The 57,671-nt window shown below is 42.2% G+C and carries 40 protein-coding genes and 1 tRNA gene (1 of these 41 running past the window's edge); 25 read left to right on the plus strand and 16 right to left on the minus strand.

All coding sequences use genetic code 11. The features are described 5' to 3' along the window. Window positions 1–106: 106 nt before the first annotated feature. Entirely contained in the window at window positions 107–1,408 is a 1,302-nt protein-coding gene (locus tag AAEY93_RS02250) for a dicarboxylate/amino acid:cation symporter (protein WP_101030450.1), read from the plus strand. Between the two features lie 347 nt (window positions 1,409–1,755). After that, window positions 1,756–2,439 (plus strand): LysE family translocator, encoded by a 684-nt coding sequence (locus tag AAEY93_RS02255; RefSeq protein ID WP_351074735.1) that lies wholly within the window; start codon window positions 1,756–1,758, stop codon window positions 2,437–2,439. A gap of 147 nt (window positions 2,440–2,586) precedes the next feature. On the opposite strand, the gene AAEY93_RS02260 is transcribed toward AAEY93_RS02255, so the two are convergent. The 4 genes from AAEY93_RS02260 to AAEY93_RS02280 all read right to left on the minus strand — a co-directional run bounded on the left by AAEY93_RS02260 (window position 2,587) and on the right by AAEY93_RS02280 (window position 6,832). Then, window positions 2,587–4,104 carry a PhnE/PtxC family ABC transporter permease gene (locus AAEY93_RS02260; RefSeq protein WP_351074736.1) on the minus strand — a complete coding sequence of 506 codons (1,518 nt, stop codon included), beginning with the start codon at window positions 4,102–4,104 and terminating at the stop codon, window positions 2,587–2,589. Window positions 4,105–4,179: 75 nt separating this feature from the next. Next, the gene (locus tag AAEY93_RS02265; protein ID WP_351074737.1) at window positions 4,180–4,857 is read right to left on the minus strand and encodes an ATP-binding cassette domain-containing protein; all 678 of its coding nucleotides are present in this window, start codon (window positions 4,855–4,857) and stop codon (window positions 4,180–4,182) included. Then, window positions 4,857–5,711, minus strand: a complete 855-nt coding sequence (locus AAEY93_RS02270; protein WP_351074739.1) for a putative selenate ABC transporter substrate-binding protein — start codon at window positions 5,709–5,711, stop codon at window positions 4,857–4,859. Before AAEY93_RS02270 ends, AAEY93_RS02265 begins: the two co-directional genes overlap by 1 nt. Before the next feature lie 425 nt (window positions 5,712–6,136). Then, window positions 6,137–6,832, minus strand: a complete 696-nt coding sequence (locus AAEY93_RS02280; protein WP_335686308.1) for a 2OG-Fe(II) oxygenase — start codon at window positions 6,830–6,832, stop codon at window positions 6,137–6,139. Between the two features lie 115 nt (window positions 6,833–6,947). Here AAEY93_RS02280 and AAEY93_RS02285 point away from each other — a divergent pair, with 115 nt between their 5' ends. Continuing rightward, complete coding sequence (locus tag AAEY93_RS02285; RefSeq protein WP_351074741.1) at window positions 6,948–8,198, plus strand: cyclic di-GMP phosphodiesterase; 1,251 nt, start codon at window positions 6,948–6,950, stop codon at window positions 8,196–8,198. 357 nt (window positions 8,199–8,555) lie between these two features. Here AAEY93_RS02285 and corA read toward each other — a convergent pair whose 3' ends face one another. Then, window positions 8,556–9,503, minus strand: a complete 948-nt coding sequence (corA, locus tag AAEY93_RS02290) for a magnesium/cobalt transporter CorA (protein WP_101030429.1) — start codon at window positions 9,501–9,503, stop codon at window positions 8,556–8,558. Between the two features lie 542 nt (window positions 9,504–10,045). After that, window positions 10,046–11,074, minus strand: a complete 1,029-nt coding sequence (yejK, locus tag AAEY93_RS02295) for a nucleoid-associated protein YejK (protein WP_101030426.1) — start codon at window positions 11,072–11,074, stop codon at window positions 10,046–10,048. A 182-nt stretch (window positions 11,075–11,256) separates the two neighbouring features. On the opposite strand from yejK, the gene AAEY93_RS02300 reads away from it, so the two are divergent. The 3 genes from AAEY93_RS02300 (at window position 11,257) to AAEY93_RS02310 (ending at window position 13,739) form a co-directional block, all read left to right on the plus strand. Then, entirely contained in the window at window positions 11,257–11,469 is a 213-nt protein-coding gene (locus AAEY93_RS02300; RefSeq protein ID WP_101030423.1) for a YejL family protein, read from the plus strand. 86 nt (window positions 11,470–11,555) lie between these two features. Continuing rightward, window positions 11,556–13,346 (plus strand): DUF3413 domain-containing protein, encoded by a 1,791-nt coding sequence (locus tag AAEY93_RS02305; protein WP_351074744.1) that lies wholly within the window; start codon window positions 11,556–11,558, stop codon window positions 13,344–13,346. Between the two features lie 316 nt (window positions 13,347–13,662). Next, window positions 13,663–13,739 (plus strand) — tRNA-Pro (locus tag AAEY93_RS02310). A 168-nt stretch (window positions 13,740–13,907) separates the two neighbouring features. Here the strand turns inward: AAEY93_RS02310 and AAEY93_RS02315 are convergent. Continuing rightward, window positions 13,908–14,051 (minus strand): DUF4406 domain-containing protein, encoded by a 144-nt coding sequence (locus AAEY93_RS02315; protein WP_351074746.1) that lies wholly within the window; start codon window positions 14,049–14,051, stop codon window positions 13,908–13,910. A 542-nt stretch (window positions 14,052–14,593) separates the two neighbouring features. Here AAEY93_RS02315 and AAEY93_RS02320 point away from each other — a divergent pair. From AAEY93_RS02320 to AAEY93_RS02330, 3 genes are all read left to right on the plus strand, one after another. Then, window positions 14,594–16,108, plus strand: coding sequence for a flavocytochrome c (locus tag AAEY93_RS02320; RefSeq protein WP_351074748.1), 1,515 nt, complete (start codon window positions 14,594–14,596; stop codon window positions 16,106–16,108). Between the two features lie 11 nt (window positions 16,109–16,119). Then, a complete protein-coding gene (locus tag AAEY93_RS02325) occupies window positions 16,120–16,485 on the plus strand; it encodes a cytochrome c3 family protein (protein ID WP_351074750.1) in 366 nt (121 codons plus the stop codon). Window positions 16,486–16,580: 95 nt separating this feature from the next. Next, window positions 16,581–17,657, plus strand: coding sequence for a DcaP family trimeric outer membrane transporter (locus AAEY93_RS02330; protein ID WP_101030381.1), 1,077 nt, complete (start codon window positions 16,581–16,583; stop codon window positions 17,655–17,657). A gap of 749 nt (window positions 17,658–18,406) precedes the next feature. Here AAEY93_RS02330 and AAEY93_RS02335 read toward each other — a convergent pair. Further along, a complete protein-coding gene (locus AAEY93_RS02335; protein ID WP_351074752.1) occupies window positions 18,407–19,153 on the minus strand; it encodes a TetR/AcrR family transcriptional regulator in 747 nt (248 codons plus the stop codon). Between the two features lie 786 nt (window positions 19,154–19,939). Between AAEY93_RS02335 and AAEY93_RS02340 the strand changes: the two genes are divergently transcribed. Beyond that, on the plus strand, window positions 19,940–21,820 hold the full coding sequence (locus tag AAEY93_RS02340; RefSeq protein WP_351074754.1) for a methyl-accepting chemotaxis protein: 1,881 nt from the start codon (window positions 19,940–19,942) through the stop codon (window positions 21,818–21,820). Between the two features lie 736 nt (window positions 21,821–22,556). On the opposite strand, the gene AAEY93_RS02345 is transcribed toward AAEY93_RS02340, so the two are convergent. Continuing rightward, a complete protein-coding gene (locus tag AAEY93_RS02345; protein WP_351074756.1) occupies window positions 22,557–24,263 on the minus strand; it encodes an AMP-binding protein in 1,707 nt (568 codons plus the stop codon). Window positions 24,264–24,801: 538 nt separating this feature from the next. Here AAEY93_RS02345 and AAEY93_RS02350 point away from each other — a divergent pair. Further along, window positions 24,802–26,007 carry an MFS transporter gene (locus AAEY93_RS02350; RefSeq protein ID WP_351074758.1) on the plus strand — a complete coding sequence of 402 codons (1,206 nt, stop codon included), beginning with the start codon at window positions 24,802–24,804 and terminating at the stop codon, window positions 26,005–26,007. 442 nt (window positions 26,008–26,449) lie between these two features. After that, window positions 26,450–26,626, plus strand: coding sequence for a DUF6435 family protein (locus AAEY93_RS02355; protein ID WP_124014189.1), 177 nt, complete (start codon window positions 26,450–26,452; stop codon window positions 26,624–26,626). A 53-nt stretch (window positions 26,627–26,679) separates the two neighbouring features. Here the strand turns inward: AAEY93_RS02355 and AAEY93_RS02360 are convergent, their stop codons facing one another. Then, window positions 26,680–27,144: a lysozyme inhibitor LprI family protein gene (locus AAEY93_RS02360; protein ID WP_351074761.1), complete on the minus strand. Its 465-nt coding sequence runs from the start codon at window positions 27,142–27,144 to the stop codon at window positions 26,680–26,682. A 320-nt stretch (window positions 27,145–27,464) separates the two neighbouring features. Between AAEY93_RS02360 and AAEY93_RS02365 the strand changes: the two genes are divergently transcribed. Continuing rightward, window positions 27,465–27,794 (plus strand): hypothetical protein, encoded by a 330-nt coding sequence (locus tag AAEY93_RS02365; protein WP_101030374.1) that lies wholly within the window; start codon window positions 27,465–27,467, stop codon window positions 27,792–27,794. Between the two features lie 12 nt (window positions 27,795–27,806). Here AAEY93_RS02365 and msrQ read toward each other — a convergent pair whose 3' ends face one another. Further along, window positions 27,807–28,412, minus strand: coding sequence for a protein-methionine-sulfoxide reductase heme-binding subunit MsrQ (gene msrQ / locus AAEY93_RS02370; protein WP_351074763.1), 606 nt, complete (start codon window positions 28,410–28,412; stop codon window positions 27,807–27,809). Continuing rightward, window positions 28,412–29,449 (minus strand): protein-methionine-sulfoxide reductase catalytic subunit MsrP, encoded by a 1,038-nt coding sequence (msrP, locus tag AAEY93_RS02375; RefSeq protein ID WP_124014192.1) that lies wholly within the window; start codon window positions 29,447–29,449, stop codon window positions 28,412–28,414. Before msrP ends, msrQ begins: the two co-directional genes overlap by 1 nt. Before the next feature lie 355 nt (window positions 29,450–29,804). Between msrP and rmuC the strand changes: the two genes are divergently transcribed. The 8 genes from rmuC (at window position 29,805) to recD (ending at window position 47,529) form a co-directional block, all read left to right on the plus strand. Next, the gene (rmuC, locus tag AAEY93_RS02380) at window positions 29,805–31,301 is read left to right on the plus strand and encodes a DNA recombination protein RmuC (protein ID WP_124014193.1); all 1,497 of its coding nucleotides are present in this window, start codon (window positions 29,805–29,807) and stop codon (window positions 31,299–31,301) included. Window positions 31,302–31,442: 141 nt separating this feature from the next. Continuing rightward, complete coding sequence (locus AAEY93_RS02385; protein ID WP_124014194.1) at window positions 31,443–33,371, plus strand: transglycosylase SLT domain-containing protein; 1,929 nt, start codon at window positions 31,443–31,445, stop codon at window positions 33,369–33,371. 286 nt (window positions 33,372–33,657) lie between these two features. Continuing rightward, on the plus strand, window positions 33,658–34,569 hold the full coding sequence (locus tag AAEY93_RS02390; protein ID WP_101030369.1) for an AAA family ATPase: 912 nt from the start codon (window positions 33,658–33,660) through the stop codon (window positions 34,567–34,569). 14 nt (window positions 34,570–34,583) lie between these two features. Next, window positions 34,584–35,702, plus strand: coding sequence for a DUF58 domain-containing protein (locus AAEY93_RS02395; RefSeq protein WP_351074766.1), 1,119 nt, complete (start codon window positions 34,584–34,586; stop codon window positions 35,700–35,702). Then, on the plus strand, window positions 35,699–37,750 hold the full coding sequence (locus AAEY93_RS02400) for a transglutaminase TgpA family protein (RefSeq protein ID WP_351074768.1): 2,052 nt from the start codon (window positions 35,699–35,701) through the stop codon (window positions 37,748–37,750). Before AAEY93_RS02395 ends, AAEY93_RS02400 begins: the two co-directional genes overlap by 4 nt. A 103-nt stretch (window positions 37,751–37,853) precedes the next feature. Next, window positions 37,854–41,609: an exodeoxyribonuclease V subunit gamma gene (gene recC, locus AAEY93_RS02405; protein ID WP_351074770.1), complete on the plus strand. Its 3,756-nt coding sequence runs from the start codon at window positions 37,854–37,856 to the stop codon at window positions 41,607–41,609. Then, complete coding sequence (locus tag AAEY93_RS02410; RefSeq protein WP_351074772.1) at window positions 41,609–45,454, plus strand: UvrD-helicase domain-containing protein; 3,846 nt, start codon at window positions 41,609–41,611, stop codon at window positions 45,452–45,454. Before recC ends, AAEY93_RS02410 begins: the two co-directional genes overlap by 1 nt. After that, on the plus strand, window positions 45,448–47,529 hold the full coding sequence (recD, locus tag AAEY93_RS02415) for an exodeoxyribonuclease V subunit alpha (protein WP_351074774.1): 2,082 nt from the start codon (window positions 45,448–45,450) through the stop codon (window positions 47,527–47,529). Before AAEY93_RS02410 ends, recD begins: the two co-directional genes overlap by 7 nt. A 384-nt stretch (window positions 47,530–47,913) precedes the next feature. Here the strand turns inward: recD and AAEY93_RS02420 are convergent, their stop codons facing one another. After that, window positions 47,914–49,551, minus strand: a complete 1,638-nt coding sequence (locus AAEY93_RS02420) for a hypothetical protein (protein WP_351074776.1) — start codon at window positions 49,549–49,551, stop codon at window positions 47,914–47,916. A 533-nt stretch (window positions 49,552–50,084) separates the two neighbouring features. Here AAEY93_RS02420 and AAEY93_RS02425 point away from each other — a divergent pair. Beyond that, window positions 50,085–51,020, plus strand: coding sequence for a DUF4382 domain-containing protein (locus AAEY93_RS02425; protein WP_157822162.1), 936 nt, complete (start codon window positions 50,085–50,087; stop codon window positions 51,018–51,020). A 246-nt stretch (window positions 51,021–51,266) separates the two neighbouring features. On the opposite strand, the gene AAEY93_RS02430 is transcribed toward AAEY93_RS02425, so the two are convergent. From AAEY93_RS02430 to AAEY93_RS02440, 3 genes are all read right to left on the minus strand, one after another. Continuing rightward, window positions 51,267–51,488: a penicillin-binding protein gene (locus tag AAEY93_RS02430; RefSeq protein WP_351074885.1), complete on the minus strand. Its 222-nt coding sequence runs from the start codon at window positions 51,486–51,488 to the stop codon at window positions 51,267–51,269. A 251-nt stretch (window positions 51,489–51,739) separates the two neighbouring features. After that, on the minus strand, window positions 51,740–52,777 hold the full coding sequence (locus AAEY93_RS02435; RefSeq protein WP_198554718.1) for a sodium:calcium antiporter: 1,038 nt from the start codon (window positions 52,775–52,777) through the stop codon (window positions 51,740–51,742). Window positions 52,778–53,488: 711 nt separating this feature from the next. Beyond that, window positions 53,489–55,321 carry a DUF885 domain-containing protein gene (locus tag AAEY93_RS02440; protein WP_351074779.1) on the minus strand — a complete coding sequence of 611 codons (1,833 nt, stop codon included), beginning with the start codon at window positions 55,319–55,321 and terminating at the stop codon, window positions 53,489–53,491. Window positions 55,322–55,791: 470 nt separating this feature from the next. On the opposite strand from AAEY93_RS02440, the gene AAEY93_RS02445 reads away from it, so the two are divergent. From AAEY93_RS02445 to AAEY93_RS02455, 3 genes are all read left to right on the plus strand, one after another. Further along, window positions 55,792–56,226: an excinuclease gene (locus AAEY93_RS02445; protein ID WP_101034634.1), complete on the plus strand. Its 435-nt coding sequence runs from the start codon at window positions 55,792–55,794 to the stop codon at window positions 56,224–56,226. Window positions 56,227–56,387: 161 nt separating this feature from the next. Then, complete coding sequence (locus AAEY93_RS02450) at window positions 56,388–56,738, plus strand: YkgJ family cysteine cluster protein (RefSeq protein WP_206191863.1); 351 nt, start codon at window positions 56,388–56,390, stop codon at window positions 56,736–56,738. A gap of 229 nt (window positions 56,739–56,967) precedes the next feature. After that, window positions 56,968–57,671, plus strand: partial view of a D-alanine--D-alanine ligase gene (locus AAEY93_RS02455; RefSeq protein WP_124013358.1) — the 5' portion only. The gene runs 307 nt beyond the window's last position; the window shows 704 of its 1,011 coding nt (coding positions 1–704); it begins with the start codon at window positions 56,968–56,970; its stop codon lies beyond the right edge, outside the window.

A 57,671-nucleotide genomic window follows, 5' to 3' on the forward strand; every position in this document is an offset into this window, starting at 1 on the left:
AAATACCTAACAGATTGTTAAATTTGGCAATAATTCACACGCCAATACATTCTTACTGAGCCAACTGCATAGGCATGTAAAATAATATGATTAGAAGGAACACTCTGTGAGTAAACAACTTAAGCTCGGGCTCACGAGCAAAATTTTAATAGGTATGGCTGCAGGCATTATTTTAGGCCTGTTGTTAAGGAATGTGTTTCCAGATAGTCAATTCATTGAAGAATACATTACTAATGGTTTTTTACATGTGATCGGCACGATCTTTATTTCGAGTTTAAAAATGCTCGTTGTTCCATTAGTGTTCGTTTCACTAGTGTGTGGAACAAGTTCGTTAAGTGATCCCTCTAAATTAGGTCGCTTAGGGGGCAAAACCATTGCCTTTTATTTATTCACCACAGCAATCGCGCTCTCCATCGCGATTTTAGCCGCGGTAATTATTCACCCTGGTAATGCAAGTCTGGCAAATAATGCGCTAGAATTTACGGTTAAAGATGCACCTAGTTTGTCTGAGGTACTGATTAATATCGTCCCCACAAACCCAATGCGAGCCATGAGCGAAGGCAATATGCTGCAGATCATCATCTTTGCGGTAATTTTTGGATTTGCTATCGCGCATATCGGTGATAAAGGCTCTCGTGTTGCATCATTTTTTAACGATTTAAATGATGTGATCATGCGAGTCGTGACATTAATTATGCAATTGGCGCCTTATGGTGTTTTCGCATTAATGGCCAAACTGAGTTTAACCCTAGGATTAGAAACCTTCGGCAGCGTAGTCAAATACTTCTTCTTAGTGGTAGCAGTGCTATTTATACAAGGGCTTGTTGTTTACCCTACTCTACTAAAACTATTTTCAGGCCTCAGTCCGTTAATGTTTTTGCGTAAAATTCGCAATGTGCAACTGTTTGCATTTAGTACTGCAAGTTCTAATGCAACATTACCCGTTACCATTGAAACCGCCGAACACCGAATGGGTGTCGACAATAAAATTGCCTCTTTTACGCTGCCACTAGGTGCCACACTCAACATGGATGGCACCGCCATAATGCAAGGTGTTGCAACGGTATTTATTGCCCAAGTATATGGTATTGACCTTAGCATCATGGATTATGCCACGGTCGTGCTCACGGCTACACTGGCCTCTATCGGTACGGCGGGTGTACCTGGTGTAGGCCTTATTATGCTGGCATTGGTATTAAACCAAGTAGGTTTGCCGGTTGAAGGTATTGCCTTGATTATTGGTGTCGACAGAATGCTAGACATGATCCGCACTGCGGTGAATGTAACGGGTGATGCTGTGGCTACCGTCATCATTGCTAAATCTGAGGGTGAATTTAACGAAGAAATATTCAATAATTCACAAGCAGGTAAAAAGTTTGAAGAGCAAGTGCTTAATGACAAAAATTAACGCATAGCTTTCGTTATATAAAAAAGCGCTAATTTAGCGCTTTTTTATTATCTTTTTTCAGTATAAATATGCCATTATCATCAACTTACATTGATATAACGACTAGTGTCGCCTGTTTTAGTTAACCTCAGTTCGAGATAATAGATGGGACATGAGGTAAATCAGTAAAAGCTAATTTACACCTAATCCACTCTATCAAACTTGTCATTTGTTTTACTAATAAGGCCTACTGCAAGTCAATCGCGGGGCGATTTCAAGTCAATGTCACACAAATAGCAGGACAACAAGTTGTTTGATTACCAATTATTGTCCCGAGCTAAGGCTAATTAACAACAAACGGAATAAATATGGACATGACTTTATTGGCAAGTTTAGCGGTTATTCACATTGTGGCATTAATGAGCCCTGGACCTGATTTTGCCATTATCGTCAAAATGGCCACACAGCAAACACGCTTAACCGCGCTTTATTGCGCCCTAGGCATTGCCGTCGCCATCTTAGTTCACACCTTTCTATCTTTGATGGGCATAAGTGTGATGATCCAGCAATCCCATGTTGCCTTTATGGCAGTACAACTGATCGGTAGTAGCTATTTAGCATGGATGGGGTACGGAGCACTCAAATCAGCCCTAACCAGTATCATCAGCAAACGACGCACTGCAGACATATCCATATCATCGACTCAACATAATATGGCAAAGGATGCTCTAATGTCGTCGTTAACAGGATTTAAAGTCGGCCTATATACCAACCTACTAAATCCTAAAGCGCTGATCTTTTTTATTACCTTATTTTCAGTATTGATTACGCCGCAAGTCAATGACTCGACAAAAGTAGCCGCGACAATATTATTATTTATCTTGTCATTAGCATGGTTTAGTTTATTAGCGCTCATTTTATCTAAACCTCGGGTACAGCAGAAATTACTTGCAGCCAACAGCATTATTGATTTACTTGTAGGGGTTATTTTTATTGCCGTTGCAGTCACCATTGCTAATAATATTCTCCATCAAATTATTAGCCAATTTTGAACATAATATTGTCGATATAACTTGCACAAGCAGATGACATCTCACGTCTAATGAGTAAACGAGTTAAGCATTCGCTACGTTACTCGCACATTCATCAGTTGTTAGCGATGACAACATCAAGCCAATCGACTTCATCATGGAATGATTTTAGCAAGCCTGTATACGATTTTGAGGATAACGCAATAATCTACGCGCCAGATAATCCACTACGACATTTAGCCCCGCAGTGAAAACCAATAATAACAAGGCTCCACTAAAGCGAATTTCAGAGAAGTTACTGTCCACATAAAAACCTAACGTCATCACGCCGAGCATACCTAAAATAGCGGTTTCACGGATAATCACTTCAAAACGGTAAAACAACAATCCCATAAAATGGGGGTATATAGTAGGAATAACCAGATAACTATATTGGTCAACCCTTGGCTGATAAGTAAGCGGCACACTCACCTTGTCTGCTTGGCGCGCCATTAAAAAGACCATTAGGCCACTATTATGCAATGCCAACGCGATAATCGCTGGCAACATCGAAGGTCCTAATAACATCATAAACACAAAGGCCAACAAATATTCTGGCAGCGAACGTAATATTAAATTCACAGCACGCATGAGCAGGATAACCGCTTTGGGCATCATTAATCGAGTGTTTAAAGGCAGTAATATCATGGTCAATATATGAGTTAGCCCTAAGGCACAAAAAGCCAGTACTAAGGTAGCAATCATCCCAGGAATGACTTGCTGGCTTATTAAGTTATAACTCCAGTCAAATACCTTCGACAGGTTATCAGGTGTAAACCAGCTTAAGAAGGCTTGCCCTTGCAGCATAGGCGGTAAAACATCAACACTGATAAAACGCCAAATAAGTTGCGAGTCGATAACCGGTATGGGGGGTAAGAAATATACCGCAAGAGGTAAATACAGCCAAAGCATAAACGGCTTAGCCCAGAAACGTATACTTCCAATCAATAGCACAAATAAGATTAATAACGCACCGCCTTGCTGATAATGCCCTTGGCGAAAAGCCGATTCTAAATAAAAGCCTAGTGTCGGCATGCCAATAAAACCTAATACCGCACTACTGCGAAGCGCACATTCGAAACGGTACCGGATATAATCGACAATCTGCGGATACATGTGCATCCAGCGACCATATATAAATGCCGACAGTTTATCGGTGCCCTTAGGCAGAGAAAATAAGGTATGCATTGGCGCTTGCTGTAAAATATCAGCAAATACACGGGCAAACGTGGCAGCATAAGGAAGCGCAATGGCTAAAATGCCGGTAATGGCTGAAAGACCAAATATTTGTAAAAATATCAACGCCCAAAATATCTCATGAATAGCACGGATAAATGCACACATTGCCGCAATCAAAGGATGTTGATACCACAATGCCAGTGGAAACCCCAATAGCAACCCAATCGTGATCCCAAGCAGCGCAAAACTGATGGTTTGCCACAGAGCATCAAGTAAATACTCTGTCGCAAAAAAGTCAGGATGAATAAAGCCTTGCATCATACGCCCAAGCTCAGTCCAAGGTTCGAGCGCAATGATTTCTGTATCGGCAAAAAACCAACACACAGAGACCATCAATGAAAGTAACACAGTGATTTTCTGCCAGTGACCCAAAAAAGTGCGGCCACTAAAAGTCATGGTTTTAGGCATAATAGAAGAGGCTGTTACAGAATGATAAAAAGTCGGTTATGAAACATGTGTTTAGCAACATCGACATGCTCATATTTATGCCACATCATGTTTTGGTACATCAGATAATGCGTAATGCTGAGACAAATAAGCCAGAGATAATTGATCGGTTTTATCATCTAGGGCCACTTTGCCATCGCTGATCACGATAATACGGTCAAAATGTGCTAACGCTAATTCGGCATCATGCAACACACAAATCACACTCTGATGTGTTTGCTTAATCAAGCTTAATAATCGTAAACCCATTAATGGGTCTAACGCAGAAAAGGGCTCATCACCCATAAATATAGCTTGTTGTTGAAATAACGATCTGGCTAATGCCACACGTTGACGTTGGCCGCCCGACAATTCGCTGACTTTTTGTTGCAGCGGCACCGCTAACTCTAATTGCTGACAAAGAACGGCTATTTGTTGTTGTGGTTTGCTAAACGGCAACAGCAAATTAGCCAAATTATACCAACGAGAATAACGCGTTAACCCACCAATAAACACATTATGATATATCGACAAATTATCAACCAGCCCTTGTGCTTGAGAACACAAACACGTTTGCTCAGACAGTTGTTGATATAAGTAATGCAACAGCGTGGTTTTACCCACGCCAGAAGGGCCTAAAATAGCCACATGCTCATTTGCCTTAAATGACAAGTTAACCTTAGATAAAATAATTTTCTGGCTATAACCTAAATCAACATCAGTCAACGACAACATTAATCAAGCATTCCGATTTTTTTCGCGACACGCTCAATTGGTTCATAGTCTTTGTTTTGGGCAGGTACAAATGATTGACGCGGAAAGCTGGCTAATAAATCCTTGTCCGTCATCCCAATTAAGACTTGGGTTAACTTTTCTTTAAAACCTTCACCAAAGGCATTATCTACACCAGCACGGACAGTCCATTGATAATCTGGATAACTAGGGCTTTCCCAAATCACCTTAACTTTGCTGGTATCAACCTCACCTTTTTCAACGGCTGTATCCCACACTTTATAATTAACCGCACCCACTTGGTATACACCGGCTTCAACTTGGCTAATGGTACGACTATGATCACCCGAGAAGCCAATACGTTTGAAAATCTTTTCAATCGGCTTACCTAAGTTACGCTCAATAAAATACTGCGGCATTAAACGCCCTGAAGTTGAATCTTTAGAGCCAAATGTAAAGGTATAATCATTGAGTAAAGGGAAATTCTCTGAAGGGGTAATGTCAGTAGAATGATGAGCAATCAAATAACTCTTGAAAGACTGATCTTCAAATCCTTGTGCTATCGCCTCTGAACCGGGCACTAAGCGACGCGCCTGCACGCCAGATAAACCGCCAAACCATGCAAGTTGTACCTGATTATTACGAAATGCCGTAACAGCAGCTGAGTATGACTTTACCGGAATATATTTTACATCTACGCCCAATTTCTCTGTTAAATAATCAGCCACTTTATCAAACCGAGTACGAAGCTGACTTTCATCTTCATCTGGGATAGCAGTAAAGGTAAAGGTTGCACTTAATGCAAACGTCGAAAATAAGCTTAAAAAACTTGCTGATAATAAGTGTGTTAGTTTCATTTCAATCTTGGAAGGTAGTTTATCAATGCGGATATTCTACCGTACCTGATCCTTGATTACATCGAAAAGCGAATTCAATGTGACAAACATGAGCAAAAATAGCAGTTAAAATAAAGCTGGTTATTGTCACTCTCGCAACAAAACGCTATATAAAGGCCACTATAAGCCTGTTCAATACTCAACCAGACCAACTTGTCAGCTAATATCAGAACAACAAATTTCAAAATAGTGACGGTTCAACAAGGATCAATTATGCGCATATTAGTCATTAAAGAGGATCCTATTTTGTCACATCACTTACAAGTGCCGTTATCAGCTCTGGGTAATCAAATGCAAGTGGCGCTAACCGTATAAGCAACTAAGCAACTAACCGTATAAGCACCTAAGCATATAATGCTATCACTCGCTTTACCCGACAGTAATCGCTAACTTAATGGCGCATAAAGCTGCTCGGCACGATTAAACATCACCCACGAAGTGGCAATATACTTATCATTGCTAATGGGAACATTACCACGATGACTATGAGTAAAACCGGCAGGTGCTATTACCATGGTGCCTTTTTTAGGGCTTATTTTTCGTTGCTGATAGTAAAACTCCGTTTCACCCCCCTCTTCCACATCATTGAGATAAAACATATATAACACCACCCGATGAAGTGCTTCATTATGGCCCTTCTGTGGAAACTGCTCTGAATGCCAATGTGGATAGCCACCAACACCTTGCTGATAATGCTGCACATTGATGGTACCACTGCGATACAGGTACTTAGTTAACGCCGCCGCCCTTGGTTGACCCAATGTCGCAAAATTATCAGGTGTTAAGGTTTGTGGTTGACCGTTTTCATCAGTCACTTGCACTGACACCGACCCCATTAAAGTTAATGAATACTGAGTGAAATAGTTGCTGATATGAGTAAACGTCGCCGCTAATAGTTCGTTTTTTAATTCGGCTAAATCATCACAAGCATCTAACATTAAATCACGGCTGCGTTTTTTTTCGGTATCGACACCAGCACCCGTATGGCCTGGCCCTACACTCGGATGCGTTTCAAATGCCGCAATTAAGCGATCGCATAAATCATTACTTATCGCATTGGGATATACTTCAATAAAATCCATAGGGAGTAACTATTGTTAATAAATTTATAGTAGTATGCTGCCACGCAATTTAAGTGCCTGTAAAGGGCAATGCATAACATAGCTCATTGTTCTTCAAAGTAACTATCGATTGAATATGAAAAAAAACCAAAAAATCTCTGTTGAACAATTACAAGTTGGTACCTTTATCCGCTTGCCTATTTCCTGGAAAGACCACCCTTTCCTGTTTAGCAGTTTTAAAATTAAAGACGCGGCACAAATCGAACTTATCAAAGGCTTAGGTCTAAAAGATGTTTTTTTTGATCCCGAAAAAAGTGATGTTGAACCTGTAACGTCCCAGAATGCCAACATCCCAAAACCCGACGAGCAGGCCCTAAACGCACTAAAAGAACAAATGATCAGCCAGAAGTCGGCCAAAATAGATGAGCAACAAAAGCTCAAACGAGATTTAAAGAAAACCGAACAACAATTTAATCGCTCAGTGTCGATGATGCGTTCAATGGTCTCTAAAATCAGTAGCCGGCCACTCAATGCGGTCAGTGAAGTGAAAGACCTCATCAGCAACATGACCAACATGCTACTTAATAGCGACAATTTAGCCTTGCATTTAATGGGCGATGCTAAAAATGATGAGCATATTTATCACCATTCACTCAACGTCGCCATGTTAAGTATGTTAACCGCAAAAGAGCTAGGCTGGAGCCGCGAAGAAGTTGAAACGATTGGTATTGGTGGGTTATTTCACGATATTGGTAAATTAAAAGTACCCAGCAGTATCCTCAATAAACGAGTGGCGCTAACCACACCTGAACAAAATTTTATTAAACAACATCCGCTGATGGGTATTAACTTTTTAAAACTGGCTGACAGTTTTCCGGATGAAGCCAAACCGTTAATCGCTAATCACCACGAGTTTTTAGATGGCAGTGGCTACCCACAAGGGCTCAAAGCCGACAAGTTAGACAAGCTGTCACAGTTGATCGCGGTGGTTAATGAATACGACAACCTGTGTAATGGAACCAACCAAATCAAGGGGAAACCGCCCAGTACCGCCTTGGGGTTGTTGTATAAAAATTATAAAGGTAAATTAAATACTGAATACATTAGTAAACTAATCAAAATATTAGGTGTTTACCCGCCTGGCAGTATTATTGAGTTATCCAGTGGCCAATTTGCGATGGTTATGTCGGTAAATTTACAGAAGCTGTTGTGCCCTAATATTGTGGTTTACGATCAACTGGTACCCAAAGATTTAGCCCCCATCATTAGCTTACAAGATGAAGGCCTGAGTATTGTCCGCAGTCTACCTGCTGCAGCATTGCCTGAAAAAATCCATAAATACTTAAATCCTAGAGAAAAAATTAGCGTAGGTATTGGCCAAAACTAGTGGGCTAGAGAAATAACGCTGTTTTTGTTAATCACTGGCTCATTTCAACGTTGCAAACTAAATAACCTCAACGTGAAATTATAAACGGTTATAAAACAGCCTATTTTAGCTCTTATTCTGAGTTGAGGTTAAGTATTACTGCTTTCCGTCAGGCCCTTATCTAACAATGAAAGATCAATATGACACCACCATAATGTTGAAGTAAGGCGTGGCTTTTGGGGGTTATTGAGTCCAATTAAACAATAATGGTCTTAAGGTCAATTCAGATAACTAAATACCCACTTCCGTTATTTTTGGGTGTAAAAAACCATCAACTGACAACAATTGATGGCGTTAATCTTGTCATATAGATTGCTGCTATAACCAACCTTTTCGTTTAAAGAAAAAATACGTTCCCGCCGCGCTGGCAAGCATTAATGCGACCGCCATCGGATAGCCAAATCGCCAATCGAGTTCAGGCAAAATATGAAAGTTCATCCCATAACTGCTGGCAATCAATGTAGGAGGAAGAAACACCACTGCCGATACCGAAAATATCTTAATAATTTTGTTTTGTTGCAAACCACTGAAGCCCATAGCCGCGTCCAGCAAGAACTGTAACTTGTCGAAAATAAACTGACTGTGTGGCATCAATGATTCAATATCCGATAACATCTCACGAATATCTTTTAAATTGTCATCCGATAAACTGTCTCGGTAATAACGTTGCATATAACGAAGTGAACGCTGAGTATCCAATAAACTTAACCGAATTTTACCGTTAGAGTCTTCTTGCAAGATGATCAGTTTAAACACGTCATCAAGCTCTTCGTCATTAAACACTTGCTCGCCGACATTTTCTAATACGCTGTACACGTCTTCAATTAAGTCAGATAGATAATCCACTTTTAAATTAAACAACTCTAACAATAACCCCTGTGGAGTCGTAATATCCAAGCGGCCTAAACGTAAGTAATTACGTAATAAACGGATAAGACCCACATCTTCTTCACGTAATGTCAGCAAGAAACGTTCACGCAAGTTGAATGACACGTTCACAGCACGTACATCTGAACTCACTCGCTGTGGAAACAACGAGTTAATATGTAAACCATCTTTGTTCTGATAAAAACGCGCTGAGGCTTCAATTTCATTTATATCTTCTTCATCAGGGACTTCTTCAGCAGAAAATAATCTCAACCATTTGCGCTCTTCGTCGTCGGGTTTTAATAAATCTAACCACAAGGTCGACTCGGGCACTTTATCGCCAACCTTCAATTCGGTGGTGATTAATTCTCTATTTTGATAGGCGTATGCAGTGATCATCGCTCCCCCAAAGTCTGTTAGGCCATACAAAGCATAACAAACATAAACACTCAAAAAGTGGCGCTAGTTTACCCAACTACCAATGAATGAAAAGTAAAATGTTCAATAGCGCCAAAAATCGTACCAATTATATAAGCAGTTACATAAATTCTAACATCACAGTGATCAGTTCAGACTGACTTACACTGTCTAACTATAAGTAACCTCAACGCTTATCCAGCGATACGGTTAAGTGTATTGAGGTAAATAGTTGGCATACTCTTTACTACTCATTAGCGTAACGCATCGCACCACTCAACGGAAACATCACTCGTGAAGTAATACCTAACATACCTAACATCAGCCTCAGTTGCTCGGACATTGAGCGGTAACATCACTCACGAAGTAATACCTAACATCAAACTCAGTCGCTCGGAAATTGAGCGAAAACATAACCCGAGTTAGACTTACATGACTTGGTGTCAGTATCTTCGCTCATAAAAAAGCGCCCAAATAGGGCGCGATTAAAATACATAAACAACATATAACTGGATAAAATTAACTTAATCGCCTTTTAAACGACGATCCAATTGGTCTTTCAAATTGGCCGGCACACCTTTAATCAAAAGAGTGTCAGATATCGGGTCATAAATAACCCGCTCACCTAAATGCCCACTATCAAAACTCAATGTCACCCCGCCGCCGGTACCTGAAAACTTCTTCAAGCTACGTAAACTGGCTTTATCTGCCGGAAACTCATCGTCTAACTCATAACTGCCGCCACAAGCAAAATCGTAAAATGAATCCATACCCGTGTCGGCTAACTCGTCGGCTAAATCTTTTACTTCAATAGCATCCCCTGAATCCGCTCGTTCAGAACAATATTCAAACACTTTATTGCGACACTCTTGGCGTTCATCTTTGGTTAACTCACTGCCCGACACAAAATCTTCAACCGCATGGATCAAGGTTTTGTTTTGCGCTTTGATGTTAACGCCTTCGACACAGCCCATAAAATCTAAAAAGAAGTCAGCCACTTTACGGCCCGCGCGGCCACGAATAAACGAAATATACTTACGAGAGCTTTTATCTGCCTGCCACTCGGTTAAATCAATTCGCGCGGCTAGTTGAATATTGTTTAAATCTAAATGGTTGTTTTGCGACAATTCCATATCATCTAACACCGTCATCGACGACTTCGCGCTTAATAGCGCCACAAACAAATAATCGCTCGTCATGCTGGTGTAGCAAGACATCAATAAAAAACCGCCTTGGCTAAAATCGTACTTGGCCAGTTCTTGCTGTAACAATTGGCTCGCTTGGCCGCTAAATTCAACAAAGCCTAAATCGCCACTGCGATATCCTGTCAGAGCATTAGAAAAAGCATCATTGGCTTCGCCATCATCACCACTGGTACCAAAAAAACCAAACCCCTTACCCGCTTTACCCGTAAAGGTTTGATGTAACTCTTCTAACATGGTTTCAACAGCGTGAGTATTAAACAACGGTTGCGGGCGTAAACGACAGCGCATTTCCCCCTGACTGTCTTGAGAGATTTCGTGAATAATTGCTTGCTCAATCCTAATGCTCATAAGCCTTGTTAATCCTAGTCTGTCGCAGATGATAATTTATGAAAGAATGATATCAGACCAAGCGTGTAAATCGAACAGGGTTTACGATATTCCTTACATAGACCGAATAAAACTTGAGGCGAGCGACGACTAAATCCGTTATTATGTGCAGCTAATTCATTCTTTATTGACGTTTTCTGACTATGGCAATTCAATCTAAATATACAAACACTCAAGTTGAAGCACTTATCAGCGAGCTGCTTGCAGTTCTCGCTAAGCATCAAGCCCCCACCGATTTAAGCCTAATGGTATTAGGTAACTGCGTGACGCATTTACTCGAGCAAAAAGTCCCAGGTGAATCACGTCAAAAAGTCGCGGAACAATTTGCCAAAGCCCTAACACAGTCGGTTAAGTAATCGACTCAACAAATTTTTATCGCTAAGGCTAACAATCAGTTACACTGAGAATAGTCTTTGATAATAATGTAGGAATACGAGTTAACATGATCGAGCGTAAAAAGCAGCAAATGACGCGTGATAAAGTGTCACGCTTAGTTAATTGGGGTCACTGGTTTGCCTTCTTTAATGGCATATTGGCGATGTTAATTGGCGCTCGATATATTGGCAGTGTGGGCTACCCAGAATCCGTTATTGGTTGGTCATATCTTGCCATCAGTACCATTGGTCACTTTACGTTTTTAGCCTTTATCGTTTACTTAATTTTTATCTTCCCGATTACCTTATTACTCCCTTATTCTAAAATTTTACGCGGTTTTGCTGCATTTATCGCCTCAATGGGATTATATGCTCTGCTGTATGACACCATTATTTATGATGACTACGGCATCCACTTAAGCCCCTTTGCCTTCGATTTAGCCTGGCAAGACCTCAACGCCCTATTACACAGTACCTCATACATTATTACCCCTATTGTTATCGTGGTTGTTGAACTCACGGTTGCCAATTTTTTGTGGAAACGCATCGACAAAATTCAGAAAAAACAATGGGGCAACAAAGTCGTACTGTTTGTTGGTATCTGCTTTGTCAGCAGCCATTTATTGCATATTTGGGCCGATGCTACAAACATAACCGAAATCACCCGTTTTGACGATGCATACCCAGTGTCATACCCTGCAACAGCACGATCATTTATGGAAAACCATGGCATTGACAGCAGCATGCAGTCAACTGAATATCGCAATACTAAATCACGCAATCTGAGCTATCCCATCAGCCCGATGCAATGTACTGCAGACAGCCAGCCAAATATTCTTGTCATTAGCATAGACAGCCTTCGCGCAGACATGGTCGACAAGGTCACCATGCCGTTTTTAAGCCAATACCGTATTCAAAATCAGCGCTTTATGAATCATTATACTGGTGGCACTGACTTTGAAACCAGCATGTTTACCTTAATGTATGGTTTACAAGGCAATTATAGCGATCGCAAAGAGTTTGATAGCACCAGCCCAATCTTAACCAACATTCTTACGCAGCAAGGCTATCAATTGGCCATGTTTGCGCCTAAAAGTGATGAATATATTGCCAATAGTGCCATGTTTAACGATATACACATGCACACCAGTGAAGGTAGAAATGGCAGCGCCGATGCCGACATCAACACTATTAATGCAGTAAATGCATGGCAACTTAACCAAACACAACCGTGGTTTACCCTAGTGAACCTTACTGCACCAAAAGACTACGACACCCCCGTTGGTTTTCTAGGCGTGCAAACCGTTAAACCTCACGTGGCATTAAAGCCGGCACAAAAAGTATTATTTAATCAATATCGTCAATCACTTAACTTTATTGACCAACAGCTGGCTACTCTACTCGATAACGTCAGTGATGATACCGTCGTACTGATCACCGGCACTTACGGCCAAGTATTTACCAGCAACACTAATGATGCTCGCAGTAATTTATCGCCAGATAATGTCAACGTGCCACTCATCATTCATTGGCCAAATAGTCACAGTAATAAAATCAACTACCGCACCAGCCATTATGGCATCGCGCCAACCTTGCTTAGCCATGTTTTAGGCTGCACGAACCCAAGCACAGATTACAGCTCAGGCCGCGGTTTACTTGAGCCCAACAATGAAACCTGGGTATATATTGGCGACAGCCGCCGCTTTGCCATTTATCAAAAATCAGAGATAACCGTATTAGATCGATTCGGCAAATACCGCATCTACGATTTAGACTATAACAAGCGCTTGGACAAAAAGTTGAGTGCGCCAGAATTGATCCAAGTGATGCGCGAAGGCCGTAGGCTCTTCAATCAATAGTTAACACTCTTGATTGTGTGTGCAATAACCTCAGTGGTCGCATTCACAATCTATAGTCACTTCATTATCGACCAGATCCTTAATCTTAATGGTATATTTTGATAATGAGTAATCTAGGCTTTTCAGCAAATGGATATTTTATAATCAATTGATAAATGACTGATAATTAACTACTTGCACTAGCTAATTACAGTTGATAAAGTACTTATTCACTTAGTCACCCCAAAGCAAATAAACTAACTAAGTGATGCTTTTACAAATCTTGCTGAAGATGAATATTGGACGCAATAACATTGTGAAACACTAGCAAGAAATTCGGTATGTAGCGCAGCCCGGTAGCGCACTGTCATGGGGTGTCAGGGGTCAGGAGTTCAAATCTCCTCATACCGACCAAATCTAAAATAGAAAAGCCTGTACACATCATATGTTTACAGGCTTTTTTGTGTCTAAAAACAACTCATGAATACTATTATTACGGTCAAACTCAGGTCAAACTCAGGTCAAATCATCAACTCAACAATTACAACTTACGTTATTATTTATAATAAGGTTTTCTAACGTCTAAAGTGTAATCTTATTAGGTTGGGTGGCACTTTTAGCTTTGGTTAACGACTTTTGCACTTGTGCAGCCAAGTTAAATGCGTGCCGATTACAATCTGGCAAACCAGACATAGGCCCAGCGATATACACCTTTTTACGGATCATGTTTTCACCAAATAACGAGTAAAAAATGGGCTCCCATAAAGGAGCCCAAGTCTTTTTCTATCGCTAATTGACTTAGTCAGCTCATTAACCAAGCTTGTTTTTGTGCTTTAGGAGTATCAGGTAATCTGAGTATATAAAATAGCGAACCTAAGTATAAAAGTGATCTCAAATCGATTACGCCTCCTCATTTCTTTATTTCTTTATTTCTTTATTTCCACCATGACAGCCTCCGCCCTTTAAACATATCAACGCACATAGCGCGCCTTATTTTAAAAAACATTATTCAATTAAAAACAATTACTTAAAAATCAGTAAAGATATGCGGTTTATGTAAACAATCATCCTGAATATGATTACAAGCCCTAGCAACAACGATCCTGACACAGGGAAAAGGTCTAGTTGATTGAAAAATCCGTTGGCAGAAAAGATCTTCGTTATGGTGATCATGAATAAGTTTTCTCGTAAATTTCACTCGTGATGAATGTCACCACTTATAACGTTTTTGCAAACTAGTATTAACCTCTACTCAATAGGAGGTATTTATGCAAAATAGACGTAATTTTTTAAAACTAGGGGCAGGTGCGGTATTAGGCGGCGTAGTCACGGCTATTCCAGGTACAGCTTTAGCAAGTCCATGTGGTGATATTAAATGGGATGAAACTAAAGATATCATCGTAATCGGATCTGGATTTTCTGGATTATCTTCGGCTCTTAACGTTAAACGTACTACCGGAAACTCAGTTCTTGTTTTAGAGAAAATGCAAGTTATCGGAGGTAATTCAGCGGTAAATGGTGGCTGGTTAGCCGTACCTAAAAATCCGATTCAATTGGCGCAAGGTATTACCGACGACGCACCAGCCGAATTGGTTAAGGACCAAATGATTGCCGGCAGAGGAATGGCAAACGAAGCCATGCTCACACAAATTGCCGATCATGCATTAGATGTATACCAATTGTGTATTGATAGTGGCGTTAAATTTAAAAAGGACTTCAATATTCAAGTTGGGGGCCATAACAAAGCCAGAGCGATGCGAGTTGAGCATGGTACTGGTGGTGATATTACAACCAAACTGTATGAAGTAGGATTGAAAGAAGGCATTGAATATCGTCTACAAAGTTATGTTGAAGACTTTATCATGGATGGTCATGAGATTATTGGTCTTAAAGTTCGTCAGAATTATCGTTTCCCCGATATGACAACGGGCAAGAGTGTTTACATTAAGGCGACAAAAGGGGTGATCATTTCTGCTGGTGGCTACGCTAAAAATGCCCCGCTATGTACTGTCTTTGATCCTTCATTAGACCCAGACTTAGATTGTACTAATGCACCAGGAGCAACCGGTGAAGTGATGTTAACGGCAATGGCTCATGGAGCATTACCTGTTCACTTAGATATGATTCAATCTGGCCACTGGGGTTCACCTGATGAAGGAGGATTTGGTTGGTCAAATGCATTATTATCAATCGGTTGGCACAAAGGTATTTCAGCTAGCGTACTTAGCGGTAAGCGTTTTATGAATGAACGTGCGGATCGTAAAACGTGTACCGAAGCGATGTTAAAACAGCGTTATGAAGATAACTCTCCTGCTTACCCAATAGTATTTTTCAATTATCTAGATCATGCCGATGATGACCGTGTAACGAGATCGTTACGAGACAAAATGGCATGGAAAGTCGATAGCCTACAAGAGCTTGCTGAAAAATTCAACATTCCACTTTCTGAATTAAAATCAACGGTTACTAGATTTAATCAACAAGTTAAAACAGGTGTAGATGATGATTTTAATCGTCAAATGGATACTGCTGTTGAGCTAAAAGCCCCCTTTGTTGTGTCTCGCATTTGGCCAAAAGTACATTACTGCATGGGCGGTTTAAGAACCGACATCGGCGGTAGAGTATTTGATGGGAAAACACTGTCTCCAATCAAGAAAATGTATGCCGTTGGCGAGGTAACAGGTGGAATACATGGAAGAGCACGTCTTAGTTCCACATCATGTTTAGAATGCATTGCAATGGGTATTGTCGTTTCAAAAACGATTCAGGCCGACCAAGCTTAAGGAGTATAAAAATGAAAAAGTTGATATTAAGCCTAGTTTTGGGACTGATGGTTAGCAGTGCGTATGCTGGTGACTTGGTTGAAATGCAAAAAAAAACACAAGGCCGCACAAATCATCAGTTTATTTATGATGATGGTTGTAAAAGTTGTCATGCAGGATCCGGCAAAACAAGTGCAACGGATCAGGCATGTGTGGAATGTCATGGGACCATAGATAGTATCGAAATAGATACCAGTAAATTAGCCATTGAGGGCGCTAACCCACATAAATCCTTCCATTATAACAAAGGTGCTAGCTGTTTAGCATGTCACGCGGAACATGAGAAAAAAGCCCCTGTGTGCGCAGAGTGCCATCGCAGCTGGTTTCATAAAATGTAATCACCGCTAGTTTAAAAGTGTAATAGCAGCTCGTTATAAAAATAAAATCGCAGCTGCTTTAAAAAATATAATCAATTTGTTACTGAGAATGAATAATGAAAATCACAAAAAGTGTTTTATATCCAATTTGTTTTAGTTTCCTCACGCTGGCGCAAGCTCATGCCGCCGAAATAAACATTAATGACACCCAAATAACTGCTGGCGGTTTTATTAAAGGCAACGCTAGATTTATAAGTGGCGATGCTCCATATAACACGATGTGGATAGGAAGCGGAGCGGCGAGTTCCGAAGATAACTCACGACTTCAATTTAGTGCTCAGGAAAGTCGATTTAATGCAAAAATTAAAAAAGGCGAAGTGAGTGGTTATGTTGAAATAGACTTTGTTGGTTCGGCGCAAGGTAACGGAGTTATTTCAAATTCATATAGCCCTAGATTACGTCACGCTTTTTTAAACTATAAAGATATTACATTCGGCCAAACTTGGTCGACACTAGTGAATACAAGTTCATTTCCCGAAACCGCGGATCTTGGTGGCCCTTTAGTCGGGGAAGCTATGATGCGCCAAACCTTACTACGCTATCAATATGGTAACTGGAAGTTCGCTCTTGAAAATCCAAATACATATGGCACTTTAGAAGGTGGAACATCTGCTGAAACTAACAATGATTATGTTCCTGATTTCATCGTGCGTAATGATATTAAAGGTGAATGGGGTAATGTGTCTTTCTCTGGATTGATTAGATATTTAGATCCTGACAACACTAAAGAGTTAGCCTTTGGTGGATCTATTTCATCAAGAATTATGACTTTTGGTAAGGATGATTTACGAGTACAAGTTCATTATGGTAATTTAGGCCGTTATGTCGGTACGGTTGCAGCAAAGGATATTGCAAACGGAGAAGTAGAAACAACAACATCTGGAATGATTGCATATAGACATTTCTGGAATAGTGAAATGCGATCTACCTTGTTCTATGGTCGCACTGTCACTGATGTTGAAGAGACTGATAGATTTCATTATGGGATTAACTTGTTTACAAACTTAACTAAAGAGTTGGTTATGGGTTTGGAGTTAGGAAGATATGAAGTTTTAGATGATGATAACTCATTCTCTACACACAATACTTGTGCATCAAATTACGCCCAGTTTACGATGCAGTTTAATTTCTAATCTATGCTATTTATCTTAAAAACGCTTAGCTATGCTTAACTAAGAGTGATAATGACTGGCGCTGGAGGTTCCTAATAATTTAGGTGTTCCAGCGTCATTTACCAAGGTATATATTCAATCCGTGCCAAAGATAAACGTCCTCATTTCGCTAATATTTCGCTCTTCTGCATACATCTTGTCTAGATCTGATAATCTTTGCTACTGCAGGTTTTATCATGGTATTCGCCTAAAACCTCTCAACCAAACTAAGTGATAAGCGGCTAATCCAACACACCATAATAATATTCCAGCCAGTATTACGATAAGCAGCAACACATCATATTGTGTATGGATGCAATCTTCGCAGCAATATTCCCCCAGAGAAGTGTCAGTAATCATAATATAAACAGTTGATTAGAGTCTGGCTATGACTCAGTGATAACCATCAGAAAATAGAATATAGCTGATGTATTTGAGAGTCTTGTTATTGAATGAATGGTGTAAGATATGGATATCACCTGAGATATTGGAGCTACTCACTTTTTTGGAAAAACTAATTTTTTGGCAGAATTATTTAGTTTAAATAACACTAGGCGTGTCAACTAAATTGAAAATAGACGTAATTATCAAGTGCCCCTAGTGACTGGCGTTGCTTTGTTAAGATTAACGATAGAATCAGAACCTACTAAAACTATATTGTGGGTCAAGGTAACCTAAAGTATTATTGATTTATTAAGTCATATTTAAAAACCATTATATATTTGTCATGGTTAAAGTTTATTTGATATAGAGTTGCAAGCGGCGCAGTCCATTTTATATTGGTAATGTGTATTAAAATACTTTTTAACATCACGTTGTAAATATTCAAAATCATTTTTTGTCAGTGGTACCGTCCAATGGTATTGAGCCATCAGTTTTTCAAGGTGTATATAACAAGTTTTTTTGCGATCAGATAAATATTTTGATTCAATGAGTTCGCTTTCAAATTGGGTTAATGAACCCGTTAAATAGAAGATAATCCCTTGTACGAGTTGACTCGCTTCTTCTGTTGTTGCGTCTAACTCACCAGAATCAATAGCTGAAGCAATTGAGTCTGAGAACCAAAACCAAAATGCATTTATACGTTTTTTAAAACGCTCAACTTTCTCATCACTGGCGAGTTTCCAGATCATAGGATTAACAGAAATGGATCGCAAAGTAGAAAAACTCTTGCTACGCTCTATTGCTTCAAATGTGAATAAGACTGGTAATAATACTTTTTGGTATTTAGTTAACTCTGGGAATTTTTCAACAAAACCGTGCAGGTGATTTGATGTTGCGTTCCTTAAAAATAAACAAACTAAGATGTCTTCCTTCCCTTTGAAATGCTTATATAATGTCCCTGTTGAACAACTAACATCTTTGGCAAGTTGAGAAAAATTAAAAGATACAATACCTTGTGACTCTATCAGTTTGTCTGCTGCGTTTAGTATATTATTGCACCGAACGATACAGACTTGGTCTGAAGGACATTTCATTTTTTACCCTCGAATATGCTTAGTAACATATTACAGTATGGTCAGGTAATCTTATAGTGGGCATTGGGCATTTGTGATTAACTTCACATCTAAAAAAGGTTTACGACCTCACGTAGAATTATCCCCTTAGTAAATAAATCTCTTTAAGCTAAATTAGAATGTTTCTATTAAAAACATCAAGAATTGACATCCATATCGATAAATTTAGATTATATTTTTGTACTTAAAAAAAGCGACTTTTATTTGTGCTACACACAAAAATATCAACGAATGTTATTATTATGATACAGAAAAAACATCGTGTTTAGTATATATTAAAAAAGTATTATATAAACATTAAATATATCAAGAATTGAATAGCTAATTTAGCGAATTAATAAATAAACTTTACTTTTCGGGGTTTCATACGGTTTGTTATCTTTATTTTATTTATTTCACCTGTCTATTCTCATTTAACGTTGTTTCATAGACTCCTTCCTTGTTACACACTATCGAGTGGGTTGACGCCAAATGGATCGGACCGATTATTCTGCTTAGGCTCTAAAAAGTGACTATTTTATAGACCACTGCATATTGATTTATTTGGAAGTAATTCCATAAGTGGATATAGATTACACATGATGCCCCTGTTGCTGAAGACTTCAAAAGTCTGGCGCAAATAAGTTGCTAATTATAAAGATTATTTGTATCTTGCCTTCAATTAAAATTACGATTTTCTGGTCTCGTCTGTAATGATTAGCTGAAACCTCTTTGATTTTTTATTTTCATATTATGGGTTGAATATTTATGTTGTTGAAATACAAAATAACGGGGCTATTTACCTCGTTATCTTTTTTTATGGTGTTGCTGGTATCCATCGTTGCTTATCAAAACTTTGCAGAATTCAGCCGCGCGAGTTATCAAGATAAGGTTGAAACACAATCTAAACTGGTGGCTCAGGCATTAGATGAAAAATTAATGCGCTTTTTCGATGTGATTGATTCTGGCACATTCTTTTTCGATGAATATGGCGAACTCGACCTTGAACGAGCAAACCTTACCGTTGAGGAAATAGCCCAGACGATTAATGGTGAAGCGGGGATCTATTTAGGTTTGAAGGATGGCACCCTAATTAGTGACGGTAAGGCTGTCGCTAATTTTAATGCAATCACGGCTAAGCGTGAATGGTTCATAAATATTTTTGCAGGTGAGCGCTACGTCGTGAGCACGTCGTTTGTCGATGTCACTAAAAACGTCGAAGTGTTTGGTCTTTCTGTGCCTATCATGCACCAAGGGAAAATTTCTGGGGTGGTGTTAATCAATATCCCGGTTAAGTTATTCAGTGATTTTGTTGCCTCTCTTAGCAATAACAATCAAATGTTCGTCTACCGCAGCGATGGCTACATAGTATCTAGTGAGGTAAAAGACCATATTGGCAAGAACATATTTGACTTGCGCCCACAATACCGAGCGATATCTGACTCAAATAAGTCGATGACATACTCGGCTCCGGGTTTGGGCGATTACTTTGTCACAAGTCATAAGATGAAAGTCCGTAATTGGACTGTGGCTAGCTATGAAGCAATAGATGTCATCGAAGCTGCTAGCATGAATAACCTACATGACGTTCTTATCTTGATCGTGATCTCCTTGATTGTACTCATGATCGTTATTTACCAGATGGTTATTCGCCTTATTTACAAACCTATTGGCGGCGAGCCACTGGAAATATCAAACATGGTTAAGCAAGTGGCAGAGGGAGATTTGAGTATGAATTTATCCTCTTCCGGGCAGGAGGAAGGTATTTATGGCAATGTGATCGCCATGGCACAGAATCTTAGGGCCATTGTCGCCAATATTAATAACACAACAAATGATCTTAATCGCTCTTCTGCCTCGCTTTCATCGTCTGCCCAAACGATGAGTGATGGCTCGAAGGCACAAACAGTCCAGCTTGAGCAGACTTCGACGGCGATGAACGAAATGACCTCCACCGTCGATGAAGTAGCACGAAGTGCACTGCAAGCGGCAGAGTCGGCCCAGGGCGCTAGCGAATATTCTGAGGTTGGAATGAAAGTGGTCGAGGATATGAATGCTAATATCCGTTTACTGGTCAATGAGATGAACGGTGTCACCCATGTCATCGAAAACGTTGAGGCAGAAACGGTCAATATTGGTAGCATTCTCGATGTGATTAAAGGCATTGCCGATCAGACTAATCTTTTGGCTCTAAATGCTGCCATTGAAGCGGCACGTGCTGGTGAACAAGGTCGCGGATTCGCGGTAGTCGCAGATGAAGTTCGAAACCTTGCAAGCCGAACACAAGATAGCGCCAATGAGATCACTATGATGATTGAAAAGCTTCAGACAGAGGCTAAAAAAGCAGTAGATCAAATGGGCAAGAGTACGCTGCTCGCTCGACAAACGTCGACCAAGACAGAGGAAGCAAACCTATCCCTGACACAAATCACCACTTCTGTTTCTGTTATTCTTAATATGAATGACCAGATCGCCACAGCATCAGAGCAGCAGACTCAGGTCGCCGCGGAAATTAACCAGAGTGTGCTGGAGATCAATGATTCGGCAAAAGAAACCAATAAGCACGCCGATAGCACTACTGAGCTTGCAAATGAGCTGGGCGGAATGGCGAATACTCTAAATGGTATTGTGAGCAAATTTAAGCTTTAAGGCAGACTTAAGTATTCCTCAATGTCATCGAAAGATCATGACTTTTGGTTACATTGAGGACTATGACATGCTGCCAATATAGGCGTTCACCGAGATTGACTTGACACCATTTTGATGATCAACAAAGCGTTAGCATTTAACTATTTAACGATGCTTTTTCGGCCTCTATGGTGGCCATAAAAAAAATAATTTACATAAGTACCGTCGACACTTTCACATATCAGCGAAGCTAACCTGCTCATTCAAGCGCTTTGGGCTGAACCTCGTCAATAGGAAGACCGATTGGCGACGAGTGCCAGACCCCATCAACATCAATTCGCGCAATCATGAAGCCTCAATTTATCGTTTGATGCCACTCTCGGTGCATCAATTGGCGCATTTAAAATTACTGCGTTTTGACGCTAACGTTCTGAGCCATTAGACAAAATAAGTTGCCAATGGTATCACTCACCATGCGCTATCGAGAAAACATCATTTATTTACAGCTGTGTTTAATTCAAACTCAAACTCAAATTCAAACTCAAATTCAAACTCAAATTTTTTGTCGAAAGTCAGGCTGTGTCAATTAGGTCAATGTTATGACTGTTATGACGGTTATGACGGTTATGACTTGCCATTTAATGCTGTACTCGTCCGCCGCGTGTAGTCTCTAGTTCACTTTGAAATAGATTGCCCTTCAACATAAAAGCCCAGTGCGATAACTCAACACTGGGCTTAAATGATTACACGTAAAATATCAATTTATCGCTTTATGTAACTCCTGATACATTAACTCTCGCATTTTAAATTTCTGAATTTTGCCAGTGACGGTCATGGGGTATTGGTCGACAAACTTGATGTAGCGCGGCACTTTAAAATAGGCGAATTTTTCAGTTAGAAAATGACGAATATCGTCTTCGGTAATGTCGGCATTGGCGCGAACTTTAATCCAGGCGCACACCTCCTCACCATATTTGTCACTTTGCACGCCAAACACGGCCGCGTCTTGCACGTCCTTATGGCTGTAGAGCTTTTCTTCAATTTCACGTGGGTAAATATTCTCGCCGCCGCGGATGATCATGTCTTTAATACGACCCACAATTTGCACATAACCCAGCTCGTCCATTTGACCGATATCGCCCGAATGTAACCAACCAGCACTGTCGATGGTTGCAGCGGTTTTAGCGGGGTCATTCCAATAACCTTGCATAATGCAGTAGCCTCGACTGCACACTTCACCGGGTTGACCAATAGCAACCACGTCGCCAAATTCATTGATAATTTTCACTTCGGTGTGTGGCAATGCTCGGCCAACGGTGAGCACTTGTTTTTCGATGGGAGAATCTATTTCAGTAATGTGGTTTAACGGGCTGCACTCGGTTTGTCCGTAACCAATCAGCACCTCTTTCATGTACATCAGTTCTTGTACTCGGCGCATGACTTCTTCAGGGCAAGTGGCGCCAGCCATAATGCCAGTGCGCAGTGAGCTAAGGTCAAACTGGTTAAATTGTGGGTGTTCTAATTCGGCAATAAACATAGTCGGCACACCATGTAATGCGGTGCAGCGCTCTTGTGCGATGACTTGCAAGGTGGTTAGTGGATCAAAAGACTCACTAGGATACACTGCCGCTGAAGCGTAAATAATAGAAGATAAGCTGCCTAATACCATACCAAAACAATGATATAGCGGCACAGGAATACACAGTTTATCGGCAGGAGTAAGCTTCATTGCCTCTGCCACTAAGTAGGCATTATTTAAAATATTATGATGCGATAGCGTCGCGCCTTTAGGGCTACCTGTGGTGCCTGAGGTAAATTGAATATTAATCGAATCATGGCTGTTGAGTGTATCAGCAATAGTGGCTAACGCCTGTTGGTCATCACGGCTAACATCAACCAGCAAATCGTTAAAATTAAGCATGCCTGGTGTCTTGTCTGTTCCCATGCGGATCACAAACTCAAGTTCGGGTAATGCGCGAGCAGATAAGTGACCTAGATTGTCGCTTAATTCTGGCACTAGCTCATTCAACATCTTCAGGTAATTACTCGACTTAAATTTATCGGCACAAATCACGGCACGGCAACCAACATTACTGAGGGAATATGCTAACTCTTCTGTTCGATAGGCCGGATTAATGCACACCATTACGGCACCAATTTTAGCGGTAGCAAATTGAGTTAAACACCATTCAATATTATTGGGTGACCAGATCCCTACTCTATCCCCAGGTTGAATACCTAGTTTCAATAAGCCTGTGGCAAGTGCGTCAACCTTGGCTTGATACTGGCGATAGTTCCAGCGGATATCTTGATGATGAACGACGACGGCAAGATTATCTGGATAGGTATTAGCAATATCATCAAAATATTGGCCAATGGTGTTTTCAATCAGCGTCGTTGAAGTGGCACCATGATATTCACTTAACGTTAGTGGAAATGTTGCTTGATTTGGCGGGATAAACATTGAAGCCTCCATGGCATTTATTATTATAATGAATATTATGATTAGTCTTATTCAAACTAACCAATACATGGGGTCACTCACAAGTAAAAAACGGCGGTATTAGACTAAAGATTGATGCCGACGGAAGGGATTTGTTACACTGTAGAACGTGAATATTTCAATAATCCATTTTAAACAGCATTAACCGCTTTAATTAACTACATGATTACATTACAGCCACTGATTAGATCAAAAAAATCACAAAAAAACAATCATAACCACTTGTTTAAATGAATAATTAATTTATAAAACATTTGATTAAATATCGAATAAACGCCCATATTTTTTCACCTTACCGTCGATAATCTAAAACAATCAATCGCGACATTACTATTATTGCGACGATGTTTAGCTCGATTCGGACACTTTTTGCGTGACAGATAAAGCTTATTGTTTGTCTGCAACATTCAAGCCCAAATGGTGCTTGTCTCTATCGCCATGTACTCAGTAGTGAAGTCGTACTTATCACTATTTATCTCTTATCACTAACAGGATTTTTATGGCATCGGCGGCAACGTTACCAAGTCAACTTAATACTCGCGCCATTTTGCTGGTATTAGCCTTAGGCACATTTATATTGGGATTATCGGAGTTTTCGATGATGCCAATGCTGCCCTTAATCAGCGAAACATTTTCCTCAACACCGTCACAGAGCGGTTATGCCATTAGTGCTTACGCGATAGGGGTTGTTGTCGGGGCGCCGATTTTAATGCTGACGACGGCCAATATGAAAAAACGCCATGCCTTGGCTATTTTTCTGACATTAATGTTTATCGCCAATGGCTTAAGTGCCATGGCAACCTCACTTGAACAGCTTATTGTATTCCGTTTTTTAAGTGGCCTGCCCCATGGCGCTTACTTTGGCGCGGCCATATTATTAGCCGCCGATATTGCCCCACAAGATAAACGCGCCAGCTATATATCCAAAGTGTTTATGGGCTTAACCATAGCCACTATCGTCGGGGTGCCAATTGTCACTTTAGTTGGGCAAAATTTAAGCTGGCGCTATTGCTTGGCGGGGGCATCAGCTCTGGCCTTAGTTGCACTGGCGTGCGTGTATGTAGTGATCCCTAAAATAGAAAACAGCCAGCCGTCAAATTTAATCAATGAATTTGGCGTGTTGAAAAATAAATTGGTCTGGTCAATTCTAGGTATTGTGATTATTGGCTTTGGCGGCGTATTTTGTATTTACACTTATATTGCCGACACCATTTTAGTGGTCACCCAAACGCCGGCATACACAATTTCAATCGCGATGGTGATGTTTGGTATTGGTTGTACATTGGGTAACTATGTATTAGGCAAAGCGGCCGATCGTGCGGCTTTATACACCACAGGCATAGCCTTAATTTGTATGATTATATTTTCGCTTGCCTACGTCGGTGCCAGCCATAACATTTGGCTATTGTATGCGGTGATTTTCTTTATTGGCTGCAGTTTAGGCTTAGCCACCTTAATTCAAACCTTACTGATGGATGTATCACCAAACGGCCACGCCATGATAGGTGCCTTGGTGCAGTGTTCATTTAACATCGCCAATGCCATCGGCCCTTGGGTAGGCGGCATGGTTATCGCACAAGGTGCATTACCCAACGAGACGGGTTATGTTGCGGCGGTGCTATTTACTGGCGGCTTCATAATGTGGCTGTTAAGTTATCTGCAAATGAGCAAGAAAAATTCCCAATTGCAGCAATGCCCTGCTTAATCACCTTGTTGCTGACATTGTAGATGACAGTGTAGATGACATTATAGATGACCTTGTAGATGACATTATCTACTTCATTGGCGATAACATTGTAGATGAAAATGTCATCGCCAACATGCTGAATGGGCCAATATAATCCCATTAGAAAATGATTTACCTTGGCGGCTGAATACTCACGCCAAGGTAGAATAATACAACAATGAGAAAGCTTACATTAGCCACTAAAAGCAGTTGAAAAGTGTTGTGTTGAAAAAAGTTGCGTTCATAATGCATGTCATCAGTCTCCCACAGCTTGGCTAATTATGGGGAATTTATTGACCGAACAAACAGCAAACCATCTTTGCATAAATAGCAAAATCCAGTAGAAAACCGTTAATTATAATGGGCTATAACCTCAGTTACTTCGTATCTAATGCTATTAGCCATCACAAAGAGCCAAACAATGTTTTCATTTTTAAAGCCAGATCCAGTCAAAAAATTACGTAAAAGCTATGATTCAATACTGGAGCAAGCCATGCAAGCACAGCGTAAAGGCGATATAAAGACCTATTCTCTGCTAACCGCAGAATCGGAACAGATTTGGGCTAAGATAGTCACACTAGAGGCTGCAAGTAAATAATCGTCACAGTTATTATCTGAATTCGGGAGCCATTATCCACTTATTGGGGATCGTTATTTTGGCTCGGGTAATATAGGCTCACTGGAGTCCATATACGTTAAATAATGTTGCCAAATATTATGAGTGCGCTGCACAGTAAGTTGCAGCATACATCCATGGTACATTGCACCTCTTATAGTCCCATCTCGCCATAACTCATAGATAGCATGACAATAAGACTCTCGATATGGCAGCCAGTCTCGTTGAGACAGATGTAGTGCTTCAAGCGCCTTTGGATAATCATGATATTGCTCATTGGCTTTAGCCATATACTTGTCCAATCTTACTTGTGCATCATCGGCTTGCTGCCTAGCACAGTCATTAATTTCAAGGGTGTTAATCGGATTACTACAGTCAACCGCTACTTCATGGCCTGTTTCTTGATGCACACTTGCTTGATAGTCAGTTTCTTGCGCCCAACCCCCGCCACTTAACACCATAGTGCAACCCAGTAATACTAGGATGATATATTGTTTCATTGATAATACTCCTTACAGTCTTTCAACCTATGTCATATCAAACTTAGCATTTTTTTACTCACAAGGTACATTGACGCGTCAATAGCGTGCCGCTTGCAAATCAACGCAGATAGCAGGACAAAGAGCGGTTTGATGGTCCTTTATTACCCCGAGCAGAGGTAATTAAATTATCTGTGAACCACAATCAAGAATAGCCATTCATTTAACGTTATGCTGCACAGGTCAACGTCAGCTGTTGCGCTAGTGATTTTCTTAATGATTGCGCGAGTTGTTACGTTAATAATTACATTTGTTATTACGCGTTATTGAGGAGAATTGGCATGTGGTGGCGAGTAACCATTATCAGCTTGGCTTACCTATTATTGGGCGCCCATTTTTTACGCTTTGATCAGCATATATTGGCCATTATCGCCATAAGTTTACCCTTGCTGATGTTTATTAAACATTCATTTGTATACACATTACTCAAGATAGGCTTACTGATCAGCGTGATATTTGTGTGGGCAGTAACCACGTTCAATTTCATCGATATGCGCATTGCACTCGAACAGCCTTGGTTAAGATTGGCCATTATCATGGTATCAGTCATGATATTTACGGTGTTTGCGGCGTTTTCAACCAACGGCCTCAATCAAAAATTGCGCCGTTAGTCATAACGTAGGTTATTTATTCGGTTTCAACCATTTATAAAGACTGTCTTTGCGGTAAACCAATAGCGCGGCAAATAAAACAATATAGATGCTGGGTTCAATAATCTCTGACTTTACCGACCAATAAAAATGGATCGGTGCCAATATGGCAGCCAGATAAACCCAATTGTGCAATGACTGCCAGCGCTTTCCCAAACGTCGTTTGATAGCATTAGGCGAGGTTAGCGCCAGTGATACAATAATAATTAATGTTGCTGCGCCGACTAAGATATAAGGCCGCTTGATCACCTCCTCAACCAATAATCCCCACGCAAACAACAAATCTAAGCTAATAAAAGCACTAATATGCAATAGTGCGTAAGCACACACATACAAGCCCACCAAACGGCGAGTTTGCATTAGCGCCGCTATCTTAAAACGTTTGGCGATGGGTGAAATCAGTAACGTGGCTAATAAACTATTAATCGCGCCCATACCGGTATAATGAATAATATACTGCACCGGATCGCCACCCGCATTGTCAGTTAACACTAGTGTCACCAAATAAAAGGCGGGTAATAAAAAGCTAATATGCAATAACACCTTTAACCAAAACAGTCCTCGAGGACTTATGCGCATTAGTAAAACTTCCTCAGATCGATATTTTTATATAAATCGGCCACTGAATCAGCATAACCATTGAACATTTGGGTCGGAATACGCTTAGCAGAGAATAAGCCGCCTTCTCCGATGCTGCGCTCAGAGGCTTGCGACCAACGAGGATGATCAACCTCTGGGTTTACATTAGCGTAAAAACCATACTCACTTGAGGCCAATTGATTCCAGCTTGTCGGAGGTTGTTTATCCATGACTCGAATTCGCACAATAGACTTGATACTTTTAAAACCATATTTCCAAGGCACGACTAAGCGGATTGGAGCACCATTTTGCGGCGGCAACGTTTTACCGTACAAGCCTACCGCTAAAAACGATAAATCATTCATCGCTTCGGCAACCGTTAAGCCTTCAACATACGGATAATGGATCCCGCCCCCCATTAAGCGACTCTTTTGCCCTGGCATTTGCTCAGGATCAAACAAGGTCTCAAAAGCGATATGAGTTGCATTACTTTGCACGCCGGCTTGTTTGAGTAAACTGGCTAACGAAAAACCCACCCAAGGGACTACCATAGACCACGCTTCAACACAGCGTAGGCGATAAGTGCGTTCTTCCAGAGCAAAACGTGTCGTCAGTTCATTTAAATCTAAGGTGATGGGTTTATCGACCAAGCCGTCAATGGTTAACGTCCAAGGATCAACCTTAAAACCTTGGGCATTGTCATAAGGATCCGACTTACTATTACCAAATTCATAGAAATTATTATGACGAGTGATTTTATCTTCTGGTGTTTTAGGACTTGGCAATACAAACTTTGCCGGTGTTGCGTATTGTAGGCCTTGAGTAGTAAAGGGATTTTTGGCTTGTTGTTCACCAAATAGATCAAAAATACCCGCCTGAACTTGCCCCGGCAAACTGGCCCCTAACGCCCCTAAACCTAAGGCTTTAACGATATTACGGCGATCATTAAATACCGATTCAGGTGTAACTTGATTATCGGCAAGATGCCAAGGAGCCCGTTTAAGTATGCCTTTAGTAAAGCGTTTATTACCCGCCATAAATCACCTCTTATAAATGTTTGTCGACAGCCTATCGAGACCAAAATCTGCTCTTCATCTCTCAATAGACAGGTTACATTGGTTTTTTATTTCAACGTATTGCTGTTTTTAATTCAACGTATTGATCTTGTTAATTCAACATACTATTAAAAACCGCCAAAAGCAGATTTGGTCATAATTTGTCAGTAAAATAGCACAATAACCGCCGCCATAATGACAGTTGATACGAACTCAAGTTACAGGTAGATTTAAATTTAATCATTAACAACAATATTTCATCCAATCCTTGTTTTGCCCCTTGCAGGCGTTTATTAGCCGTGCGACCCTTAACCATTATCTTCTATCGGTTATTGTTATGCCTTTTGCAGTGTCGTTAACTCCCCCTCAAATTGCAGCTCTGATTGCTGTCGCGTTCCTTGCCTTTTTAATTGGCGCCCTCATCAATCAACGATTAACTCGTAAACGATGGGAGCAGCTAAAACTTCAACATGAACAACAAACACTTCAACAACTTAATGAAGTGCATATTGAGATGTCGAGGTTACAAGATAAGCTCGATGATAAAATCGATCACAGTAATCATCTGCAACATAAGATAGAAGAACTGATTGCTCAACTGTCTCGCGCAGAAACCAAAGCCGATCGGGTTAATGTCGTCGAGCAACAAATGGTCGATAGCCAGCATCGTTTAATGGAATCCCAACTCAATTTAGCCAAGTCGAACGCTGTGCAACAAACCATTTTGGTCAAAGCAGAAACAGAGCAAAAGTCATTACAAGATAAAATTGTTCTACTCGAGTCAGCAGAAGAGCGCCTTAAACTGCAATTTGAAAACCTGGCCAATCGAATTTTTGAAGAGCGCAGTGAAAGCTTTAAACAACAAAATGTCTCACAAATAGACGGCGTAATCGGGCCGTTAAAGCAGCAATTAGAAGGCTTCAGACGTCAAATTCAAGAGTCATATACTCATGAACAATCTGAACGTAGCGCGTTAAAACATCAATTAGATAATTTACGTGATCTTAATTTAAAAATGAGCCAAGACGCCATTAACCTGACTAATGCACTTAAAGGTGACAACAAGCAGCAAGGTAATTGGGGCGAAGTCATTTTAGATCGCGTATTACAAGAAAGTGGTTTGCGCGAAGGCCATGAGTACCAAACACAACAAGATTTAAAAGACGACAATGGTAAGCGCTTTAAACCCGATGTTATCGTGCATTTACCCGAGCAAAAAGACGTAGTGATCGATGCAAAAATGTCGCTAGTCAGCTATGAACGTTACTTTAATAGCGAAGATAAAGACATTCGAGATCAAGCCATAAAAGAACACGCACTGTCGATTAGGCAGCACATTAAAGGCCTAAGCCAAAAAGATTATCATAAGCTGCACGGCCTCAAGAGTTTGGACTATGTGCTTATGTTTATCCCAATTGAGCCCGCCTTTTTACTGGCCATTGAATACGATCCAAGCTTAGTCAATTTCGCGCTTGAACAAAATATTATGCTCGTCAGTCCTACCAATTTACTGGTGGCCTTACGCACTATCAATAATATATGGCGTTATGAATATCAAAATCAAAATGCACAAAATATTGCCAAGCAAGCAAGCCGCATTTATGACAAATTATGTGGTTATCTTGAAGATATGGAAAAGCTCGGTCGCGCCTTAGATACGGCAGATAAAAGCTATCAAAGTGCCATGGCAAAATTATCGTCAGGCAAAGGCAATGTCATTAGACAAGCGCATCAGATGCAGCAATTTGGAGTCGACACCAGCAAACAGTTAGACAAACAATTGCTTAACCGTGCACTAGATGAGTCAGCCGAAACCCATCAACAAAATATTTAACGGCTAGCAGGAGTAATTATTAATCTTTATTTAATCAACAAGCCTAATAGTGACAAAACACGTACAACAAACTCTTAACGCAAACACTTATCACAAACACTTAGTAGCAAATGAAATACTGAGGCGGAGATTCACATTTAAATGCGTAACACTTGGGCAAACACTTTTATTACTGGCGCATTATTACTCTGTACATCATTGGCCTTTTTCGGCCAAGCTCATGCATTGACATCGCAACAGCAAAACTATCTCGATGCTCGTCAAGCACTGGATAACAATCAACTCGACAAGTATCAAGCATTACGTCAAAAATTAGCCGATTATCCGTTAACGGTTTACCTCGATTACCACGCTAATATCGATAGCATAGTGCGATCTTCTGGGCAAACGGCACTGAATTCAATTAACCAATTTGATACCACCCCGTTATACAATAACGCCCGTTATCGATACCTGCTCCATGCGGGGAACAAACAACATTGGCAAGACTTTCTGGTGATATCCCCAGACACGCCTAATGATGTACGTCTACAGTGTTATTATTACCAAGCACAACTTGATGCAGGTAATAACACTATGGCATACAAGGGGATAGAACGTTTATGGGTTCATGGTTACTCACGTCCAAAAGAATGTGATGCCGTGATTAACCAATGGACTAAAGCGGGCTACCGCACACAAGAACTCCTCTGGGCCCGTATGCTGCTGAGTTTTAATGCAGGGCAATCTAGTTTGCTGAGTTATTTATCGCAAAAAGTCACCCAACATGATGACGAAGCCAAGCTATTATTGTCTGTTTATCGCGATCCCAATCGTTTGCGTCATATGAAAAAATTTGCCAGTTCTAAACCGATCATAGGTGATATTGTCGATGCCGGATTGCGTAAACTGGCACTCAAAGATTTACATCAAGCGATTAAATTATATGTTAAATACCAAAAAACCAATCGTTTCACCGACGTTGAAGGGCGCCAACTTAATCGCTATTTAGTCCGCCGAGCATTAATTAAGCAAGATGAAAAACTGGTGTCACACATTGATACCATGCTGCCCTTAATTAAATCTGATGACCTATACGAAATTCGCTTACGTTGGGCCATTGGTGAGCAAGACTTTACTACCGTAGAGAAGTATTTAGCCTTGCTGAGCGATCAAGGTAAAGCCGATCCGCGCTGGCAATATTGGCAAGCTAAGATGACCTCTCGCCACGACAAAACAGCGGCGATAAAATTACAGTCAAGCTTAAGTGGCCAACGTAATTTTTACGGTTTTAATGCCGCTGAAGCCTTAGGTAAACCTCTGGCGATGAATGATGATAATTTGGCACCCAACCCCGAGTTGCAAGCCAGGTTACACCAAGACCCAGGGCTTGCTCGCGTGATTGAATTAATGGCCTTAGATAAACAGATTGATGCCCGTAACGAATGGCTCTATTTAATGCGCCGCCACAACAGCGAAATGAAGGCACAATATGGCCTATTGGCCTTAAATAACGGCTGGCATGCTTTTAGTGTCGAATCGAGCATTCAAGGGCAATTATGGAATTCATTAGCCTTACGTTTTCCTAAAGCCGCCAATGATGAATTTGTCAAAGCCAGTAAAAAGTTCACGGTAAACATTGACGAGATCCGGGCGATTTCTCGTCGAGAAAGTGCATTCTATCCTTATGCGACTTCAGGTGTGGGTGCCAGGGGGTTAATGCAATTAATGCCCGCCACCGCCAAGCAAACCGCTACAAAGAACAAAATACGATTTAATGGCATAAAAGACCTGTACGACCCTAAAGTGAACATTATGTTGGGCAGTGCGTATTACAGTGAATTACTTAAACAGTTTGATCAAAATAGGGTGCTCGCAACGGCAGCTTATAATGCCGGTCCCGGGAGTGTTCGACGCTGGTTAAAAGTCTCTAAAGGAAGCTTAGATGTGATGAGCTTTATTGAAACAATTCCATACACTGAAACCCGTGAATATGTGCAAGCGGTGCTCAGTTACAGAATGATTTTTCAACACAAAGATAATCCAAGTTTGGGGATGTTTAGCTCAAAAGAGTTCAGCCATCGTTATTAATAATGACCAGTTTACTCGTCGTTAGTAATAATAGCCGCCACAACGTGGCGGCTATTATTACTTAACACAAGTCGCAGGGGTAACGTATGATCACCATTCTCCGCTGACTCAATAATTGTTGATAATCATTTGCGATTTAACCCATTACGCTTATGCTGATCCGGTAACGAGAAACCATAACGCTAAGCGATAACGACAAACCATCACTAGATACAGTAATCGATAATCAATAATCAATAATCAATAATCAACCGATAATGGTTCATGACTAAAAGTTGGAGTTTTCGTGTCGCAATCAAATATCCAAACATTACTCAATCAACTGAGCCAAGTTTTGCTAGGTAAACCTGAGCAAATCAAACTTGCCGTCGCTTGTATCCTCGCCAAAGGTCACTTACTGATTGAAGATTTACCTGGCATGGGTAAAACCAGTTTATCCCAAGGCATTGCCAGCAGTTTAGGCATGAGTTATCAGCGGATCCAATTTACCAGTGATATGTTACCTGCTGATATTCTTGGAGTATCCATCTACAGTAAAGAGCAACAACAGTTTATATTTCACAAAGGCCCGGTGTTTAATCAAATGTTACTGGCTGATGAAATTAACCGCGCTAGCCCTAAAACCCAAAGTGCTTTACTCGAAGCCATGGCAGAACAACAAATTACCATTGATGGGATCACCCACCCACTTAGCTCACCGTTTTTTGTTATTGCGACCCAAAATCCGGTTGATCAAGCGGGTACTTTCCCTTTACCCGAGTCGCAACTTGACCGGTTTATGATGCGGATCTCCATCGGCTATCCCAGCGCCGAAGCCGAGTTAGCCATGTTAAAGTCGCACACCCAAGCCAGTAAACCGGCATCATTATCGCAATGTTTAACCCCGCAAGAGCTGATGTTGTTGCAACAACAAGTGGCCCAAGTGTCAGCTTCTGATGCGGTACTTAATTATTTAATTGCCTTGGTGGATTTTTCTCGTCAACACAATACCGCCAACGGTTTATCGCCACGAGCCAGTATTGCCCTATTACAAGCAGCCAAAGCATGGGCCTTTATTCATCAGCGCCAGTACGTGGTACCCGAAGATATTCAGGCGGTATTTGCCTCGGTTGCCGAACATCGCATTCGCAGCAGTAGTCAATTTCAAGGCCAAGCTTTGTCTGACACCATACTCGCCAGCGTCAACCCCATACGTTAACGGTACTGGCTCTCATGGCTAAATCGACAACAGCAAAAAAGCATGCTTCACCACATGATGCTAGTGGCGCGTTCAAGCCATCTCGATTAAGTCGCCTAACACCCTCATGGTTGACACAACGCTGGTCAAGATGGATAAGTAAACGTCTGCCACCGCAAAAACAAGTTACCCTCAGCCATAAAGGCATTTTTATCTTACCCAGTGGTTTTGGTCTGTTTTGGCTTGGATTGATCGTCTTACTGTATTTATTTGGCACCAATTATCAAAACAACTTAGTGATTGGCTTAAGCTTATTACTCGCCAGTGTGTTCCATACCTGCATTATTTACAGTTACAAAAATTTAGCAGGATTAACCTTCAAGGCCGTCACGCCGCCACATGCCTACGCTGATGACAGTATGCCATTCCCGATCATGTTAACCGGCCATACTCGACAAGATAATCCCGATACCACCCACCAGCAGATTTGCTTGCAATTTAGCCATCAGCGCCATGCTCGCGTGAAGAGAATGCAAGAACAAACCATTGCAACCGTAGTGTTTGAACACACCAAACGCGGTCGATTAAATCCGGGACGGATCAAAGTCTCATCGTACTTCCCGTTAGGATTATGCCGCGCCTGGTCCTATGTCGACTTAGACATTCATCATGTTATTTTCGCCAAACCAGAAGTGTGTGATATCAAACTGGCAAGCCACATCAGCGACAATGACACACAATATGAACACGGCAAATTGCATCCAGGCGTTGACGACTACAAAGGCTTACGCAGCTATATTCCAGGCGAATCACTCAAACAAGTCGCGTGGAAACAATGGGCTCAAGACAAAGGGATGTTAACCAAAGAATTTGCTGAACCTGAAGGGCTACCTGTGTGGTTAACATTAGCCAATACGTCGGGGAATAACATTGAACACAAGCTCAGTAAATTAGCATGGCAAGTTGATAAGCTAAGCCAATCCCAACAAATATTTGGCTTAATACTGGATGAACATATCATCAACCAGCAAACAGGCGAAGCACACCGAGTGGCCTGCCAAACAGCCATTGGGACTTATCATTTACCCACGAATATGAATCCAGATTTTAGTCCAAGTCATGTGACAAAGTCGTCAGTAGGTGAGCCATTATGACCGATAACTTTGATACTATTATTAGTCGTAATACCTTATTTTGGTTATTAATCACCAATGTCGCCATCCTCAGTCCCTTGCATGAACAAGCTACGTTATGGAGTCTTGGCATTTGTGCCATTTGCTTTATTTGGCGAGTCGGGATTTTTCTCGGTAAAGTGGCCGCACCACCCAAAATACTGGTGACCTCCTTAGCTATTGGCGCCGCCATTACTCTCGCATTGGTGTCCAGTGAAATAGGGTTACTCAATGCGCTGGTTAACTTATTAATCCTAGGTTATGCGTTAAAATACATTGAAATGCGGGAACTCCGAGACGTTAAAGCCATTGTCTTAGTGGGCTATTTTCTAATCGCGCTGACCTTGCTTGATCAGCAAAGCATGCTTAATACCTTGCACTTGTTGGCGGTAACAGTACTCAATACCGGGGTGTTAATCAGTGTTTACCAGGATAAGTCGAATAAAGCCGCCAACCTCAGTTTTAGCCTTAAATTGGTGCTGCAGAGTTTGCCATTAGCCATCTTGCTATTTGTGGTATTTCCACGGTTAAGCCCACTGTGGTTAGTACCGAACATGAAAGCCGCCACAACGGGTTTATCCGATGAAGTCTCCTTTGGTGACATTAGCAAGTTAACCCGCTCTGCTGAATTAGCTTTTCGAGCCGGTTTTGAAAACCCAGACGGCAGTACCTTAGGTCCGGCCAATAAAGATCTCTACTGGCGCACCTTGGTGATGGAAAATTATGATGGCAAAACCTGGCGCCAAGACCCCAGTATTCAGCAGGTACAGCATCAGGCCTATTTTCAACAGCCCGAACGTCAAGCACCTAGCGCTAATGATATGAGTAGGAAAATTAACTATGTGGTCATTAGCGAACCCAGTCATCAAAAATGGTTGTATGGTTTAGATGAAGCGTTTAGCGAAAATGATCTCGTGGTTGAATTAGCAGATTATCGTTTGTTTTCATTAAGACCTGTCGATCAACGTATGAGTTATCGGGTGACGTCATATCCAGATCTCATTATGGACCCCAAACTCGACCGCAATACCAAACTGATAAACCTCACGTTGCCGTCCAATAGCAACCCGAAAACACGCAAACTCGGCTTACAATTTGCCAAAGATTATCCCGACCCACAGGCGCGCATCAATGCCATGATGAATTACTTTGCCGTGCAAGCCTATTACTACACGTTAAGTCCACCCAGTGTCGGTGAGCAGCAAATAGATGATTTTATGTTTGAAAACCGGGCCGGATTTTGTGCCCATTACGCCTCTGCAATGGTATTTATGGCGCGCGCTAGTGGTATTCCAACTAGGATGGTAACGGGTTATCAAGGCGGCGAGTACAATGCTAAAGCGGGTTACTATAGCGTTTATCAATACATGGCCCATGCTTGGACCGAAGTCTGGTTTGAAGGCCTAGGTTGGCAACGCTTTGATCCTACCGCGATGATCGCACCGCAACGAATACTCGATGGTTTTGATGCCACCTTTGACAGCCAAAGCAGCTACTTACAAGACAGTCCTTTTAGTTCTCTGCACATGAAGCAATACCCATGGTTAAACGAGTTGCGTCAACAGCTTGCCAGTGTCGATTATTATTGGAGCGTGTGGGTGCTAGGCTTTGACGAACAACGAAAACAGCAAGTGTTAGCAAGATTATTGGGTGATGTGAGTAGCAGTAAAATCGCTTTATTGATGATTTTCAGCTTTATGATCATCGCGCTGATGATTGCTTACTACGCGGGGTTATTCAATGTTGACCGCCAACAAGACCCGCTTAATAAACGTTATCAGATCATTTGTCAGCGCTTAGCTCAAAAAGGCATCGCCCGCCAACAAGGCCAAGCCCCGTCTGATTACGCCGCAGCGGTTAACGCACATTTAAGCGCCCTATCACCTCAGATAGCCTCTGACTTTACAGCCTTAAGCAATGCCTTTGTGGCACTTAAATATCAACCGCTCACGGTGCAACAAGCACAGCAACGGCAGCAACAATTTAAGCAGTTATACCGTCGATTACGGCTGCGACTTCTGCGCCGCTGATGTTGGGCACAACATCAGCAATCATTCTGATTATTAACGGTTTTGATTGATGAATTCAGACAGAGTCCATAGAATGAATTAATCTCAAATTAGCGGGTTGCCCATGCTTACTTTAATTCAATCTAATCAGATGGAAGTGTTATCTGAACAACTGGCCAAACTATTGGCCATTCCCTTAGATAACGTCAGTTTATTAGCCAGTGAGCATGTGTTAGTACAAAGCCCGGGAATGTCGACTTGGCTACGCTTAGAGATTGCTAAACACAATGGTATCGCTGCCGCATTATCGTTCCCTTTGCCATCAAGTTTTACCTGGCAGTTGTGCCATGACTTGCTGCCTAATGTGCCAAAAGATAACGCCTTTACCAAAGCCGCCATGACGTGGAAATTGATGGACTTATTACCCAGTCTGTTAGATAACCCTGATTTTAGTCCGCTAAAACAATACTTATCACCGCAAGTAGATACCACAATAGATGCATCAACTGATGTTGCTGATACAGATGTAGGTGTAGACGCGAATACTGATACCGATGTTCATACAGCAAATACCCACGCCTTATTGCAACTCAATCAGTCACATGACGCGATTAAGCTGTTTCAATTGTGTGGCCGTATTGCCGATATTTTTGACCAATACTTAGTCTATCGCCCCGAGTGGATTTTAGCGTGGGAGCAAAACCAGCCATTATCGAGCCTAGACAATCGCCTTACATTAGATGAAAACCAACAATGGCAACCGATCCTGTGGCGGGCATTAATCGACTATAACCAACACCATTTACACGCCAGCCATTATCATCGCGCCAATTTGCATGCCGACTTAATCGCAACCTTAGCCAATCCAGACACTGACTTATCCATGCTACCCGCACGATTATACGTGTTTGGTATTTCCTCCATGCCGCCGCAAACGCTGGATGTCTTGTACCACTTGGCCAGTCGTATTGACGTTATTATGTTATCACTCAGCCCTTGCCAGCATTATTGGGGCGACATTATTGAACCCAAAACCCGCGCTCGCATGGCACTGCAATACGCCAACAAAAAACAACTCGACCAAGACTGGGAAGACAAGCTAGAAGTGGGTAACCCGATATTGGCCAATAATGGTCAAATGGGCCGTGAACTGCTCGATTTAATGCTTGGCCTACCGCCAGAACATACCGACTTTGGTTACGATTGTTATGTGGAACCCGAGCCCAACAACCTGCTGCACGGGGTGCAATACGATATCCTACAAATGGAAACTCTTGGCCAGCCATTAGGGCCAAATGCAGATTTATACCAAGATATTCATGCTCGCCGTGAATTATTACCCAGCGATGATTCGATTACGCTGCGCAGTTGCCACAGTGCCCTGCGAGAAGTAGAAACCTTACATGATCACCTTTTAGCGTTACTGTCTAACAATAGTGAATTAACCCCGAAAGACATCGTGATCATGATGCCCGATGTGGCCGCTTATGCCCCCTATATTGATGCGGTATTTGGCACCGCCAACAGTCAGTATTTTGCCGATAAAAACCCGCAAAAAGGCGACTACTATATTCCCTATGCCATTGCCGACCGAGGCGCGGCGCAAGAGTCACCATTAATTAATAGCTTTTTAAGCCTGTTAAACATCAATCAAAGTCGCTTTGGCCTAACGGACATTATCGGTATTTTAGAAGTGCCAGCCATTTTGCGCCGCTTCCAACTCGATGATGACGAATTGTCATTGATCCGCCGCTGGTTAGATGATGCCAATGTGCGTTGGGGACGCAGTGAACAAACTCGCAGCCAATTAGGCGTGCAACCTTTTGCACAAAACTCATGGGCATTTGGCATTAAGCGTTTAATCCTAGGTTACGCCTTTAACGACGAGGCCGACATTTACCGCGACACCTTAATGGTACAAGGCATTGAAGGTCAGTCATCACAGGCATTAGGTAAACTGCTCAACTTTTTAGAAACCATTGACCGCTATTTTACGTTATTTGCCAGCGACTTCAGTACAACTGAACGCCTCGAGCAATTACAGCAGTTACTAGCCGATTGTTACGACACCGACGATGATGAACGCGAGCAGATTCAAGCCATTCGCGACGCCTTGGTTACCCTCGACACCGAACTTGACAGTGCCGGTCATCAAGGCCAAGTGAATATCGAAGTGTTGAAACAATGGTTTAATCAACGCTTAACGGAATCCCGAGTCGGCCAACGTTATCTTGCCGGCAGCGTCAATTTTTGTACTTTAATGCCCATGCGCTCTATTCCCTTTAAGGTGGTGTGTTTGCTGGGCATGAATGACGGCGTCTATCCACGGGTACAACATCCTGTCGGGTTTGATTTAATGGCCCATTTTGGCCCTAAAAAAGGTGACCGTTCGCGCCGATTAGACGACCGATACCTGTTTTTAGAGGCGTTATTGTCAGCCAGAGAGCAACTGTATATTAGTTATATTGGCCACAGTGAACGCGATAACGCTGAGCGTATTGCGTCGATGTTAGTCTCTGAGTTAGTGGAATATTGCCAACTAAGCTACCTGCCGCAAAAAATGGTGCAGCAGCTTGAACAGCAAGCTGATATCAACCTTGATGACGCCGACAAAGCCGTATTAACCCAGCTCATTCAAGCACAACCATTACAACCTTTTGACGCTAAACTGTTTCGCGACACACAACAAACTGTCGATAGCTTAAGCAAATTACAACACAGTTTTAATGCCCAATGGTGCCCGCCACCAGCCAATGCGACCATCAATAATCACTTTTTCCAGCAAGCATTACCTTTATCGGTCGAACAAGCCGATGAGGTATTTGCCCACACTCAAATCAATAGTGAAGGGATTAAAGTGGTCGAGCTTGAGTTATCGTCATTAATCCGTTTTTATCGTAATCCGGCGCAATTTTTCTTTAACCGCAGTTTAAAAGTGGATTTGTCGCTCAATATTCAAGCCGATGACAACGACGAACCCTTCAGCTTAAATGCACTCGAGCGCTATTTACTGCAATCAAGAATGCTCGACAATGCCATTGAACACCAACTCGACAGCCCTGATAATGAGTTGCTCAGCAAGCTCAAAACCAGTGGTGAACTGCCGATGGCGCCGTTTGATGACTTGTTAATCAGCCAATATTTACGCGATATATCGCCATTGATTAATCGGGTGCAGTTTTTACAAGATCAACAAGCCATGCACACTTTACATGTGGATGTTAACTTTGATCTACTGGTGCAGGATTTACCAGCACAAGAGCATGCACCAAAGGTGCGAGTGAATCTTGCCGGGCGTATTGACGATATTTTGCCTAAAGGTTTAGTTAATTACCGCCCAGGCACAGCCCACGGACGGGATTTTATTCGAGTATACTTACGCCATTTGTGCATCAATGCTATGGCCAATTCGTCAACGTCGGGCTTAGGTAAAAATCAATTTAGTTACCTACTCGACATTGGTCATTTTCATGCCTTTGCACCAATTACTGCCGAGCAAGCCAAAGCGCAATTGATGCGCTTTATCACTGGTTTTATTCAAGGCCAAGCTCAACCCTTGTGTTTTATGCCTAAAACAGCTTTTACCTATGTTGAAACCGAAGGCGATCATGATGAAAAGCTGCTCAAAGCCCAGCAAAAATGGGATGATGGCCAAAATAAATTTGGTGAAGGCCACGATCCACATAACCAGCGGTTATTTCATTTCCCAGACGACTTTGGTGAAGCGACATTTGGCGCGTTAGCCAACCAATTGCTGCAGCCCATGTTAAGCCAATATCACAAAGATAAACTGGCGGAATTAGAACCCTTTGTCAGTGGCACAGCGGTAGACATTCAAGCGCAATTCATTTCCAGCGCAGCCCAACAAGGAGCGCAATAATGGAGCCTATTAACGTCGCACCGCTAAATGCCCTCACCTTACCTTTTAACGGCTCCAGCTTAATTGAAGCCAGTGCGGGTACCGGCAAAACCTATACTATTTCAGGTTTATATTTACGCTTGTTACTCGGTCACGGTGAGCAATCGCCGTTAAGTTGTGAGCAAATTTTGGTAGTCACCTTCACCAACTCCGCCACCGAAGAGCTGCGAGACCGTATTCGCAAACGGATTAAATTAGCGTTTAAGCGTTTTTTAGGCTTAGCCGTTAATGATGACTTTATTGAACAACTTTACCAAGACACCTCAGAGGCTCAGCGCCCAATAGCCTTAAGACGCTTAGATTTAGCCTTAAAGTCGTTAGATGAAGCGGCTATTTTCACCATTCATGCCTTTTGCCAACGGGTGTTGTCCGACATGGCATTTGAATCATCATTGTTATTTGAGTCAGAGTTTACTCTCGATGACAGTGAGTTTTTACACCATGCGGTGCGCGATTTCTGGCGTGAAGTCTGTTATCCATTGCCACCCTTTTTGGCCCAAGCCATTAGTGATGTGTTTGCAGAACCCGATGTTTTAGCCCAAAAGCTGCGACCATTATTAGGTGCCAGCCAAGCTGTGCTATCAAAACAACCACCAGCCTTTGAAAAACTGCAACAACAGCTAAGCCAAAGCATCAGCCGCTTTACCTTACTTTGGCAAAGCCTGCACGACAACACGCTGGAATTATTACAATCGTTACCCTTAAACGGCCAACGTTTTGGTAAAGCCGCCGACGGCTACCCTAAGCTTAGCCAACTGTTTGACAGCGTGACTAACTGGGTTAAATTTGGCCAGGGATTACCGCCATTAAAAGCGCTTGAACAGTTAGCATTGTCCGAGCTAAAGCTCAACAAAGGTGGCGTGATCCCGACGGCAACTGAAGCGCCATTACTGGATCATATTGAGCGTTTACTGGAACTGATTAACGAGCTGATCCCGTCGTTTTTAGTGCGTGCCCGTGAGGGAATACGTCAGCGTTTTGCCGGCCAAAAACAGCAACGCAACTTAATGACCCCAGATGATCTGTTGCTCAGCTTAGCCATGGCGCTAAGCCAAAATCCAATCACCCTCGCCCATGCCATTGCTAAGCGGTTTCCGGTGGCGTTAATTGATGAATTCCAAGACACCGACCCACTGCAATTTACTATTTTCAATCAGGTGTATCAGCAGCCGTTAGCCTCACAACTTGAGTTAACCCCAGATACGTCTGCTAAGGCTCAACAAAATGATACGCCTAAAGGTCACTTAAGCTTATTAATGATTGGCGATCCCAAACAGGCTATTTATGCTTTTCGTGGCGCTGACATTTATACCTATATTGCCGCGCGCCAACAAACTCAAGCGCATTATAATCTTGATACTAATTACCGCTCATCGACTCAGTTAGTTAATGGGGTTAATCAGTTATTCAGCCAACATGACGATCCTTTTATTAGCCAAGCCATTCCTTATGATAGTGTCAAAACACCCTCATCGGCGGCCAATAAACACCTTAGCGAAGCTAAGCCAAATCCCGCAGCTCTGCGGATCCGCTTATTAGCAGAAGACGATGTTAACGGCCTAAATAAAACCACCGCAAGGCAGCGCTTAGCCGCTGATGCGGCCAGTGAAATAAAGCGCTTACTCACCGAAGCACAACAAGGGTTATGTAAAGTCCATGCAAGCCTAGATCATCCAGGCGAGCCGTTAATCGCTAAAGATATTGCTATATTAGTGCGCGACCGTAATGAAGCCGCAGTAATGAAAGCCGCGTTATCAGCCCGTAAAATTGGCGCAGTATTTTTAAGCCGGGACAGTGTATTTAACACCATTGAAGCCCGTGAAATGGCGATTCTACTGTACGCATTAGCCACGCCCAAAGATGAACGCGCTATCCGCGCCGCACTCGCCACCGAACTGGTCGGTTTTAATGCCCAACGCATTCATCAATTTAATCAGAATGAAGAGCAACGTCAGCACGTATTAGATCAATTTCTACATTGGCATCAGTTGTGGCAACAGCGCGGCGTAATGCCAGCGCTGCTTAACTTTGCCAGCGAAACCCAACTGATCCACCGCTATTTGTCGCAATCATTAACCTCCGAGGCCATCGATGTTGATGACCATTACATTAGCATTGACAGTAACTTCAATGATGCTGATGAAGACAACTCAGCAGATTTAAAAGCATCGGGTGAAAGACGCTTAACCGACTTTAGGCATTTAGCCGAATTACTGCAGCAAAAAGCCACTGAACTCGATGGCAGCAGCGCGCTTATTAACTGGTACGAGCAACAACTGATTGGTAACAATGGTGGTGATGAGCAGCAACTGCGCTTAGAAAGCGAACAGAACTTGGTGCAAATTGTCACCATTCATAAGAGTAAGGGCCTAGAGTATCCAGTGTGCTTTGTGCCGTTTGTCAGCTTAGCCCGTGGCAATAAAAAACGCCCAGCACCGATGATGTACCATAAAAATGAGCAGCTTATTTGGGATGTCGACGCCACCGACGAAGGCTGGGAGCAACTGAAACAAGAAACCCTCGCCGAAGATTTACGCCTGCTGTATGTGGCGTTAACTCGACCGGTTTACGTGTGTTATGTGTATATTGCCAACCAAAGCCGCCAGTTAAAGGCTGGGATCAGCAGCCAGTTGCATGAAACCGGTATCGGTTATTTATTGGGTATTACCGACAAGAAAACTGACTTTGCCCTTATTCAAGCCAGAGTGAATGCGATTGCGACCTTACCGGCGATGAGTGTGCAATGTTTAACCAGCGATATTGACGATTCAGTACTCGCAGATATCAATGATAATAATGACGCCTTAATGGCCAAAAAAGTGACTCGAGCAAAGAGCCTAGCTTGGCGGGTCGGCAGTTATTCAGGCTTAGTCAAACATTTGCCACATGAAAGAGTCGCGCCCGGCGCCGATGATGAAGATTTCAGTGATGAGTTAATTCAATTACAGTTGCAAGATGACGTTATCACCGAACCGGTACTGGATCGCTTTAGTTTCGAGCGTGGCGCCAATGCCGGTAGTTTTATGCATCTAGTGTTAGAACTGTTTGATTTCACTCTAGCCGACAGCGAACTGCCACCAGCACTGGCTAAAGCCATGAAACAATATGGTTTTGATGAAACCCTTTGGCAACAACCGTTAACCACTTGGTATCAGCAAATATTAACCGCGCCACTATTTATTCCGCCATCGTTTTCCGCGCCATTAATTACCGCGTCAGCGTCAGAGGATGCGTCACTGTCTGTTGTCGATAATAGCCAAGATCAACCCACTTCGGCGGTGACATTGAGCCAATTAGGCATGCAGCAAAAAATGGTCGAAATGGAGTTCTACTTACCGATTTCAACCTTACCGGCAGCGAAACTAAATCACCTTTTGCAGCAGCACGGTTATGTCGGCGGACTCGACTTTGACACCTTAAAAGGCATGCTAAAAGGCTTTATCGATTTAACCTTTGAACACCAAGGACAATTTTATATTGCCGATTATAAGTCCAATCATTTGGGTGATAAATATAGCGATTACACTCACTCGGCAATGGCTAAAGCCATTGATAGTCATCGCTACAATTTACAATACATCCTCTATACCTTGGCGCTGCATCGCTACTTGTCGCTCAGATTACCAGACTATAATTATCAGCAGCATATTGGCGGCTGTTATTATCTGTTTTTACGCGGTATGCATCCACAGCACCCAGGTGCTGGAGTATTTTACGACAAACCACCGCAAGCATTAATCGAACAACTCGACCGCTTATTTTCAGATCAGACAGACAATCGAGCCCCGGAGACATCATCATGTTAATGCTCAGCCACCCGATCACGCAGTTACTCGACCTTTGGCAACAGCAGCGACTCATTACTGCGCTCGATAGGCATTTTGCGCTAGAGCTGGCCAACATTGAAACCATCAATAACGACCCAAGCATTACCGAAGCACAATCGCAGCTGTTTTTACTCATTTGCGCCTTGCTCAGCCAGCAATTGTCTAATCAGCACAGTTGTTTAGTCGTTGATCAAATTGATTTAGGCAACCCCATGGCAGAAGATAGCCATCGTCACGCTGAGATCAATTGCGCTATCAAACTCAACCATCAACAATTGATTGAGCAAATATGTTTATTCGACGCTGTAGGTCAGCCGGGCGATAACACCCCGATGATTTTTGAGCATGGGCGCTTATATTTAAACAAGTACCATTTCTTTGAAACTCAAGTGGCCGCTAAGTTAACCCAACTGGCCAATCAACCGATTGACATCAACGTTAATAACAGCACCGTCGATAACACCAACCTGCCGCAACTGATCGAGTGCTTATTTACCGCAGAAAACAGCCATAACAGTCAATTTAACTGGCAAAAAATCGCCACTGCCACTGCATTAGTCAAGGCATTAGCGGTGATCACTGGCGGCCCGGGAACCGGTAAAACCACCACAGTGACTAAATTATTACTGTTACTGTTGACCCAATCGGCGCTAACAATCCGTTTGGTCGCGCCCACAGGCAAAGCAGCAGCAAGGCTGAGTGAGTCTATCAAGGCGTCAAAACAGCGTTTATTGCAAGAGCTAACCCAAGTCACCTACCCAGCATTGGCGAAGATATTAATCGATTCGCTAAAACAAATTCCAGAAGACGCCTCAACATTGCATCGATTACTGGGAGTGATCCCCAACTCGCATCAATTTAGGCATCATCAACATAATCCACTGCGGTTAGATTTATTGGTTGTCGATGAGGCATCAATGGTCGACTTACCTATGATGTATAAACTACTTAGTGCCCTGCCGCCTCATGGTCGCTTGATATTACTAGGCGACCAAGACCAATTAGCATCAGTAGAAGCTGGCGCAGTGTTAGCCGATATTTGTGTTGGCTTAAAACAACATTCTAACCAAGCAAACTCATCACCGTGGTCAATGCGCTACAGCGCAGCGCAAGCCAAACTAATTGAGCAATTAACCCAACAAGATGTTAGCCAGTTTATTGATCCACAACCTAAGATTGGTGATAGTTTATGCATGCTGATGCACAGCCATCGTTTTAAAGGCGATCGGGGGATTGGGCTATTAGCGAGTGCGGTCAATCAATCTAATGTGAATGCAATTCGCCAAGTATGGCTACAAAAACATGCCGAATTAAACTGGTTTGAGCATCAACATAACGCCCTGGGCGATAACAGCGGCAAACAAGCGTTATTGACCTTATCGGTACAAGCTTATGGTGAGTATCTAAGTTTGGTGCAAGAAAATCAGCAAAGGATAAATCAGCAGACGATGTTGGATCAAGCGGATGTACAAGACAGTGTCATAACATTGCCCCATTCAGAACAAACCATCATCGACAGCTTCAATCACTATCGGGTGTTGTGCGCCATGCGCGCGGGTGAGTTTGGTGTCGAAGGGATGAACATCGCCATCACCGACAGCCTTAAACAGACCAAACTGATTAATCCACACCATGAATTCTATTTAGGTCGACCAATCATTATTCAAAGTAACGATTACAACTTAGGCTTATTTAATGGCGATATTGGCTTAATCTTGCAAGACAGCACTAAGCCGAGTCGCTTAATGGCCCACTTTGTGATGGCTGATGGCAGCTTGCTCAAAGTATTACCGGCACGCTTACCGAGCCACGACACTTGCTATGCCATGACAGTACATAAGAGCCAAGGCAGCGAGTTTGATAAGGTCAGTTTTGTGTTACCCCATAAGCCCAGCCCAGCCCAATGGCAGTTACTCAGTAAAGAACTGCTTTACACCGCCATCACCCGCGCAAAGAACCATTTCTATTGTTTAGGCACTAACATGATATTTGAAAAAGCCAGCAAACAAGCCACATCGCGAGCATCGGGGTTAGCTTGGAGATTGTGGGGCTGATTGTGTGGAGAGCGTTTGCGGGAGTAATTTGGGGGAAGAGTAATGCTACAACGCGTGTTGTTGGGCTAACACGCAGGTTTACTATTCAGACTGGGTTTTTCGTCATACAATCAATCTTTGTAGCGGCAAGTCAAACCGAATGACGGATAACAGCACTTAGACCTACAAAAATAATGGTCGACAACTGAATGATTGAACATCGCTAATCGATTTTATATTAAGTTGATTATTCTACTGTTTATTAGTTTTTGTCGGGCTTGGCCACGATTTGACTCAATTTATTCCACTTCTATTAAAAAAGGGGCGATTTCCAACCCCTTTTTTTTCATTTTCTAACGGTTGTAGCTCGGATAAGTGTGGTTTGCAGCAAATCACGTTGATTGATTACTTTCTGCCACCCCCTTGTGTCACTTTTATGCTGGTGGTTGCGGTAACGTCGTTGTTGTTGGGGTTTGCATCATCTGCGCTAGCCACTGTGGCCGTCCAGTTAATGGTAGTAGCATAACCAAGGTCAATAATGAAGATTTGAGTGAACGACTCACTTCTGTTGGCACCTAGATCAGTGAATTCAAAAATCCATGGTGAGCCATTGATAGGGCGTCCATTTGTCTCTTCGGCGCTTACCGTAACGGTACCGGAAGCAGCGTCTGGCCCTGCATTGGCGATGGACACAATAAATTCTCTGCCCTCTTCCATGCCGTCTATCATGCGCACGGGTACCTGTAGACCGGATTCATTACTGATCGATAAGTCATAGGTGATATTGCTCGAGGCCACGCAAGATACAGGGGTGGCATAATCGAGCGGCATCGGCCAGTTGTGCATGAAATTAATCACGGCGCGAGTATCATCAGCTGATTGGGCAAACCCACCGATATTACCGCCAGTGAAACCAGCAGCAATACCCTCTCCAGTAGTTGAATCGGCCATATCGGCAACACAATGCCCATTTTCATCAAAATTATTACAGAACACCGCCTCTAGGATAGAGCCCTTTTTGATGAAGAATCGATCTAAATTATCAGGAGTGACGGCCAAATACTCGAAGAAGCCAAAGCTTGTATCGCCAAGTATATAAGCGGGTCTGGGCAGTGATTTAGTCTCACTTGAGAAGTTTTCTAAGCGAGCATACCTATAATCTCCAAAGTCCAAGAAGACTTTAGTGACAGTTTCCATATTACCTTTTACTTCTTCCCTGTAATCCTCATATAGTTTGCCAAGGATAGTGTCATCCACTTCCGTCAGACCAAATATCTGATTGAGATAGACAATCAGATCCACATTAACTTCGCCAGACTTTCCAGACGCTGTACCGATCCCCCTTGCTGCGGTGTTAAGTACATCAACACCTTCAGGTAAACCAACACCTATGTCACCCGTCAGCATCAGTTGCCTGTAGATAGCTAGATTCTGTATTGGCGAGTCGATAGTGCTGGTCACTACTATTGGCGTAGTCGGATCAATGCCATTTTCGACCGTGTTAGCAACTAAACGTCCGGCGGGATCGAGAGTGACACAATCTGCGGTGGACAAGCTCACAATCACGTCGTCTAATTGAGATTCAAATACTGATGAACCCGATCTAGCAACATTTATACGACCAAAATCAACCTCCTGTGTACAGCCCGTGCATTCAGCGGCGACTGCGCAGGAGTATTGATCGATGCTACTAACAACATCTTTTCCACCTATTTTCACCGCGCAACTCGTTGGACACATAGTATCGAAGTCGTTGGACACATTAAAAGCGATGGGTTGTCTACATAATCCCCCCCAGACCTCTAAACCAGTCTCGGGATCGATTACAAGCTGTGGTTCTGTTGGGATGGGAACACCGTTTTCATCCCGATAGAGAATAACTAGCTCCTTATAGTCAGGTGTATCTCCACTTTCACCGTCACTTCCACCTCCTCCACCGCCCCTTCCACCACTGGGGGCAGCACTGATATTAGCAGTAATGATTAAGCAGGTAATCAGAAGCAGTGCAATGTAACTTTTCAAGGCAAAAATATATTTTTTCATTTTATAACTCCCTGTCATTTAGATGTATAACAACGATTTGCAAAATACGCATTGGTCCAAACTTATAAGATAATTACGTAATAATATTGTTGTTCAGGAATCATCCACTTAGTGCTGTCTGCGACCCAATGAGTTAGCGGTAATTATTAAGAATTCGCTCATACCTCTGAGATTACGGCTAAGTTAAAAATATTTGAATCTTGGCTTATAATTCTCAGAATATAATATTTACCGCACATGATAAGATTAGACTGCGTTAAACCGATAAACTAAAAAATAACACCCCAACTTGCTCAAATATTGACCAAGATCAATTTGTGTCCGGTTCGCAAGCGTATCTTGAAACTAGGGTGAAATCGCGAACGTTTTTTGAACAGTATTAGTTTGTTTAATGAGCTGCCATAGTTCATCAAGTCTTCATAGCTTGAACGATTTCTTGTTTTTTGTTTGCAGGTTAAGCGTAGCGTTCAAAAAGCAAGCTCTCATGCGATAGCCCTAACCTTGGAGTGTGTTAAATGGCGAGGGAGGTTAAAATGAATAAGATTAAGTTTGCAATGACTTTGACAGCAGCATTGATCCTATGTGCTTGTAATAGCGATGATGCTACAGACAAAGGTGAGTTGACTATCGCGATATCAGACGCACCAATGTCAGGTGTTAACGAAGTAGGCATGGTGTTAGATCAGCTTGTTGTGAAAAATCAACAAGGTGAAGAGCAGCGTATTACGTTGCAAAATCGTGAGTTTAATTTACTACAGTATCAAGGAATGGAACGTAATTTGGTGCTGAATAAATTTCAACTCAAAGCAGGTCAATATAATGATGCATATATCAGCATCGTACAAGGTGATGGTAATCAAGGCTCATATATTAATAATGCCCAAGGGCGCTTTGCTCTAGAAGCCGAAGAGGGAAAGTTACCACTTCGAAATTTCCAAGTAACCGCGAACAAGAACTTGGAAATGACAATGGAGATTAATCTCTATAAAGCGTTAACCCAGCAGCAAGATAAATTCCAATTGCGACACCGAGGCGTGTGGTCTGTCGATAATGCAGATATGGGGCATTTACGTGGTGATGTTGATGCTCAGTGGATTGCAGATTGTGAAACTACCTATGTCGATTTGGCTGACAATGGTATTTTTGAGCATCTAGCCTATCTATATCCAGCAAAAGTGACTGAATTATCCATGATGGCCGATATGGGATCGACTCCGCCTGACGGGTTAACTGAGCCGATTTCAGTGGGTCCTGTTTTTCAGGACAACCTAGGTGATTGGCACTTTACAATGGGTTACTTACCGGCTGGCGATTATCATGTGGGATATACGTGCCTAGGTCATCTTGATGATCCTGAAGCAGATAATATTACAGATGGGCCATTTGTAATATTTAAAGATGCTGGCGCAGTTACCGTCGAGGCGGGCACGACAGGGGGACATCTAAATATTATGGATTGCAAAGATTAGTGGCCTGAACCTAAGGACCTATTTATTCATGAATGGGTCCTTTTTAGTTTTAGTTTTGTCAATCCTTATAATCGTGCCACCCATTTTTCTACCCTTGAAACGTTCACCCAAAACACTAGATTAAGTAGCCCAAGACGTTACCAAAAAATGGGTTGTCGACTGCCAGCACGTCACTGGGTTACCTGCACTACTATTACCGTTCCATTTTTATCGCTATATCACCTAACAACACTCAACACCACTAAATCAATATGATGAATTGGGCGTGCTCTCAGGGTTGATTTCACCGTAAACCTCTTCAGGATCAACATCATTAATCAATAACATTTCCCTAACGGTTTCAATGTGATCTAATATCTTTTTGTAATCATCACCATACTCATATTTAGTGACTTCAATTGATTTAGGCATGTAGGTAAACGCAATTTTCAATGCGTTTAAAGCAGGTCCATTCATTTTTTCACTTATTTCCTCACTCATATAAAAAATTCCTCATCTAATTGTTTGGATTTTAAAGCGCCTTATTTAACTTGACCACTTCACGCAGACTTGCGATTGATTGTGTAAGTAAAAACCAGGCGAGTTATGTCGGTCCGCTGGAGTAAAAATAACCATGCTACATTATATGGCCCAACTTTCTCTAGATACCTTTGGCTAGCTTATTAGGCCGCTCTCTCATGGTTAACATCCGTATTTCAACAAAAGGATTTTGAACCGCGCTACGGGGATACAAATAAAGTCGCTATCCCTCCGAAATACAACATCAGCAAAATAACACTTTCCAAACCAATGTTCCCTAGCCCGTGGCGCTCACGATAGATCAATCCCATGATAAGCACACATGTCATCAGCATCGAGTTGGCGAGCCAGAATTGCTCGGCGCTCGAAATGGCAGCATAAATAGAGCCTTCTCTATAGGCTAAATCCGATGCTGCGATGAATAGCGTGTCAAATGCATTGCCGCCGATAATATCACCGACAGCCAAGTTTGGCGCGCCCATCCTAACCGCGGTGATGGCGACAACGAGTTCAGGAACTGACGTAGAGACGGCCGTAAACACTCCGCCGACAATGCTGTGTGACAAACCCGTTTTATCCCCAAGAGGTATTGCAAGTTGCGCGAGACCCCAACCAGCCAAGGCGACAATAGCCGCATAGCCGATAAATTGTAGCCAGAGCCTCCAAAGGTGACGGCTGCGATAGCGGTGACCCGCTGGTTCTGATGCAGTGTCGGCCGTCTTTCTCGGAAACCACATCGGCATGTGGTGCATACGGGCCAGCAGATGAACACCAAAAATATATGCAAAGATCACAATCACCGTCGCCGGATGGACGGCGAAGAAGCTGATAGTCGGGAAAGATAACGCTAGCGCATGGATGCTTAGTAAGGTCAGAAGAAAGGCTGACATGAATAGATTTTCAGCGGATGCAGCTGCGTGCTCCAGGTTCGCGCGCTTGTATGCAATATCAGCTAAAGCAAGAAACACGGTTTGTGCCGCTATGCCTCCTAAGCCGTTGCTTACTGCCAGTTCCGCGTATCCCGCGGCAGCGGCTGAAACGGAAGTCGTGATCCCAGACAGCGATGTTGATGCACCAATGAAAACCGCTCCCATAAGTGCTTCACCTAAGCCCGTATTGTGGGCAAGGTCGCGTGCGGTTTTAGTCATCTTGATACCAAACCAACCGATGATAGTTGTGATGCCAGCGAAGGCTGTCACAACAACCGCCAGCGACCAGCTGCCTGGGTCGACTATCATGTGAGTACTCCAAACATCCTGTTAGAACTCAATAATAGCAGTCAACAGCCTTTTTTGAATACCTATGATTGAGGTAAGTTTGCTAGCTTAATAACCCGTTTGGAATAAACACAGACGGCGCCAGTGAATCTGTATTCAAGATAACAATTTAGTCTTCATGGGTTGTTCTTTTTGCAAGGCATAAATCGCTTGTTGGACTTGGCCGATGCTTAATCCAGATTATGCACTTTTACGACTATTCAAACGGGAATAAGATAGATTTCATTCATTAATTACCCTCGAGATGTGTAATCGTCGTGACCAATATGCCAGGTCCAACTCAGCAGAAAGGCTTAGTACGAATCAAGTTAAAGAAGTGGTTAGTTTTATAAACTAGTATTTAAGCACAGAGCCAGTGTTGGCTGGATGAGGTCCCTCTGCCGGTGTTTTTCAAGCTCGTTTTCACTCTACACTTTCACCATCTTCGGTTAATGTCAGTAAAGCACCTACTGCATTTTTAAATGAATGGCCAAATTCGGTGATTATTTTCAACCTATTTTCTGCAGGCATATTCAAGTAATAGCAAAATAATAATGAAGATAATGGTGTAATAACGAGGCGGGATTACCGGGACAAAAAGTTAACAAACCAGTTGTGATGCAACTGGTTTTTAGAGCGTAAATCAAGTTAACAGCTCTGATTGAGGCTAACTTATAGCTAACTTATGACGACTTATGTCGTTTCTGCTTGCTTGGCCGCAATATAACTGTCGATAACCCGCTCAAGTAAGTCCAGAGGCATCGCGCCATTTTTTAAGACTGCATCATGAAACTCGCGTAGATCAAACTTATCGCCTAAGCTGTCTTTTGACTTTTGACGCAGCTCTAAAATTTTCATCATACCCACTTTATAAGATGTCGCCTGACCCGGCATTACAATATAGCGCTCAATTTCAGACACCACATCGCGCTCAGCACGGCCGGTATTATTGGCCATATACTCGATAGCCTGCTCTCGGGTCCACTTTTTATGGTGAAGCCCTGTATCGACAACTAACCTTACTGCTCGCAGTAACTCATCCGTAAGACGACCAATATTATCTGCAGGTTTTTTTTGAAACCCTTGCTCATAGGCTAAGCGTTCAGCATAAAGAGCCCAACCTTCGTTGTAGGCGGTAAAAGGGGCAAAACGTCGAATAAGTGGCATACCTTCCAGTTCCATCGCAATAGAAACTTGAAAATGATGCCCCGGGATCCCCTCATGATAGGCTAAGGTTCTCATGCCGTATTTAGGCGTTGTTTTGATATCGTACAAATTAGCGAAGAAGCGTCCTGGACGAGTACCATCCAATGATGGACCTTGGTAATACGCACCTGGTGCTGTTTTCTCTTTAAATTCAGGAATACGGACCACTTCCATTCCCGCTTTAGGGCGAATATTAAATGTCTCACCTAATCCTTGGTCAACTTCATCTAATATTGTTTGATAATCTTTTAGAATTTGTGCGCGGCCTGCATCGGAATCGTCATAATAAAACTCTTTTCTGGCAGAAAACTCATTCATTGCCGCCAAATATCCATTTGAAACATCAACGCCTTCAGCGTCAAAAATGGCCATCATTTCTAGGTGAATACGCGCCACCTCAGACAAGCCCAAGTCATGAATATAATCTGCGCTGTAATCTGTAGTGGTAAAAAATCGCAATGCTAATTTGTACGCTTTATCACCATCAGGCAAACGCCAGTAACCATCGTCAGTACCGGCTTTCGTTTTTAAGGTATCAAAGTAATCAATAAACAGGTCATAAGCTGGGTATACCGCATCACGAATAGCGACATCGGTTTGGGCTAAAATAGTTTGTTTATCTTCGTCACTGATGTCCTCAGCTTTATCCATTTTGGTTTGTAATGAGGTATACAGAATATTGTCTGTGGCAGGAGTCGCGATAAAACCGCGCATTTCATCTAACACGCGATCAATAACAAAACGTGGAGGAATGATGCCCATTTGTTCGCGTTTCTTAAGCCCCAATAAATATTGACCAAACTTGCGATTAACTTCTCCTAATCGTGACAAATAATTGTGCGCATCTTCTAGAGTATTCACTTGGTGAGTCGATTCCATAAAGCTTGGAAAAGCGCTTTGAATACCAAACATTTGGTTAGCGGGATAATTATGATATTGATATTTTTTGAACTCATCCAACATATCTAATAAATACAAGGCCACGTCTTTCGACAGTTGTTGATTTTCATCTAAATCAACATTTTGATATTGCATTAACCCCTTACGAAACTCGACCAATTCATCAAACATAGCTTGATCGTTGGCGGGATCAACATTATCTAAGTGAGCGTTATGACCTGTTATGCCTATTGACTCCAGAAAGCCTAATGACGTTAATGTTTCTGGGTCTTTAAAGGCCATTTTGACCAATGCTCGGTCGAGATAAGCCCTAAATAAAAAAGGTTTGTCTGCATACCATTCGTGTGCGGCAAATCCCCCACCCAGTGTCGCTAGTCCTAAGGTACCTACTGCGATCCATTTTAATGATTTCTTAATCATATCCATTCCTTTTGAAATACCTACATGACGAAAATAAGCATGACGATTATTACGTTAATAATGACAGCCGACATTGTTAACAATAAGTTAACACGCAATAGGTGAGCTTGCAGAATTTTGATATTATTTCAGGAATTTAAACAGTAACCGAGTGTAAATACCCAAACAAAATTGAAGCGAGCAAAGTGGACCAACGATGCCATTTCTCTTACGCCTGTTCTTCTAACTGAATAACATCATTTTTTTCAGCTTGGATGACGATAGCCTTTTGTGACTATTTGACGAGGAAAGGCACTAGGCTTAATCAATGACCAGATGAGTGAATCTTTGTTTTATCAAATTTTATTATCTACCTACAGGGTTAAATAATCCTTATTGATAGTCGTAAAATCAGTGAGTTAATGTTATTTTGCTTCGAGCAATGGATTTCTATCGCCTTAAAACAACAGCAATTAAAAGGATTTAACCCCATGAAAAACACGCTAGCGGCCATCACACTGGCACTTTGCTTAATTCCAGCCACCTCTTTTGCCCGCGATGATATTGGTAATTACTCTGTCACCGATGCATTAAGCACAGAGCAAGCAAACAATAAACTTGGCACAGATATAAGCTTTTATTTTGGCGATCAAGTTTATGGCGAACCTCAGCAGCAATTTGGTGAGTTCAGTACTAGCAAAAAAACTAATGCCTTTAATAAATCAGATCTTGAAGCCTGCCATTGGGTATTTTTATCGGCAATGATTACGCTCAAAGAGCGTGCAATTAAAGAGGGCGGTAATGCTGTCATTGGAATAAAATCTAATTATAAAAACAATCTGACTAGCAGCAATGACACTTTCCAATGCGGTGCAGGCACTTTCGTTGCTGGCGTTGCACTGACTGGCAAAGTGGTCAAATTGTAACCCATTAACAGCCAAGCATTCACCGAATTGCTTGGCGAAGTCTCAATATAATGATTATTTAACCTCAACCAGGGCACAGATGTGCGGTTATTTAACCAAAAATAACGTCATCGCGATTAATTTACGGTATGCTTAGCAAAAATGTTTAACAGCAGCCATTAATGCCCACCAATATCATTACTATGTTCCCTGAGTCGGCCGATAAGTCAGCGACTCCCCTAGCAATAAACTCTGCAGAACAGCCCGTAGCGGTGACGTGTTCAACTTGCCAAGCCTGTTGCTGCCGTCTTGAAGTGATGCTGATTACTGAAACAGGGGTGCCTGATGAGTATATTGATAACGATTCTTGGGGTGGAGAAGTGATGCTGCGGCTCGATGATGGTTGGTGCGCGGCGTTAGACCGAGACACTATGATGTGTTCGATTTACGAAAAGCGTCCGTTAATATGCCGTGAATTTGAAATGGCTGATTATGAATGTATTATTGAGCGTAAGAAATATTTACCGGAATAAATCAACATGACTAAAATATCATCACTACATGTTGCTGAGCGTAAATCGTGGCACCGAGCCTTCACAGCTTATTTTATTAAAAAATCTGCTCCCAAAGCTGAAATAATGTTAACGCTTGCTTGCACTTTATAGCCGTCGGTCTTTATCATAAGTACAATTTTTCAGGGCGAATAACCTTGCTTGTTCCGGCCCATTTCCAGCTTATATTTTACCTTTTCCAGGAGTAACCATGCCAAAAGTCAATCTGCTGTTATTATGCGGCGGTGGCGGTGCTGAACATGATATTTCGCTGATGTCGGCCCGTTTTTTTGAGTCATCTCTGGCTAAGTCAGATAAATTTTCAGTACTTAAATTAGTACTCGACAAGCGCGGACATTATCATACAGAAGACGGTAAATCATGCGATTTAACCAACCGTCGTGAAATCCGTTTTGAAGATGACCGCTCCCCAATATGGCCTGTTGATTATGTTATTCCGTGCATTCATGGTTTTCCCGGTGAGACAGGCGATATCCAATCTTACTTTAATTTAATCCAACTGCCCTACTTTGGTTGTGAGTCAGAAGCATCGAGCAACTGTTTTAATAAAGTCACCGCAAAAATGTGGTTTTCGGCCTTAGGCGTCCCTAATACGCCATACATTTTCTTGCACCAATTAAATGCTGATGCGATTAAACAAACCGAAGCGGCATTTGACAATTGGGGCTCGGTATTCGTGAAAGCGGCCTCGCAAGGTTCATCGGTCGGTTGCTATAAAGTCGATGTGAAAGCTGATATTGCCAACGTGCTACAAGACGCGTTTCGTTATGCCCCTTATGTCGTGGTTGAACAAACGATCCATGCGCGTGAATTAGAAGTGGCCGTTTATGAGTACCAAGGTAATGTGGTGGCAACCTTGCCTGGGGAGATTATTTGTAATACCAATACTTTTTA

The sequence above is a fragment of the Shewanella sp. CAL98-MNA-CIBAN-0140 genome, assembly GCF_040309905.1.
GTDB lineage: Bacteria > Pseudomonadota > Gammaproteobacteria > Enterobacterales > Shewanellaceae > Shewanella > Shewanella psychromarinicola.

Bases quoted from the DNA above. Each gene is read 5' to 3' on its own strand.
- AAEY93_RS02255 (WP_351074735.1), top strand. From the start codon at position 1,756: ATGGACATGACTTTATTGGCAAGTTTAGCGGTTATTCACATTGTGGCA.
- AAEY93_RS02260 (WP_351074736.1), bottom strand. From the start codon at position 4,104: ATGCCTAAAACCATGACTTTTAGTGGCCGCACTTTTTTGGGTCACTGG.
- AAEY93_RS02265 (WP_351074737.1), bottom strand. From the start codon at position 4,857: ATGTTGTCGTTGACTGATGTTGATTTAGGTTATAGCCAGAAAATTATT.
- AAEY93_RS02270 (WP_351074739.1), bottom strand. From the start codon at position 5,711: ATGAAACTAACACACTTATTATCAGCAAGTTTTTTAAGCTTATTTTCG.
- AAEY93_RS02280 (WP_335686308.1), bottom strand. From the start codon at position 6,832: ATGGATTTTATTGAAGTATATCCCAATGCGATAAGTAATGATTTATGC.
- AAEY93_RS02285 (WP_351074741.1), top strand. From the start codon at position 6,948: ATGAAAAAAAACCAAAAAATCTCTGTTGAACAATTACAAGTTGGTACC.
- corA (WP_101030429.1), bottom strand. From the start codon at position 9,503: ATGATCACTGCATACGCCTATCAAAATAGAGAATTAATCACCACCGAA.
- yejK (WP_101030426.1), bottom strand. From the start codon at position 11,074: ATGAGCATTAGGATTGAGCAAGCAATTATTCACGAAATCTCTCAAGAC.
- AAEY93_RS02300 (WP_101030423.1), top strand. From the start codon at position 11,257: ATGGCAATTCAATCTAAATATACAAACACTCAAGTTGAAGCACTTATC.
- AAEY93_RS02305 (WP_351074744.1), top strand. From the start codon at position 11,556: ATGATCGAGCGTAAAAAGCAGCAAATGACGCGTGATAAAGTGTCACGC.
- AAEY93_RS02315 (WP_351074746.1), bottom strand. From the start codon at position 14,051: ATGATCCGTAAAAAGGTGTATATCGCTGGGCCTATGTCTGGTTTGCCA.
- AAEY93_RS02320 (WP_351074748.1), top strand. From the start codon at position 14,594: ATGCAAAATAGACGTAATTTTTTAAAACTAGGGGCAGGTGCGGTATTA.
- AAEY93_RS02325 (WP_351074750.1), top strand. From the start codon at position 16,120: ATGAAAAAGTTGATATTAAGCCTAGTTTTGGGACTGATGGTTAGCAGT.
- AAEY93_RS02330 (WP_101030381.1), top strand. From the start codon at position 16,581: ATGAAAATCACAAAAAGTGTTTTATATCCAATTTGTTTTAGTTTCCTC.
- AAEY93_RS02335 (WP_351074752.1), bottom strand. From the start codon at position 19,153: ATGAAATGTCCTTCAGACCAAGTCTGTATCGTTCGGTGCAATAATATA.
- AAEY93_RS02340 (WP_351074754.1), top strand. From the start codon at position 19,940: ATGTTGTTGAAATACAAAATAACGGGGCTATTTACCTCGTTATCTTTT.
- AAEY93_RS02345 (WP_351074756.1), bottom strand. From the start codon at position 24,263: ATGTTTATCCCGCCAAATCAAGCAACATTTCCACTAACGTTAAGTGAA.
- AAEY93_RS02350 (WP_351074758.1), top strand. From the start codon at position 24,802: ATGGCATCGGCGGCAACGTTACCAAGTCAACTTAATACTCGCGCCATT.
- AAEY93_RS02355 (WP_124014189.1), top strand. From the start codon at position 26,450: ATGTTTTCATTTTTAAAGCCAGATCCAGTCAAAAAATTACGTAAAAGC.
- AAEY93_RS02360 (WP_351074761.1), bottom strand. From the start codon at position 27,144: ATGAAACAATATATCATCCTAGTATTACTGGGTTGCACTATGGTGTTA.
- AAEY93_RS02365 (WP_101030374.1), top strand. From the start codon at position 27,465: ATGTGGTGGCGAGTAACCATTATCAGCTTGGCTTACCTATTATTGGGC.
- msrQ (WP_351074763.1), bottom strand. From the start codon at position 28,412: ATGCGCATAAGTCCTCGAGGACTGTTTTGGTTAAAGGTGTTATTGCAT.
- msrP (WP_124014192.1), bottom strand. From the start codon at position 29,449: ATGGCGGGTAATAAACGCTTTACTAAAGGCATACTTAAACGGGCTCCT.
- rmuC (WP_124014193.1), top strand. From the start codon at position 29,805: ATGCCTTTTGCAGTGTCGTTAACTCCCCCTCAAATTGCAGCTCTGATT.
- AAEY93_RS02385 (WP_124014194.1), top strand. From the start codon at position 31,443: ATGCGTAACACTTGGGCAAACACTTTTATTACTGGCGCATTATTACTC.
- AAEY93_RS02395 (WP_351074766.1), top strand. From the start codon at position 34,584: ATGGCTAAATCGACAACAGCAAAAAAGCATGCTTCACCACATGATGCT.
- AAEY93_RS02400 (WP_351074768.1), top strand. From the start codon at position 35,699: ATGACCGATAACTTTGATACTATTATTAGTCGTAATACCTTATTTTGG.
- recC (WP_351074770.1), top strand. From the start codon at position 37,854: ATGCTTACTTTAATTCAATCTAATCAGATGGAAGTGTTATCTGAACAA.
- AAEY93_RS02410 (WP_351074772.1), top strand. From the start codon at position 41,609: ATGGAGCCTATTAACGTCGCACCGCTAAATGCCCTCACCTTACCTTTT.
- recD (WP_351074774.1), top strand. From the start codon at position 45,448: ATGTTAATGCTCAGCCACCCGATCACGCAGTTACTCGACCTTTGGCAA.
- AAEY93_RS02420 (WP_351074776.1), bottom strand. From the start codon at position 49,551: ATGAAAAAATATATTTTTGCCTTGAAAAGTTACATTGCACTGCTTCTG.
- AAEY93_RS02425 (WP_157822162.1), top strand. From the start codon at position 50,085: ATGAATAAGATTAAGTTTGCAATGACTTTGACAGCAGCATTGATCCTA.
- AAEY93_RS02435 (WP_198554718.1), bottom strand. From the start codon at position 52,777: ATGATAGTCGACCCAGGCAGCTGGTCGCTGGCGGTTGTTGTGACAGCC.
- AAEY93_RS02440 (WP_351074779.1), bottom strand. From the start codon at position 55,321: ATGATTAAGAAATCATTAAAATGGATCGCAGTAGGTACCTTAGGACTA.
- AAEY93_RS02445 (WP_101034634.1), top strand. From the start codon at position 55,792: ATGAAAAACACGCTAGCGGCCATCACACTGGCACTTTGCTTAATTCCA.
- AAEY93_RS02450 (WP_206191863.1), top strand. From the start codon at position 56,388: ATGCCCACCAATATCATTACTATGTTCCCTGAGTCGGCCGATAAGTCA.